Origin of the sequence: Salinibacter altiplanensis, assembly GCF_002894645.1 — a bacterium.
Classification (GTDB): Bacteria; Bacteroidota; Rhodothermia; order Rhodothermales; family Salinibacteraceae; genus Salinibacter; species Salinibacter altiplanensis.
Map to the genome: position 1 here is coordinate 1 of NZ_NCQY01000010.1, position 57,671 is coordinate 57,671.

Sequence of the window (57,671 nt, forward strand, 5' to 3'; positions counted from 1 at the left end):
TTCGCTACACCTGACGAAAAGTAGATGCCGTTTTGCTTATCTCTGACGCGCGGAGCCCTTCCTGTGCCCTCCGCACTCGTGATGCCCTCACTTTTCGCAGGTGAGCTTTCCGCTATGCAGCCTGTGGGGAGTGATGTGAACTGAATCGTTCGCTTCGGCGTACGTGCTGTTGAAGTGCAAATTCTTCTGTATCCTCCGTCTCAAACCATGGACGTTGCCGAGAAGATCAACAAGCAGGTCCGGCGTCTCCCGGAGCAAACGCAGGCCGAGGTGCTCGACTTCGTGAAGTATCTGCTTACGAAGACCGAGCGGGAACAGGCTCGGGAAGACGAGCAGGAATGGACCCGGCTGTCGCTCGCTTCTGCAATGCGGGAAATGGAGGAAATCCCCGAACCTGAGTATACGAAAGAAGATCTCGAAGAGCGGTTTTCGTCATCGTGAAGGAATCTGGTCAGATCGTTCTCTTTCGATTTCCGCGAACGGATTTGGCGGAGGGCAAGCTTCGTCCCGCATTGTTGATGAGTGAAGCGCCGGGTCCATACGACGACTGGCTGATCTGCATGATCTCCTCGCAGCTACATCAGCAGATCGAGGGATTCGATGAGTTGATCGAGGAAGGGGACAGCGACTTCCAGCAGTCGGGACTGAAGAAGACGAGTGTTGTGCGAATCAGTCGCTTGGCGGTTGTGGAGGGAGAAGTCCTTGAGGGAAGAATTGGACGAATCAGTCCTGATCGGGTGCAGCGGATTCGAAGGCGACTCACAGAGTGGATTAGAGAAGGCAAGAGGAACTGAGCGAGGGGGTTGCGGCTGGATACCCCCCGTTAGAGGTGACGGAGGACCGTTGCTGTAATCAGTTGAGGTCTGATAGGCAGTTTCGGCGTCTCTGAACGGGAGTAGATAGGCTAGAGAATGGAAGCTCCCTGCCAACGCTTTCACTTTCGCTGGATCGAGTTCTGATTGGCGTTTTCCTGCCCTCCGCACCTCAGCTACTACGATACGGCGCTACCGTCGTACGCTCTCTCCGCTCCATATCGTGGCGAGCTGACTGTGTCACGCGGCTGTTGTGCCAGTACGCATAGGACTTGCGATCGGTACGGCTGGCGATTCGTGTGCTGCCACAACTCCCCATTGCTTTCAGATATCAGGACCGTCATGTGGGAAGCAGTACTGTTGATCGGAATTATTGTGATCGGACTCGGCATCTTAAGGAGAACAACGAGCTGGGGGAAAGGGGTTGCGCTCGCGGGTGCGACTGGCATCGTGGTCGCGTTGGTCGTTGCGGGACCGGAGATGATGAACGCTGCTCAGCAGGCGTACCAGGAAGGCCGGGCGGCCGGGCAGGGGTGGCCGGAGCAGTGAGGAAGCCATTTGTTGCGCATCGTTGCGCGTGAGGACCTCCCACCATTGCACTTTCCACACGCCCCGGCCCCCTCCGAGGCAGGTGGTACACCAGAGATGGGATCGGGGGACAGCACAATCGACACCCCACCTGCCCCCGGACTGCTGCTGGGGATGTGAGGCGCTGACTGCACGGTTTGGGGTCCCGGCGCTCCCCGGCGCTCCCCGGCGCACCGCTCATGGCGCGTCGTCGGCGACGGTGTTCGCACCCGAGCCCCGCAGGACTCATCGCGTCGGGCGGGGCCGTCGTTCCTCCGTCCGGGGGTCAACGTTAGTCAGGCGGGCGCAGGCGGAACGGGATCGTTCCCCACGTCCTCCCCCGCAGACGGCGAGGCGCCATTCCCGGTCCCCGATCGAACCTCGGCCCACGTATCGTTGCCCGCAAGGAGCCGCTTTGCCTCGGCAAGGGAGACGTCAAGGATATCCAGAATCAGGCGGAGGGCCTCCAGGCGCGAATGGCCGTCCCGGCGCAGCCGACGGAAGGTGGTCTCGATCTGTTCGTCGCCCAGCGGGGCCGGGCGGCGCGGGGGGCTCGAGCCGGACGACTGGCTATGCGCCCTTTCCGATCCGCACGTTGGACGGGCCCTTACCGCCATGCACGACGACCCGGCCCGTTCGTGGACGGTCGACGCGCTTGCCGGAGAGGCCCTCCTGTCCCGAACGGCGTTTGCGGAGCAGTTCAATCGTTTCGTGGGAGAGCCTCCCATCGAACACCTCACCCGGCTTCGGATGCACCGGGCGCGACAGGTGCTTCTCGATGCCGACCGCACGGTCGGGGAGGCAACCGCCGCCGCTGGGTACCAATCGGTGTCCTCGTTCAGCAAAGCTTTTAAGCGGTGGAGCGACATGCCGCCAGGGGCGTTCCAGAAGTCAAACGCTGAAGATAGGAGATCATAACACGCCACGACAGCCAACGACGGGCCGACGCTGTTTTCACAGGGGGGTGTCTCCTGAGCACTCCTCACAGGTTTTGAGGCCCGTCGCGGCTGAATTTGACGTTACAGCGACTCAAGATGAGGACGAGTCTCTTATGCTAGCGCATCTGAAGGGAAGGCCGCTCTGGTACAAAGTGTGGGCAGTCACGACAGGACTCGCCGCATCATTCGTGGCGGTCCGCCTGTTCTACACCGACGAGTTGCAGCAAGTTGATCATGCGCTGCTGGCTTTCGCTCTGGTATCAGGTCTTCTCAACTCGTTCCTGGTTCCGACAGAGGACGCAGACACGCACACATCGCGGAAAAGGAGAGCGACCATCATTGCCGTTTGCTTCGGAGCTGGACTTATCGCTGCGTTGATCCTCTGAGGGCCGACGATGTTTGCAGGGGGATGCGCGCTATACCCCTGTCCTATGGCTGAAAATGGGCACGAGCCGCTTTCAGACAAGGTGGGCTGGGCGGGTTCGACTTCGCTGGTCGAGAGTGGCGATGTGGGGGAATGGATACTTCGGCGGGCAGAGCCGTTTGGTAAAATGGCTTCTGCTTAGGAAAGCCCCCCTTGCACCTGAGCTCAATCGTTATGCGGCGCCCCCCACCGGCGGAGGTGTAACCCCCGAGATCTAAAATGATTGCAGAACAATTCGACGTCATTCTGCTCGATCTCGACGGCGTTGTATACGTGGGGGACACTTTACTTCCAGGAGCGGACTGGGCTCTCCGGCGTCTGCGCGAACGTGGAAAGACCCTTCGCTTTCTGACGAACGATCCCCGTCCAACCCGAGATGGGGTCGTCGCGCGACTCGAACGCCTTGGCGTTGAGGCACGCGTGCAGGAAGTAGTGACCTGCGGGTGGGCGACGGCTGTTTCCCTGCGTGAGGCCGGGCTCGAATCGGTGTACGTCGTAGGAAGCGAAGGGCTCTGCCGCGAGCTTGAGCGTGCAGGGCTGCGGTTAACGGACGACGGCGCAGACGCGGTCGTCATCGGGTGCGACAGTCGCGTTTCCTATCCGCACATCAAGCGCGCGGCCCGGCTCATTCGAAAAGGAGCACAGTTTGTAGCGACGAACGAAGATCCGACCTTTCCGACGCCGGAAGGCCCGGCTCCCGCCACCGGGACCATTGTCGCGGCGGTCCGTACGGCAGCCGATGCTACTCCCGATGTTGTGGGGAAGCCACACCCAGAGATGTTCGAAGCTGCCCTGAACGGCCGGAACCCAGCAGCGGCCCTGATGGTGGGCGACCGTCTGACGACCGACATCCTCGGGGCGAAACAGATGGGGATTGCAGCCCTCCTTTTGCGGCGTGAAAACGGCCGGCCTCTGGAGCAAGAAACAGCGGCAACGCCGGACCGAGTGATTTCTTCGCTCACTGATCTTCTGCCCGAGGATTCTTCTTAGGATGAGTAGCGATTCGCTCGCCATTCGACCTGGCGTCGCAGGGGTGGTCTTCAACCCAGACGGCGATATCTTAATGCACAAGCGGCGAGTAGGGCACGGGTGGGCTCCACCGAGTGGAGCCGTCGAACCGGAAGAAGACGTCCGTTCGGCACTGAAGCGAGAACTGGACGAAGAGGCCTCCTTGGAAATCGAAATCACTCGGTTCGTCGGGCTCTACTCAGACCCCACGTTTCAAATTGTGGAGTTCCCCACCGGAGAAGCCATCCACTTCGTTACGAGCCTCTTCGTCTGTCGTGCGTCAAGCAGCCAGTTTGAAGGATCCGAGGAAGGAATCGCGTGGGGATGGTATGCCCCAGAGGAGCTGCCAGAACCGCTGCTTCCATACGCCGAACGGTGGCTGGACGACACCATCGCGGAGCATCCTCAACCGATAGTTCAGTGAGCGCCGCATAACACTACAGACGGCTTGACAAGGGGCGGGTGCCGGGTTCGATTGAAGAGAGCTGAAACGGGTTCGGCATCATTGACCGAGAGTGCTCACGCAAGCGGACGGACACTTCGGCGGGCGAAGTCATTTGGCGCAGCAGACTCTATTCAGCGAAGAAAGAGTCCCTTGCACCCCAGCTTCACGTTGTGCCGCGCGAGATCTTTTGGAACCAGCCATGAATGAGTTCTCTTCTCAAACTGGATCGCTTTGTTTCCAAAACAAAAAAATACGATGGCAGCACTTGAGCCGAACAAGTTTCTCACTACCGCCGGTCTAATTTTGGGAGCTGTTGGCACAATGTCTGGCATTGCCCTGTCTTCGGCAATTGCCGCTACCTCGTTGACCTACGGAATGGCCACAGGCGTGTGGTCGGCCATCACGGGGACAGTTCTTACGATCGTAGACTTTGGTGAATCTTAGCCCTCCAAATCATTGCCAATCGACAGAACCTGATTTGTTCGGCCGGGCGGACCATGGGGAACTGGGCTCGATCATCACTCATGTCAAGATTTGCTCTTTGTCTTCCTCGTGTTGAGGATGCAGGCATACCCCCGTTGCAGCCGACGAGGAGCAGGGGCCAGATTCAGCCGGTAGCGTCTCTCGTCCCCCTTTAACGTTGCTCGTCGCAATTGAATTCTACCGTTATCCCCACACCAGTTGAATAGAGTTTTCTAAATCAAATCGAGCGTGAAGTATGAGATACCTAAAATCGGTCACTGCTCTTGTGCTGCTTCTCACGTTTGCAGGTGTTGCCTCTGCTCAGGAAACTGACAGGGATGCGAAAGCAGAGCTGCGCCAAGCCGCCAAGGAGTATCTGGAAGTGCAACCAGTCGAGAAGATGATGAGCGACGTTGCTGAGAAGACGACCGCACAAATGCCTGGTGAAAGGAAAGAAATGACGCAAGCACTGATGGACGAAGTGAGGTACGATACCCTGCGGACCGCTATGATTGACGCCATGACAGCTACTTTTACGGTCGAGGAGATAGAAGCCCTGACACAGTTTTACAGCACGCCAGAGGGACGCTCAGTTATGGAAAAGATGAGCACCTACATGGCCGAAGTGCAGCCTGTCATAATGAAAGAAGTGCGGCGGTCGATGAAGCAGGTGATGCAGACGTATCAGGAAGAGAAGCAGTAGCGGCAAGGTGTGGGGAGCACATCCCGCCACTGCACCTGACGCTTCACGTATCCGCCTCTTTCTTCTGCCTACAGCTCTGGTGGATGGTTGGTGACTTTCGGAAGCCTCCATGCGTGAGGGTCAGCGCAGGGTAGCTCTCAAGGTTATGATCACTCCCGCGCCTCTTGCAATCCTCCCTTGAACTTCACTGATCAGAGGGGCACTCAAGCGAGTGCCCAATTCTAGCATAATCCCTTTCCCAGACCATGCCCTTCCCACGCTATGAAAGTCAAGGTTGGTGAGAAGGGCGTGACTGTGCCCCGTCAGATGCTTGGAGAGGCCAAAGAGGTAGAGATCCGAGACGAGAATGGCCGTGTTGTCATTGAGCCAGTTCGAAAGGCTAAGCAGAAGGACGAGGATCCGATCACCGGGCTCAGTCAGGATCCAGTCTCGTGCGGAGCAGAAGATGCTTCGGTAAACCATGATCAGCACCTTTCCGGGGAATGAGCCGAGGGTCTGTGGATGCCGGATATCTCATTGCCCTGGGAGCCTCCGATGACCAACACCACGAGGAGACGATTCAGCACTGGAGGCAATCGGTGCCTGACAGTTCGTCGATTGTCACGACCACCTACGTCCGCTTGGGACGTGCCGGCCACCATGGACCGCGCCTGAGTTCCCCCCATCCGGGGACGATCCGGCGCTCGACTCATCGTGCGTCGTCGGCGACGGTGTTCGCACCCGAGCCCCACAGGGCCCTGTCGCGTCGCTGCGGGGGCTGCCGTCGCCCACCTCCAATTGATCAGCCGGGTGCGGGGGGAACGGGATTGCCCCCTACGTCCTCTCCCATGGAAGACGGGGCGCCGTCCCCCGTCTCCGACCGGACCTCGGCCCAGGTGTCGTTGCCCGCGAGCAGCCGTTTCGCCTCGGCGAGGGACACGTCGAGCACGTCCAGGATCAGACGGAGGGCCTCCAGGCGCGAATGGCCGTCCCGGCGCAGCCGACGGAAGGTGGTCTCGATCTGTTCGTCGCCCGGCGGGGCCGGGCGGTCCGAGTCTGTGGTCATGGGCGGGGCGCGTCCGATTCGTTCACGTCGATGCGACCGGCGTCTCGGAGGATCGCACGGAGGCGATCCAGCGGCAGGGCCTCCTGCGTGTGCCCGTCGCGCCCCGTTACCGTCGTGGCGGCCGTGAGTGCGTTGTAGACGGCCTCCTCCGTCGCCTCCACCGTCGCCAGGAAGAGCAGGCTCATCCGGGCATTCGGCAGCAGCGAGTCCGGGCGCGGCGTGGCGTCGCCGGGACGGCGGTTCTGCGTCGAGAAGGCCACGACGAAGTCGCCGGAGCCGTTGCTCGCGTAGCTGCCGGTGCGGGCCAGCCCCAGCATGGCGCGCCGGGCCATCCGCTCCAGGTTGCGGGGCGAAACGGGGGCGTCGGTCGCCAGCACGATCATGCAGGAGCCCGCGTCGTCGGGCTCCGGCGTCTCCTCGTCCCCCGTCTCCTCGACGACCGAGCGGAAGTCGTAGCGGCCCAGTCGTTCGCCCACCGGCACCCCGTCGATGCGGAGCACACCGCCGTAGTTCGCCTGCACGAGCGCCCCGACGGTGTACGCCCCGTACGCGTCGGGCAGCAGGCGCGAACTGGTGCCAATGCCCCCCTTCCACCCCAGCGCACGGGTGCCGGTGCCCGCCCCTACACTCCCCTCCGCCACCGGACCGCCCGACGCCGACTCGATGGCCGCAACCACGTCGTCCCCCGTCACGTGCTGCCCGCGGATGTCATTGAGGACACCGTCGTTGGTCTCCCCCACCACAGCGTTCACCGAAGAGACCTCCTCGTTCCCCGGCTGGTCGAGCATCCAATCCACCGTCGCCGCCACAGCGGTGCCCACATCGAGCGTGTTTGTGAGCACGATGGGCGTCTCGATCGTGCCCAGCTCCTGCACCTGGAGGACGCCCGCAGCCTTCCCGAAGCCGTTGCCCACGTGCACCGCCGCCGGCACCTTGTCGTGGAAGAGATCCCCCCCGTGCGGCCGGATCGCCGTCACGCCGGTGCGCACCGAATCGCCCTCCACCAGCGTGCGGTGGCCCACCTGCACGCCGGCCACGTCCGTGAGGGCGTTGTGCGGGCCGGGCCCAAAGAGCCCGGGGGCCAGCCCGAGGTCCCGCACACGAACAGACTCGGACTGGGCCATGCCAGTGATGGGAACGATGCAGAGCAGGAGCGAGACAGCGAGCCAACGAAGCGACATACCGGTCAGTCGAGGGGCCAGGACAGAGCGGGCACGCAGCGTGTCGTCAAAATCTTATCCCCGTGTTAGACTTCTGTGATAACTCTATGCCGGGGCCAAAGTAGGCTTAAGGGACGACGGAGACAAGAACTCATGCCTCTTCCACCCGCCCAGTCTGTTCTTATGGAGATGCCCCAGCCCTGCACCGCCAACGATCCGACAGTCGAGGCCCTCAAGGCCGGCAGCGAGCACGCATTCCGGTGTCTGTTCGAACAGGAACGCGAACGGCTCCGACGCTTCGTGATCAAGCTGGTCGAGGACGCCGACGAGGCCGAAAACATCGTTCAAGAGACCTTCGCCGAGGCCTACCGCCAGATCGAGGACTTTCGGGGCGAGGCCGCGGTGTCGACGTGGCTCTTTTCCATTGCGAAGCACCTGTCGTACGGCCACCTCCGCACGAGCGACCGGCACAACTACCTCGAGCACGAGACCATCGAGTTTCTGCAGGTCAACCGGGACGAAACGACCGGGGGAACGCGGGCAGAGGTGGAGCGGTCCGAGCGAAAGGAGATCGTGCACGATGCCCTTCAGGAACTGCCAGACCACTACCGGCGCGTGGTGCAGTTGCGGGATCTACAAGAGAAGTCCACCGCGGAAGCGGCCGAGCAACTCGACCTGACGGAGGTGAACGTGCGGGTTCGGCTCCACCGGGCCCGAAAGTCCCTCCGCGAACACCTCTGCGAACGGATGGAATGCTAGGCGCGAATCCGGAGGACTCACAGGATTTCCGGCGCAGGATGCGCGTTTCTGTATGCACGCGCCGAGGAAATGCGGGATGCGGCCCTCTTCCCCGTGGAGGGATAGGATGCCACTAGAAACAGCGACGTAGGCCCTGTCCCCTATCGCCCCAGACACGGCCTCCGCCCGGATGCCACAGCCGAAGGGCCTCAGACGGCGGCATGACCAGAATTGAGCCCCCCACTGACGTACTAACCAGACACAGAGTCAGAGGAAGGTCCCTCGCCCCCCGAAACTGCATCGCGTTCGGCGTCCGGGGAAGTGGACTCCGGGCGCAGGCAGTAGCCCCATCCGATCCAAAATCAAAACAGGGTCTGAAAAGCTGACGCTGAAAAAACCAGGGACGAAAGAAGAAGTGGGACTGACCCACGAGATTGTTCTAATGATCTACGCGTTCAAGGCCGGAAACTCGTGGGCCTTGGCAAACGCACGGGCCTTCTCGGCCTCCCGGAACAGAGTGATTTGCGGATAGCGCGGTGTGCCGATCCAGGCGTGCTGGCCGGAAACGTCGTCCTCCACGAGCACACGGTTGGCCTCCGCGTCCTCGAACACCGCGACGTACTCGCTCATCTCCAGGTCCGCGAGGGCCGCACGAAGCGCATCGACGGTGCGGTACCGCCCCACTTCGTCTCCGTCGTCGGGCCCGTCCACCTCCGCCTGAGCCGAGTGGGCCTGGATCGAGAGCCGCTCCTCAGACGGGGCCCGGACGACCAAAAACAGGCCCGGGGCAGGCTGCGCCTCGGTCGCGTTCGGGTCCGGCCCCGTGGGAGAGCGGACGGTCTGCCCCGTTTCCGACTCCGGATTGTTGCCACGGTGGGTACCAACGCCACTCAAGTCTTCGGGAAGGGCAGCCATAGAGACGGACGGGGTGTGCTTCATTTGTAGTTCACGAAAGGCAACACTATGATTACACCCTGCCTCCCCAACAGCACGGCCCTGAACACCGTTCAGGAATGCAACCAATGGGGGCACCGAACGTCGGGGCAATCCCCGCAACACAGCCAGTGGCCATGGCCCGCATCGTCTGTCTTGTTCTGCTCGTCGGGACGATCGGGGCCGATCTACACCTCGCGAGCGCGCAGACGAAAGAAGGAGTCCCACCGGGGTCGACGGGAAAAACAGGGATCAATTTATTCGAAACCCTCAATCCGAGTTCCCCAATCGACGGGGTCCGTTTGCAGCTTCCAGAGGACTGGACAATTCAGGAGGTTCACCTCCTCCGGTATGGAACGTCGTCCGTTGCGGTTCGCCTCCAGTCCGGCCGAGACCCAGGGACTGTATTTCTGACGACGAATTCGCCCTTTGAAAGCCCGCACGAGCTGGTCGTGCGGGTGCAGGTCCCCTCCCAAACGGGCCCCGAACGGTGGCGGCTCACCCCGTTCGTCACGCCGGGCCCCACCCGGGATTCACTGGGGCGACGGATGCGCCTTGAGGACCGCCGCACCCGGACCGTCGAGGCCGATTCTCCGTCTCGGGCGAGTGGGTCGAACCAGGCCCTCGTCCTGACCGGCGCGACGGCTTCGCCGACCCTTCAGGTCCCCCCCGACCTCGCCCCACGCCAGAGCCGCTCTTTCACCGTCGAGTTCTGGGTACGAACCACCGGTCTCGACCAGGTGATCTTGTCCTCGTGGACGGGCGACGAGGCGACGTCCTACCCGCTCGAACTTGTGACCGACCAGGGCGGGCGACTTCGGTTCTACTGTGGGCAAGGCGGGCGTCATCAGGCCCTCCGCAGCACGGCCCCCATAGCCGATGGCGAGTGGCACCACGCCGCCGTCGTCCACGACGAGGCCGAGGCTCGGCTCTACCTCATGCTCGACGGGGAAATGGCCGACTCGCTCCAGACCGAGGCCCTCCCCCGACGTTCCGGCCCTCTTTCCCTCGCTCTGGGGGGACGCCCACGGGCGGGCCCCAACCAAGGCCCTCTTGCACCTGCGCAGCGCTTCGTGGGACGGCTCGACGAACTTCGGATCTGGCCCACAGCCCGTGCGGCCTCTACCATTCGCCGGATGCGAACGCGCCCCTTCGCCCCTCCCGCCAACGAGGAGGCACAGCCGTTTCGACTCAGCTTCGACGGCGAAGCGCTGCCCCCTGGGCTGGCTCGGGCCGAGAGCCCCCGGCGGGCCCCTACCTCCCTCTCGTTCCAACCCCCCCTCCAAAAGTTGCGGGCCCGCACCGACGGGCAGTCCGTCACGCTCCGCTGGAACGCCCAGAGGGCCATCGATGCGACGGGTTCCCCCGGGCAGTTTGTCGTCGAGCGCTCCCCCGATGGCACGTCCTTCACACCTGTAGACCGCCTTCCAGCATCCGAGGCCGAAACGTCCTCCGGGCAGGCGCAGGAGTTCACATATACGGACGAAAGCGTCCCCGGACAGGTCGTCTTCTACCGGATCCGATACGTTTCGTCGGCCTCCGACGTCGAGCGCAACACAAGCACAATCAAGATCGGGCTGGGGGGCGAGCCGGCTGCCGAGCGCAAGGTCGACCTCGTCGGCAACTTTCCAAACCCCTTTCGAAAATCCACCACGATTGCGTACCGGGTCGAGACCTCCCAGCCCGTCACCCTCACGGTCTGGAATCTGTCTGGGAAGCGCATCGCCCGCCTCGCGGGCGGCGTGCACGAGCCTGGCTACTATGAACGGACGCTGACCGCGGACGGGCTGCCCAGCGGGACGTATTTTGCCCGCCTCGAAGCGCCCGAGGGCATCCAGTCCGCCCGGATGGTGCTGCTCAAATAGCGGGCCGTTCCGGCACACGCCTGCCCCCCTCCGCGAAACAGGGCGGGTGGCCTCCTCCGTTCCATCACGCAGACTCGTTCCGTCCTCCCAATCATGCAAGACGACACCGACCGTCATGGACCTCACGTACTTCGGGCACTCCACCTTTCAGATCGAAACGGCGGACGCCACGCTTCTCTTCGATCCGTTCTTCGCGGAAAACCCGCACACCGAGACCGATCCGGGCACGCTCGACCCCGATGTCCTCTTGATCACACACGCCCACTTTGATCACTTCTCCGACGCGGAGGCGGTGCTGGACACCAGCGATCCGCTCGTCATCAGCAACTTCGAGATTACGCAGTACGTTCAGCAGGAGTACGGCCACGATGCGATTCAGCCGCTGAATGAGGGGGGCAGTGTGGAGTTTGACTGGGGCTACGTCGAGTCCACCCACGCGCGGCACAGCTCCTCCTTCCCCGACGGCTCCTACGGCGGGGTGCCCAACGGCTTCGTGCTGGAGCTGGGAGACGATGTGATCTACAATACCGGCGACACGGCCCCCTTCGCAGAGATGAAATGGGTGGGCGATCTGTGGGACGTGGACGTAATGCTGGCCCCGGTCGGCAACGTCTTCACGATGGGCATCTACGGCGCGCTCCACGCCGCCGAGATGGTGGAGCCAGAACGGGTGCTTCCGCTGCACTACGACACCTTCCCGCCCCTTGAGACAGACCTCGACGCGTTCGAGGAGGCCTTCGAGGAGGCCGGATACGCCCCCCGCGTCTTCGGGGCCGGCGAAACGGCCGCACTGTAAGAAGCCAGTGCCTGGAACACCGCCCCCACAGGCCCGATCGGACTGACGGTCTGCATGGTGCCTTCCGTCCCGAGGCGGGATGCGTGTTCGCGGTGCGTGCAGCGAGAGGGCCGACGACTGCTCGTCCCTCACGCATCGCCCCCCACGCCTCAGGGCTTTTGAAATGCGCACAGGTTTGAATTGCGCACGGGTTCCGGGTGGCGCCGCGCCTTCGGTTCCTGTTCCCCTTCTCCCCTCCTCCCCGTGACCACGCTCGGCCTCCTCTCGGACACCCACGGCTACTTTCATCCCAACCTCGCGGGCGACCTGTCGGGCGTAGACCGGATCCTGCACGCCGGGGACGTGGGCGACCCCGCGATCCTGGATGGGCTGGAGGCGGTGGCCCCCGTCACGGCCGTCTGGGGCAACGTCGACGACGCCTCCATTCGCCGCCGGCATGCCGAGCACGAACGCTTCACGGTGGCGGGGCTCGATGTGTGGATGACCCACATTGCTGGGCGGCCCGGGCGCTGGCAGGAGGGCATGGGCGCGAAACTGGCGGCCAACCCGCCCGACATGCTGGTCTGTGGGCACAGCCACATCCTCCGGGTGGAGCGCGTGGCGGCCCTCAACGACATGCTTTACGTCAATCCCGGGGCCGCCGGCAAGCAGGGCTTTCATCAGACGAAAACGTGCCTCCGGCTGACCGTGGAGGACGGCCGCGCCACGGAGGCCGCGGTGGTGCACCTCGACCCGGACGCCTCACCTGCCCCTGCGTCCGACGCATGACGACACGGGACCCGCGACACCGAGGCCGCCGCTACGACGGGGCGGTCGGCCGACGCACGCTTGTCCGGTGGCTCATCCGCGGCATTCGTGTGCTCGCGGTGCCCACGGTGGGGCTAAGCCTGCTGCTGGCCGTGGACCTCGTCCTGCCCGGGACGGAGGAGGCAGGCATCTCGTACCGTCGTGCCCTTCCTCCCTCCTGGGTGCGTCCCGACGGCGTCGAGGTCTCAGTGGGCTGGCCCGACCGGCCGGGGTGCCTGGAGCAGCGCGGCGAGTCGGGGCGTCGCCTCCTGTTCACGACCCGCCCCGGCTGCGCGGGCACGGTGACGGTCGGCATGGAGCTCGGGGCGCGGCTCACCGGGAACGCCCCCCCCTGTTCGGCCGGATTCGCGCCGCCTACCGCCCGGCCGACCCGGAACGGGACCGGCGTGCGCTGTGGGACCTGGGGCTCTCCGTCGCGCTCGGCCTCGTGCCCCTGCTCAGCTTTGGACGGACGTTCGGCGTGTACGGCGGCACAGCCGACGCGCCACGCTATCATTTGGTTTACCTGCTCCCCGCCCTCGCCGCCGAGGCGCTCTACGCGTGGCTTCTTGTGCAGGCGGTCGGCGGCTAGCCGTGCCGCCCCCTCAGCTGTGGTGCTCGGCCCGCTCGTCCTGAGTGCGCTCGAACAGTGCAGTGAGGAGCGCCCGGTCGGCGTCGGTGAAGGGCGTGTCGCGGCGCCCCATCACGCGCTCGGCCACCGCACAGGCCTTGTCGAGCCGGTACGCCGTGAAGCCCGACGCCCCACCCCACGAGAACGGCGGCATGTAGCGCGGCGGGAAGTCGCCCCCGAACAGGTTGCAGTTGGCCCCCACGATCGTGCCGGTGTTGAACATGGTGTTGATCCCGCACTTGGAGTGGTCGCCCATGAACAGACCCGCAAACTGGCGGCCGGTGTCGACGAAGCGCCCCTCGTCCGGCGCGTAGGCAGACACCGTCCCGTAGTCGTTCTTGAGATTGGAGGTGTTGGTGTCCGCCCCCAGGTTGCACCACCGCCCGAGCACCGAGTGGCCCAGGAAGCCCGGATGGCCCTTGTTCGAAAAGCCCTGCAGGACGGCGTCGTGCACCTCCCCCCCAATCTTGCACCAGGTGCCCGTGGCGACCCCCTCCATGTTCGCCCCAATTTTGACCTGCGTCTTCGGCCCAAAGTAGCAGGGCCCGCGCAGGACGGCCCGCTCGTGGACGGTCACGTTCGCGCCCAGGACAATGGGGCCGTCCTCCGCGTTGAGGATGGCCCCGGGCTTGATCGTAGCGCCCGTCCCCAGATGAATCTGTTCCTCGCGGAGGCTCGTGGCGCTCTCGTGCGTCGTGGCGTGGGGGCGGTCCACAAGCGACGCCTGCACGGGCGGGCCAGCGAGCGCCTCCGCGTCCCGGGCGAGGGCAGGCCGCAGGGTGTCGAGCAGGTCCCAGGGCCGCCGCAGGAGCGTCGCGTCGTCGAGATCGGTGACAGGGAGGTCGCGGACGACGTTCGCCGTCAGGGCGGGCCGGGCGAGCACGTCGTCGGGCAGGCGGGCTGATGCCTCGGGCACCCACGCCGCGACCAGCGATCCGTTCTGGACGAACGCACGGGCCTCCGTCCGGGCCGGGGCCTCCGTCAGGTGCCGGAGCGCCTCGCCGGCCCCCGCCACATACCGCCCGTTGACGAAGAGGACGTCGCCCCCATCTGGCAGCACGTTGACGGCGGCCGACGAATGCGCATGGCGCGTGACGTCAGCGACGATCGGACGGGCGTGGAGCACCAGCCCGGACGGGCCAAAGGCATCGCAGGCCGTCTCCAGGAGCGTGCGCCCTCCCAGCCGCAGGTCGTACACAGCCCGCGTGTCGACGAGGGGACGGAGGCCGGCGACATGGGGATCTTCGAAAAGGCAAAGATGCATTGCGGACATGACCTTTGTGAAGCGTGAGGCGAGGACATTGGGCCGTGCGCACCGGATGTAACGTAGAAAACAAACCCCGCGATGTCACGACAAACAGCTTCACAGGGACTGCCCTCCCGGTTCTTTTCAGAACTGTATCTAAACTCCATCATCGATTGCTCGTTGAGAGCCTTTCCTTCGGGAACTGAGAAATTTCACCTTGTACTGCTTAGCCCACCGATCAGCGCTGCCTCATCTATGCAGTTTTTTGTCGATACGGCCGACCTAGAAGAGATCCGCGAAGCGAACGACATGGGCGTGCTCGACGGGGTGACCACAAACCCCTCGCTCGTCAAAGAAGAGGGCAACGTCGACTTCCACGAGCGCGTGCTGGAGATCTGCCAGACCGTCGACGGAGACATCTCCGCGGAGGTGACGGCGACCGACTTCGACGGCATGATGGAGGAGGCCCACACCCTGGCCCAGATCCACGACAACGTCGTCGTCAAAATTCCGCTCATCAAAGACGGGATCAAGGCGCTGCGTGCCCTCGACGAGGAGGGCATCCCCACAAACTGCACGCTCTGCTTCTCGCCGACGCAGGCGCTGGTGGCGGCGAAGGCCGGGGCCGACTACATCAGTCCCTTCATCGGGCGCATCGACGACATTTCGTCCGACGGGATGGGCCTGATCGAGGAGATCGCAGCGATTTATGACAACTACGCCTTCGAGACCGACATCCTCGCCGCGTCGATTCGGCACCCGACCCACGTGAAGCGCGCGGCCCTGGCCGGGGCGGACGTGGCGACGATGCCGTTCGAGACGATGACGAAGCTGCTGGAGCACCCGCTGACGGACCGCGGGCTGGAGCGCTTCCTGGCGGACTGGGAGGACTACAAGGATGCCCGGAAGGCGGAGGCCGGCCTTGCCTAGATTCCACGCGCTCCCTCCCCCCCGCTGTCCCCGTCGGCTCTCCCGAAAGGGCCGCCCTCTGTCCCCGCGTCCGTCTGCCTACCCCCCAACGGCCCCGCTTCTCTCTTCACTCGCGACCTTCGACTCGTACGTCCCACATGAAATTTCTCGCCCTCGGAGACACAGACGGCATTGGTGCGAGCTGTCATTTTCTCGACCTCAATGGCACCGGCCTCGCCCTCGATGTCGGCACCGATCCGCAACGCGACGGTCCCGACTCACTTCCTCGCTTCGACTGGGTGAGCGATCGGGCCGACAGCTACGTCGATCACACCCTCGTCACGCACGGCCACCACGACCACATGGGCAGCCTGCCGGTCCTCGTGCGCCGGTTTCCGCACGCCATGGCACACATGACCGGCGCGACGAAGAAGCTGCTCGACATCCTACTGCCGGCCTCGGCCCGCCTCCAGGAAAAGCGGCGCGATCGGGGCGAGACGAGCCACGAGCCGCTCTTCACCGAGGATGACCTGGAGGCCTTGAAGCACCTCTACCTCACGCACGACCTTGAGCAAGGGTTTGACCTCACAGGGCCGAAAGGAAAATCATCCGTCACGGGGCGCTTCTTTTCGGCCGGTCACATCCTCGGTTCGGCCGGGGTGGAGCTGCAGTTTGAGGAGCGGGGCCGCGAGCGGCGGCTCTTCTACACCAGCGACACGAACCTGCAGGCCCAGACCATCATCCCTGGGGGGACGTACCCGGACACAACGGACGTGTTGATGCTGGAATCAACGCAGGGGGCCGAGCCCGAGGCCTCGGCCACCAGCCGTCCCGAAGAGCGGGCGCGATTCCGAAAGACCCTCGCCCGGGTGCTCGCCCGCGGAGGCACAGCGCTCATCCCCGTGTTCGTGATGGGACGGGCGCAGGAGATCTTGGTGCTGCTTGGTCAGCTCAAGCGGGAGGGCGCCATCCCGACCGATGTGCCCGTCTACACAGCCGGCTCCATGCGGGCCATCGCAGAGGTGTACGACGACACGCGCGATACCACGCCCCGCATCGACGCCAGCGACGAGGTGTATGCCGTCGACCAGAAGCGAGTGCCCTACGAGTCGGAGGCAAAACGTGAGATCTTGGAGGGGCCCGGGATCATGGTCGTCAGCAGCGGCATGATGATCGAGCCGACCCTGTCGAATATTCTGGCGCGTCGCATCGTGGAGAACGAAGACGACGCCGTGCTGCTGGTAGGCCACCCCGCGGAGGGCACCCCCGCACGCCGGCTGCAGGACGCCGCCGCGGAAGAAGATGGCGCACCGGTCATGCTGGCGGACGGGCACGGCCCCCAGCCGGTGCACTGCACCGTTGAGCGGTTTCGCTTCTCCGGCCACAGCGACCGGCGCGAGCTTCTCTCCCTCGTGGACCGGATGGATCCGGAAACGGTACTCCTGATTCACGGCGACCCCGAAGCCAAGAGCTGGATGGCCGAGCATATCAGTGAGAGTCACCCCGAAACGGAGGTGCACCGGCCCGACTGGGGCAGCGTGCTCGAAATTTAGCCGATGCGCACTGGTCGATGCGCCCAGGCCGCCGGGACTCGATGTCGGACTTGAGGCGTACGATCCACCGCCCGACCGCGAGGCACACAACAGGCTCCTCGCACCGGCACGACCACGTTCGCATCTGTACCGTCCGGCCTGCACCATAGAACCGGAATCACATCATCTTGAAACAATGGGCCGTAAGAGGGATCAGCCGGTTGCACCTTCCATGAGAGATACAGCACTGGACCCCCGGTTGGGCTTTGCAGCGGATTGGGGCTCCGTTTCCACATTGAAGCGGGTTCTGAGTCCTCAGAGGACAAAGATCGCGACGGCTCAAGACTGGCAGCCAGGAAGGGGCCAGGACAAAAAGGCCGACAGCACAGACCTACTGTAAGTCCCTTCTCCATTCCCGAAAGCGGAAGCCCGTATTCCCCTCGGACTACGTCCTACTCCCACATGCCTGCTCCTTCCGCCCCGTCCTCACAAACGGCCGCACTTGCCGAGGACCTCCGTCCACGCATCTCGGGCACGATTCACACCGATGAGATGACGCGGGCGCTCTACGCGACGGACGCGAGCATGTACACGATGGTGCCCGTCGCCGTCCTCGTCCCCGAGGCGAAAGCAGACGTGCAGACGGCCCTGTCGGTCGCGTGCGAGCGGGGCGTGCCGGTTCTGCCTCGGGGCGGCGGGTCCTCGCTCGCTGGACAGGGTGTTAACGAGGCCCTGGTGGTCGACTTTACGAACCACCTCAACCACGTTCTGGAGATCGACCCGGAGGCACAGACGGCCCGCGTGGAGCCCGGCGTGACGCTGGCGGAGCTCAACCGCGCCGCCGCCGAGCACGGCCTCATGGTGGGCCCCGACCCGGCGAGCGCCAACCGCGCGACCCTCGGCGGCATGCTCGCCAACAACTCCACCGGCACCCACTCCATCGCGTACGGCAACTTCATCCACCACGTCCGCGAGGCCGAGGTCCTGCTGGCCGACGGCACGAAGACCTCCGTGGGCCCCACCGATCCGGCCACCTGGCAGGACAAAATGCGGGACGATGGGCTGGAGGGCGCCATCTACCGCGGCCTGAAGGCGCTGCTGGCCAATGGCGGCCGCGAGACGATCCGGGAAGACACCCCAAACCATTGGCGCCGCAACAACGGCTACCGCCTGGAGGCGCTGCTCGACGACGCCCCCAACCTCGCGAAGCTCCTCTGCGGCAGCGAGGGCACGCTCGCCGTCACGACCGAGTTGACCTGCGGCCTCGTCGAGAAGCCCAACAGCACCGGCCTCGGGGTGGTCCACTTCGAGTCGCGCGACGACGCGCTGCGGGCCGTGACGACCGTCCTGGGCACCGACCCGTCGGCCGTGGAGCTGTTCGACGGCGTTGCGATCGAGCGCACCCAGCAGACGCCCGGCTACGCCGAGCGTCTCACCTTCTTGGAGGGGGCGCCCGGCTCGGTGCTCATCACCGAGTACTCCGCCGACACGGACGCCGACGTCAACGCGGCCCTCGATGCTCTCGAACGAACCATGGCGGACACAAACCGCGGCTACGCCACCGTTCGCGTGACCGAGCCGGACGCGGTCGAGAACGTCTGGTCCATCCGAAAGGAGGGGCTCGGCCTGCTGATGGGCGTGGACGGGGACTACAAGCCGTGGGCCTTCATTGAGGACGCCTCCGTCCCCGTCGAGAACCTGGCCGACTACATCGACGAGCTCTCCACATTCGTCGACGCCACCGACACGCGCGCCGCCTACTACGCCCACGCCTCCGCTGGCTGCCTCCACGTGCGGCCCTTCGTTAACACCAAGGACGAGACGGAGGTAGAGAAGATGACGGACATCGCGAAGGCGTCGCTCGACCTCGTCCAGAAGTACGGGGGCGTCGTCTCTTCAGAGCACGGGGACGGCATCGCCCGCGGGTGGGCGAATCCAGACCTTCTCGGGGAGGACCTGTACGCGCTCTGCCGGGAGACGAAGGCGCTCTTCGACCCGGACGGCATCCTGAACCCCGGCAAGGTCGTGGACGCGCCGCCGATGGACGAGAATCTGCGAATGGGCCCGACGTACGAAACCGACCCGTTCCGCACAGAGCTCGACTTCTCCGAGGACGGCGGCTTTGCCGGAGCTGTAGAAAAGTGCAACGGCAACGGCGCGTGCCGCAAGCTACGCGCCGGCACCATGTGCCCCAGCTTCATGGCCACCCGTGAGGAGCCGGATTCTACGCGGGGCCGCGCCAACGCGCTCCGGAGCGCCCTGGCCGGCGACCTCTCAGAGGACGCGATGACGGGCGACGACATGCACGAGGTCATGGACCTGTGCATCCAGTGTAAGGCCTGCAAGACGGAGTGCCCGTCGAACGTCGATATGGCAAAAATCAAGACCGAGTGGCTGCACCACTACTGGAACGACAACGGGATGCCGCTCCGCACCCGCCTCTTCGCCCGTCAGCCCGACGCGGCCCGCTGGATCAGCGGCACGCCCCTGGCATCCCTCATCAATTGGGCAAGCGAGCAGTCGGCCTTCCGCAGAGCAGGCGAGGCCATGCTGGGCATCAGCGCGGAGCGCCCCCTGCCCCCGTTCGCCCGCGAGACGTTTCGTCAGTGGTTCCAACACCAGAACCAGCACGCTCAGGTGGGCGGGGACGGCGTGCGCGAACCGCGCGTCGTTCTTTTTCCGGACGCGTTCAACGCCTACCACACACCGGCCCCGCTCCAGGCTGCTACCTGCGTGCTTCAGGCCACCGGGCACCGCGTTGAGCTGCCGCCAGCCTCCGTGGGCAGCGCGCGCACGCTCCTGTCGAAAGGGCTCGTTCCCCAGGCGAGGCGCCGCGCCCGCCGGACGGTCGATGCGCTGCGCCCGTACGCCGAGCAGGGCGTGCCCATTGTGGGACTGGAGCCGAGTTCCATCCTGACCCTCCGGGACGAATTCTTAGACCTCCTCCCCGACGACGCGCGCGCGGAAGCCGTCGCCGAGGCCGCCTACACCTTCGAAGAATATTTGTCTGAGCGGGCCGAGGACGGTGCGCTGGACGAAGGGTTGTGGCAGGGCCACGGCGAGGTGTTGCTGCACGGACACTGCCACCAGAAAGCCCTCATCGGGACCGCGGCGACGGAGCAGGTCCTTTCTCTGGCCGGATACGACGTGACCGCCGTCGACGCCGGGTGCTGCGGCATGGCGGGGGCCTTTGGCTACGAGGCCGAGCACGTGGACGTCTCGAAGCAAATGGCCGAGCTCCGCCTCGCTCCGGCCGTCCGCCAGACCGGCTCCAACACCCGGATTGCCGCCCCCGGCTTCTCGTGCCGCTCCCAGGTCAAGGACGTTACCACCCGTACCGCCCAGCATCCCGCCGAGCTGCTCTGGGATGCACTCGCGGATGCCCCCCGAAAGTGATGGCCGCCGCCTCCCGACCCGCCCGCTGGCACGCGCCGGCGAGCAGATTAGACCTCCGGCGGAGCGCACTAGTTCTGGCGGGTCGTCGTCTTCGAGTGGTAGGCCGCTAGGTCCTGCGAGGAAGGCCACAGCGACATGGCCTCTTGAAAAATCGGATCGGCCCGGTTCAGGATGGGACGTGCCACTCCCCGCCCGTACATCAGGCGCGCAAGGTAGCCCTTCACCCGCGTCGCAACGAAGTCTTTCTCCTTCTGGGCCGTCTGTGCGGCGTAGACCCGCTCCGAGGTGTTCACCGAGTCCGGGTTCTCCGTAATCTCAACGCCGTTGTCCTGGGTGAACGACCAGAAGGAGTCAATCATGTCTTCGGACGGCTCGAAGGAGGACTGGAAGTCCTCGGGCCGCTCCTGCCAGGCCTCCCGGAGATCGGTCTCATTCTCCGTAAAGTACTTCCGCGCGAAGGCATAGTCGAGGCCGCTCTGGACGAGGTGGGTCAGCGCCGTGGTGTCCGGCTGCACCACGTAATCCGGGAGGATGCCCCCCCCGCCGAAGACCGTTCGGCCGTGGTCGGTCCGGTACGCCAACGAGTCAGGAATGCTCTCGCGGTACTCGTCGAGATGGTAGGTCGCCTGGCTGATCGTGGAGAACTTCTCCCGGTAGTAATTTTCCTGGTCGCCCCGCTCGTAGGGCGACTGGATGAGACGGCCCACCGGCGTGTAGTAGCGTCCCACGGTCATCTGCAGCACGCTCTCGTCCCCGAGGTCAAACTGCTTCTGGATGAGCCCCTTGCCGAACGTGCGTCGGCCCACAATGAAGGCCCGGTCGTGGTCCTGCAAGGCCCCACTCAGAATCTCGCTCGCCGATGCCGATCCGCGATTCACAAGGACAATGACAGGCTGATCCGCGATCATGCCGCCGGGCCGTGCCGAGATGGTCCGGTTCATTTGCTCGCTCCGCCCCTTGGTCTCCACGATTGTCATCCCCTCTCCCAGCATCTCGTTCGCGATCTGCCAGGAGGAGCGCATGACGCCGCCGGGGTTGCCGCGGAGGTCGAGGACGAGCCGTTCCATGCCCTGGTCGAGCAGCGTCGACGTGGCCTCCCGGAACTCGTCGTGAGTTTTCATGGTGAACCGGGTAATGTTGATGTACCCGGTCTGCTCGTCCACCATGTACGGCGACCGCACAGACTGCGTCTCAATCTCTTCGCGCGCGAGGGTGAAGTCGAGACGATCGTCCATCGTCGGACGGTACACGGTGATCCGCACCTCCGTCCCGATCTCTCCCTTCAGGCTGTTTTGAATCTCGTTGGACGAAAGCCCAACGGCCGACGAGTCTTCGATGCCGACAATCCGATCGCCGGCCATCACGCCCATCTCTTCACTAGGGCCGCCCGCCACCGGCGAGATCACCCGGGCCGTGTCGTTGGGCACCTCAAAGACGATCCCAATGCCCCCGAAGGAGCCCTGATACTGATCCTTCACGTCTTCGGCCCGGTCGGCCGGGATGTAGGTGGAGTGCGGGTCGAGGCTGCCAATCATTCCCTCGATGCCTTCCTCCGCCACGTCGGCCGCGTTCAGCGGGTCCACGTACTCCTTGTTCATGACGACGAGGGCCTGCCGCATCTTGTCGAACTGCGTGCCCAGATCCTCATCGGTCAGATACGTGTCGAGCTGCACACCGAGCACCGCCCCGAAGGCGATAAGGAGGACGGCAGGGAGAATGTGGTACGTGCTGAGGCGCTTCATGGAATCGTCGGGGAGATCCGTGTCAAACGACAACGCAAGAACAGTACGGGCAGCCCGAAGGATCCTGAACAATCTCACCGTGGCGGGACACGCTCTGATGAGGATCCCCGGAATGGCATCAACAGTTTCCTCATATTTGGACCGGGCGGCTTTGTTGCAGATTTCGCCGTTTTGTTACCGGCCAGCGAACGTTCTTTGGGGGTTCGCTTATCAATAGGTGCTAGTTTGCACAACAAACAACGTGCAATCCACCCTCCTCAAGACCAGGACGGGGGCCACCTCCCTCACAGCCAGAATGTCAGACGCGAAGGTAGGCCAGTACTACTACATTTTCGACAGTCGCACCCACCGGCCGCTTGTGCTCGACCGAGCAACGGGGGAACACCATCCTCCCAGCTCCGACTCGCGGGGTCCGCTCATCGATCACGTCTCGACCCGGCAGGGGCCAGCGGTGGTGCGTCAGTTCGCACGCTGGTGTGCGCGACGGGTGAACCCCGGGGCGGTGTCGGCCCACACTGCCGCCGGCCGGCTCTGGGCTGCGGCCCAGCGGGATGCCCCGGACGCCTGGCAGCGCGTCCGGCGCGACACCGCCGACTCGGTCATGTTGGCCATGTCGCTCGGCCTGCCCCAGCGTGAACCCCAGGCCGCACGGCTTCTCACGCTTCAGGCCTGTACGCACCCAGAGGCCCAACAGGCAGCCCATGATGCCGCGCACATGAGTGAACGATGGGCCGAGTTCAGCGCACCGTCCGCCCCGGCAGAGGAAGCTCATGGGATGCGGGCCCGACACGTTGATTGGCTTCTCGACCGATTGTCCTCCGCGTAGGTCAGGAGGCCGCATCGGTTTCTCCGGCCGGGCCTCGTGGACCGGTCGTATGCAATTTTTTACCATTGAGGGCGGGAGACGCCCCCGCACACAGCTTCTGTCTGCAGGAGCAGGGGGCCTGCCTCATGCATTCTTCTCGTCCTCGTCTACCAGCGGCACGAAGCGGAACGAGTGAAACTTCTCCTGCGCGCAGTCATGGGGCCCTGAGCCGGTGCGAGTGACCCGCGTCATGGTCTGTCCCCCACGCTCCCCAAGTGGGATCACGAGCCGCCCCCCGGAGGCGCCCTCCTCGTCGGACGGCTCGCAGAGCTGACGCAGGAGCGGGGTGGGGATCTCGGGCGTTCCCGCCGTCACTACGATGCCGTCGTACGGCGCAAAGGCAGGCCATCCCCTCGTCCCGTCCCCGTGTCGTGTCCGCACATCGTAGCCGAGCCCGTCGAGCACGGAACGGGCCCGCCCGAGAAGGGCGTCGTGTCGCTCGACCGAAAAGACGCGCGCCTCCATCTCGCAGAGCACAGCGGCCTGAAACCCACTGCCCGTGCCCACCTCCAGGATGCGATCGCCCGGCCTTACGTCCAGCAGCGACGTCTGATACGCCACCGTGAAGGGCTGGGAGATGGTCTGGTTGAGCCCAATCGGAAGCGCCTCGTCGGCGTAGGCGCGGTCGCGAAGGGCCGGATCCACGAAGGCGTGGCGGGCCACCGACCGGATCGCCGACGACACCTGTTCGTCGTGGATGCCCCGCTCCCGGAGAGTCTCGACGAGCTGTGTGCGTTGGTGGCGGTATTTCCGGTCGTCCGACGGAGTGGCAGCCATGGTGGGCGGAGGAGCAGTATGAAGAACAGCGTCTCTCAGACCGAGGCAGGAACCGAGGCGCTCGCCTGTGAGGTGGACTGTCCCGTGAGGGCGCTCGTGAGGTATGTCCGGAGCTCTTCGGGGGTGATGTTGGAGATGAGGGCGCCATCGCGCGAAACGCTGATGTCCCCGGTTTCCTCCGACACGACCACAACGAACGCGTCGGTTTGTTCGGTGAGGCCCACCGCGGCACGGTGGCGGAGGCCGAGCTGTGGGCTCAGCTTCATGCTCGTGGAGACAGGTAGAATGCACCGGGCCGCCTCCACGCGGCGGTTATTGACGATGACCGCTCCGTCGTGCAGGGGATTCTGCCCGTAGAAGATCGTGAGCAACAGGTCGCGCGACATTTCCGCCTCCAACGTCTTGCCGGTCTCGATGTAGCTCCGCAGGCCGGTGCTGCGCTGAAAGGCGACGAGGGCCCCGATCTGCTGCTGGCTCATCTCCTCCACCGCCCCCACCGTTTCGTCGATGATCTGGCTCTGGTCGGTTGTGCTGACAAAGCGCCGCACAATCGGATTCTTGCCCAGCAGCAGGAGCAACCGCCGAATTTCCGGCTGAAAGATGATGATCACCGCCAGCACGAAGACCTGATTGAAGTAGCTGAAGACGGTGGTCAGCACTGTCATGTCGGCCAGCTCCACCACGAACTGGATCAGAAACAGGGCCCCAAGGCCGAGGGCGATTTGCACGGCAATCGTCCCGCGCATGAGCCGGTAGAGCTGATACAGGATGTAGGCGACGACAACGATCTCGATGGCGTCGCCAATCCCGAAGCCGATAATCTCGAAGACCTTCACGGAGCGAGTCGGCCGGATGCAAAGAGACGACAAGGTCGGGGGATGCGGGCGGCACGAGGGCGCTAGCGCTGACGAAGCGTGGCCCCGAGGACCTTCAGCATGTCGACGGTGGGCGCAACGTCATGGGTCCGCACAATGGTTGCCCCTCGGGCCACGGCGGCGGCTGTGGCCCCAAGCGACCCGAAGAGCCGCTCGTCGACGGGGGCAGGGGTATCGGACGTGCCCAGGGCCGCACCGATCGTGCTCTTGCGGGAGACGCCCACAAGCACGGGGCAGTTGAGCGTCAGGAGCTCGTCGATCTCGTTCAGCAGGCGAAAGTTCTCAGCGTCGGACTTGCCGAAGCCGAAGCCCGGATCGATGATGATCTGTTCTACCCCCGCCTGCTCCGCCGTCTCCACCGTCCGGGCCAGCCCATCGCGCACCTGAGCCGTCACGTCGTCGTATTCCCGGGGCCGCGTGAGATCGCCCGGCTCGCCCACCGAGTGCATGAGCATGAGAGGCGCCTTCCAGTCGGCCGCGGCCTCGGCCATCTCGGGATCGTGCCGGAGGCCGGTGACATCATTCACGATGTCCGCCCCCGCAGCGAGAGACGCCCGGGCCACGTCCGGCTTGTAGGTGTCGACGGACACCACCGCCTCGGGAAACCGGTCCGTGAGGGCGTCGATAATGGGCACCACCCGATCGCGCTCGTCCTCTTTCGAGACCGGATCCGCCCCGGGCCGGGTCGACTCGCCCCCTACGTCGATGATCGAGGCCCCTTCACTCAACATCTCGGCGGCCCGTGACACGGCCTTCTCGACGGTTACGTACTGACCCCCGTCGGAAAAGGAGTCAGGGGTCACGTTCAGGATTCCCATCACGTGGGCCCCCTCGGCGTCTGGACTGCCGGGCCGGCAGTCGAGCGTGTAGTCGTCCCCGCGGAGCACAAACCGGTCGACGGGGAAGGCATCGGGGGCTAGCGATGACGTTGAGCGCGACGTGCGAGGCATGGGGATGGTGCGCGTTTTAAGAAGTGGCGATGCACAAACACTTGCCGGGGCAAGGTATACACAGAGCGCTGTCGGAACGAGATCCATCGCCCGTTTTTGTGGAAACTTTCCGGCCGTTCCGTGTATCCTACGGCACGTTCCACGAAGCGGCCCACACGACCTGCTTTTTCGTCGCCTGCTTTTTGTCGATGGACGACATTGTACGTTCTGCCCTGCAATGGATGGGTCCCCTCCGACGGGTTCAGGAGTTCACGTCTCGCCCCGTTGCCACTCAGCGATCGCTGCTTCGTCGCCTGCTCCAGCGGGCCGCCGACACTGAATGGGGACGCCGGTTCGATTTTTCCGAGATCGCCGACGCATCCAACGTCGTGCAGGCCTACCAGGAGCGCGTGCCGCTGCACACCTACGCGGACATCGCGGACGACGCGGAGCGGGTTCGGCGGGGCGCCGCCGACGTGATGTGGCCCGGGACCATTACCAACTTCGCCGTGTCCAGCGGCACCGTCTCCGACGGCAAGGTGATCCCCATCAGCGACGAGACGATCGACCACAACCGATCGTTCAGCGTGGGCACCGGCATAAACTACCTCAAGGAGAGCCTCGACCCCGGCTTTCTGGGGGGACGTCACCTTACCCTGCCGGGGCGGGTGGAGGAAGATCCCAACTACCCGGGCACGAAGGCGGGCGAGATCAGTGGCATCCTCGCGGAGAACGCCCCCGGCTTCTTCCGTGCCCTCTTCCAGGCCGTTCCGAATGAAGTGACCTTTCTCCCCAGTTGGGAAGAAAAGCTGCGGGCCGTTGCCGAGCGGACGGTCGACAAGGACATTCGTCTTCTCGTAATGGTGCCCACCTGGGCCCTCAACCTGTTCGACCTGCTAATCGACCTGCACAACGAGCGACACGACGACACCGCCACGACCGTGGGGGAGGTATGGCCGAACCTGCAGGTGTTCATCTCGGGCGGAGTCGCCCTTCGATCGTACCGCGACCTGATCGCGGAAAAGGTGGGGCACGACCTCGACTTCGTCGAGACCTACGGCGCCTCCGAGGGCTTCTTCTCTTTTCAGAACGAGCTGGACGACCCTTCGATGCTGTTGCATCTCGACAATGGGGTCTTCTACGAGTTTGTGCCGCTCGACGAGCGGGGCACCGACAATCCGACCCGCTGTACAATTGCCGACGTGGAGCCGGGCGTGCGCTACTCCCTGCACGTCACCTCCTGCAGCGGGCTTTGGGCCTACGAGGTAGGCGACGTCCTCCGGTTCACGCAGACCTTCCCGCACAAGATTACCGTTGCGGGCCGCACGAGCGATATGATCGACGAGTACGGGGAGGCCATCTATGGAGACGAGGTTCGTGCCGCCCTGCGGAAAGCCTGCGAGGCGACCGGGGCACACGTCTCCGACTACCACGTGGCCCCGCGCTCCGCGACGAATGACACACAGCCCGGGCACGAGTGGCTCATCGAGTTCGAGCACGCCCCGGACGCCCTGACGGCCTTCGAGCAGGCCCTCGACGAGCACCTGCAGGAGGTCAATCGACACTACTACATTCGCCGCGAGGGCGAGGCGCTGGACGGCCCGGACGTGTCGGCCCTTCCGGAGGGAACGTTCTATCACTGGCTCCAGGCAACCAACGACGACATCAGCGGACAAACAAAGGTCCCACGCATGAGCGACACCCGCGAGGTGGCCGATGGCGTACTCAAAGCCGCTGAGCAGGATCTATGAGAACGTTCCCCCGAGGATTTCCCCGCCGCTAGCGCTGGAACAACCGGTCACGTGACTCGTGATGACTTCGCGGAATGCGGATCGGATCCTCCACAGACTCGGTCTCGGTTGAGCTTCGGCACTTTCTAACCCTGGTTGAGAGCGTCCGTGTCCCCGGGAGGCCCGCACCCGGTCCCGGGACGTGTCGTCCGCTCCATCACTGTCACCGCTCATCACCCACAAACCCGACAGGACCATATGCAAGTTTCTCGCGAACAACGCATGCTAGACCAATACCTCCAGGAGATCGGGAAAATCGATCTTCTGGAGCCGGAGGAGGAGGTCGAGCTGGCGCGACGCATCGAGGATGGTGACGAGGAGGCCCTTCACAAGCTCTGTCGCTCCAACCTCCGCTTCGTCGTGTCGGTCGCGAAGAAGTATCAGGGACAGGGCCTGTCACTGGCCGACCTCATCAACGAGGGAAACTACGGCCTCATCAAGGCCGCCAAGCGGTTCGACGAAACCCGTGGGTTCAAGTTTATCTCCTACGCCGTCTGGTGGATTCGGCAGGCCATCCTTCAGGCCCTCGCCGAGCAGAGCCGCGTGGTGCGTCTTCCCCTCAACCGCATCGGCACCATCTCGAAGATCCGGAAGGCCAGCGCCCGCCTGCAACAGGACCTCGACCGCAAGCCCAACATCGAGGAGCTGGCCGAGGAGCTTGAGATCGATGTCCAAAAGGTGCGCGAGGCGATGAAGCACACCAGTCGCCACCTGTCGATGGACGCTCCCTTCAATGAGGAGGACGACAACAGCCTCCTCGACGTGCTGCCGGACGAGGACAACGACTCGCCGGACGAGGAGATGCTCTCCGAGTCGGTCAAGATCGACATCGAGCGCGCGCTCAGCGCCCTGCACGACCGCGAGGCCGAGATCACACGCCTGTACTTCGGCATTGGGCGCGAGCACCCGCTTACCCTCGAAGAGATTGGCAAACGCTTCGACCTGACCCGGGAGCGGGTCCGCCAGATCAAGGAGAAGGCCCTCCGGAAGCTCCGCCAGCGCCACAGCCGCCAAGACCTCCAGCCCCACACTGACTAGTACTGATACTGATTGGTACTGACACGGCCCCGTCTCCCGATTCATCCTTGTGATGAACGACCCGGGCGCGTCTCGACTCCTGTCGGGGCGCGCCCGTTTTCGTTGGGAGCCATCGTGCAGGAACGATTGGCACTGACCGAGCTGCCCACCGTCTGTCCATGTCCATTTCATCACTTGCCCCTCGCTGCGTCCTCCAAGCCACGGCCCAGAATCGAGTGGTCCTGGGATACGCGGTGGATCCGGACCGGGTGGCGCCTCTTCTGCCAGACGGTCTCGTCCCCGCACGGCACGAGGGAACAACATACGTCAGTCTCGTGGGGGTCGAACTCGCAGACGTTCGGGGGCTCGGCCTCGCAGTCCCTGGCGTTCAGCGGGTGCCGGCGGTGGAGCTTCGGATTCACGTACGCCCCGCGGAGGCCTCGTCGGGCCTCGTGGGCACCTGGACGGCCCAGGCGCACGTGTCGCGGCGTCTCGTCGCGTGGGGCGCCCGCCGGCTGTACGGCGAAACGATAGCGGTAACGTCCATGCAACCCATACGGCGAGAGCACGCCGACCACGTGGAGGTCACGTATCGCTTCGACTGGCGAGGCCGAGAACAGCGCATCCGGGTGCGGGGCGAACGCGCCCCCGTCCCACCGCCCCCTGACGCCCGCGCCCACATCTTGCTTAGCCCCGACTGGCGCTTTGGCACTGCCCGGGACGGTACACTGCTCCAGGCCCGCATCAAGCGTCCCGCAACACCCGTCCACCGCGTACAGGAGCACCACGTGACCGTACAGTGGCCCGCCGTTTACGGCGACCTCGGCCAGCTTCTTGCCAACCGCTCTCCCACTCTCGTCCTGTTGTCGTCCAGCGCACCGGTGACGCTACACTGGCGCACACGGGGGCAGGGATAGACCGCTCCTATTGCATTTTGCCCCCCGCGTTAATACACTTTTTACGTAGAGAATCCACATTGGTGCTCCGACGGCCCCTCACATGCTCCGTCCAGGCGTCGATGCACAGGCCTTTCGGGAGCGCTTCCGGCTGCGCTTCTGCACCATGTCGCTCGTCCCTCATCTTCTCTCGTCTTCGGTTCATGCCCTCATTTCTCCCCCTCCGGTTCCTCTCTGCCGTTCTTGCCCTCCTCGTGGTCGTCGGCCTGGGGAGCACCCCCCACACGCTGGCACAAGGGTTTGGCGTCTACGAACAGAGCTCGTGCGTGATGGCGCGGGCCGGCGCAACCGTGGCGGACGGCTGCGGCGACGGGTCCTCCATCTACTTCAACCCGGCCCATCTTGCAGGGGCCGACGGGGTTACCGCATCGGTCGGCGCCACGCTCATCGACGTCGGCGGCGACTTTACGTACGATCCCGGCACGCCCCGAGCCACGACGCAGGAGGAGGTGGACCTAGAAAACGACGTCATTCCCGTGCCGCACGCCTATCTCACCTACGGCCTGACCGAGAAGATCGGCCTCGGCCTCGGCACGTACGTCCCCTACGGACTGGAAACGCAGTGGCCGACCCAGCTGTCGGACGGGGCTGTGTTCGACGGCGCGTTCGAAGGCTTCGACAACCAACTGCAGTCGTTCTACGTCCAGCCCTCCATTGCCTACCAGGTCACACCGAAGCTGAAGATCGGGGGAGGGCCCGTCTTCGTGGTTTCGTCCGTCGAGCTCAACCAGTTCCAGGACTTGTCGCAGACGGAAACGCCCGGCGGAGGCCCTACCTTTGGTCAACTCGGCGTGCCCTTCCACACGGCCTTCGCCCGCACGAAACTGGACGCCGACAATGAGTTTGGGATTGGGGGCAACATTGGGCTGTCGTACGAGGCGACCGACCGCATCAAGGTCGGACTCCGCTATACTACACCCGTTACTGTGGAATACGAGGGCGAAGCGACGTTTGAGCAGGTTGAGACCGGACTCGTCTTTCCCAGCAGTAGTCCACTGGCACGTGATCTTCCGACGGACGGAAATCAAGACGGAAATCCAGATCCTACCCCAGCCGACTTGCTACTTGCCAGCCAGTTTGGCGGCAACGGGGTCCTCGAGCAGTTCAGCAACCAGGCCGATGAAGGGGGCGCACTGAACAGCCAGTCCGTCGAGACCGAAATCACCTTCCCGATGCAGCTCGTGGCCGGCGTCAGCGTCCAGGCGACCGACAGACTGCTGCTCCTGGCCGACTACCAGTTCACCGGCTGGTCGAGCTTCGACGAGCTTCCGCTCGAGTTCGGGCGTCTGGAGGACGATGCTCGCATCGAAGACTACGAGGACACGCACGCAGTCCGAGTGGGAGCCGAGTACGACCTCCTCGATCCGCTTACCGCTCGGGTCGGCTACCTGTTCAACACGGACGCCGTCCCGGACAAAACGGTGACGCCCTTGCTTCCGGAATCTGAACGGAACCAGTTCACAGTTGGCCTCGGCTGGCACGCCACCGACACGGTGGAGCTCAACATATCGTATCAGCGGCTTGAGCAGAACGACCGACGAGGCCGCGTGCGCGGAGCTCGACCGGGGGAAGAGCTCTCGACCGATCTCAACCAGGGGCTCTTTAGCTTCAACGCGAACCTCATCGGCGCAACCTTTACTTTGCACCTGTAAAAACCCATGAATCACTCCAGCACATTTCGTTCCGCCCCGGCGGGGCTCCTGGTCCTGTTGGCTTCGGTCTTGCTCCTTGTGGGGTGTGACGACGAGTCGATCATAGCACCGGACACCGAGAACGAACTGTTCACGAACTACGTGGCCCTCGGCAACAGCATCACGGCGGGGTTCCAGTCGGGCGGGATCAACGTGCAGACCCAGTCGGAGTCGTACGCAGTGCTTCTCGCCGAGCAGATGGGAACTCCTTTCGGCATTCCAGCACTTAATCCACCGGGGTGTCCTCCCCCTCTGCAGTCGATTCCACCGCAGCCTCCCGACACGCAGTGTGGACTGCGATCAGGGAAAACCTCGCAAGTTAAAAACGTAGCCGTCCCAGGAGCCGCACTATTTGATGTCCTCTCCAATGAGGATCCCAATGGTCCTGACCTACCCCCGGGACCGAACCAACTCACTCAGTTTGTTCTTGGAGGACGAACTCAGATACAGGCTGCCCTGGATGCCAATCCAACCTTTGCGACGGCCTGGATCGGCAACAACGATGTGCTGGGGGCGGCAAATGCTGGAAGCGTCGACCTAGCCACTTCCCCCACCGACTTCGAAGCACGCTATCGTGCAATTGCTGATAGCCTCAACGCTGCAGAGTCACTGCAAGGCGCCGTCCTGGTTGGAGTCGCTGACGTAACTGCCGTCCCTGGAATCTTTCCCGGTCAGGTGTACTTAGGGCTTGCCCAACAGGCCGGAGATCAGCTTCCAGGCAACTTCAGTGTATCATCAACGTGCGCACCGAATGACCAAGGAGGCCAGGGCTCGACCAATCAGCTTTCGTTTCTCTTTGCTCTCGACCTCATCAATCAGGCGCGCCAGAATCCGAATGGACAGTTTACCCTGAGTTGTCTCAATGACGATCCGGGTGTCTTGACGCCGGGCGAATTAGACGCATTGTCGAGCCGTACGACCGCCTACAACAACATTATCTCGTCCATTGCAGACGAGAACGGGTGGGGGTTCTATGATCCGAACGGTGATTTTGAGGCTCTCGAAGAGGCAGGCGAAATTCCTCAAGTACCGGACTTTGAGTCCAACCAGCCCTTCGGCCAGTTCTTCAGTCTCGACGGCATCCACCCAAGCGCCTCCACCCACAGGGTGGTCGCTGACCAACTCGTTCCGGTAATCAACCAGACCTACGACGACGCAGACCTGTCGCGCTTGGAGAATGTGCCTCCGCTACCGGCCAGGAACGACCAGTAGACCAGTTTGGCCCAGCGTGGTCCTCTGCGCGTCGACTCGGCTTGATTTACGGTCGGGTTGAATCCGCGGCCGTCGTGTCCGCCGTCGGCGTACTGCCCTCGATCGTATCGGGAGCTGTCGGCGGCACCGTATCGGAAACTGGTTGGGGGGCCACAGTGGTATCGGACAACGGGATGGTGACCGGGGCCGACGTGGTGTCGGTCCTGCTCGTGTCGACGGCCTCGATCAGAATATTCCCGTTCTGGGTTCGAAGCTCGACGGTCGGGCCGCCGTCGCCCACCTGAGCGTCATAGCGTGCCCCGGCGTTGATGGGAGAAAACTGCTCAGAACCAAAGGAGAGCCCGCGGGTCCGAATGGTGCCCGCGTCCGTTTGGGCATCGACCTGAACCGCCGTCGCCGGCGGAAAGCGAAGACGAAGGTCCCCGTTCGCGGTCTCGATCAGGTGCGTTCCGTCCGCGGGAAGGGCGTGGAAGCCAACCTCCACGTCCCCGTTCTTGATTGCCACCTCTGCCGGCCCCGCGGCCCCCTGCACGGTGACATCGCCATGCGCGTGCGAAATGGTCAGCGCCCCCTCCACCCCGGCGATGCGGACCGGTCCGCTCAGCCGGTCGATACGAAGGGCCGTTCGACGCGGCACCTGCCCCTGCACGTCAACGGCGGCGGGGACGTCCTGATCGGCCGCCAGGGTGTAGGTGTACTCGGACGCAGAGCCGCTCTCCGTAATCGAGAGGCCCTCCAGCACGGCCTGTGCGTCGTCCCGCGAGTCGCCCCGTCCGCGCCGCACGAACGCGAGGTCCGTCGTCGACCGGTCGGCCCCCGTCAGACGCACCGTCCCCCGCATCCCCTCCAGCACGAGGGGGCGATCATTCGGGGCGACGGCCCGCGCCACCGTGTCGACGACCTCCACAGTGCCAAGCCGAAGCACTCCGTCGCTCGTGCGGGTCACCTCCGACTCTTGAGACCGTTGACACCCTGCCCCGAGCACTCCAATTCCGAGCACGCCGAGTACAAGGAGAATCGCCAGAAGTCGCTGCATGGTACGTTCGGAATTAGGAAGCCGAGCACGAATGTTCTCAGTGAAGCTCGATGTTTTGGATAAACCGGCGGGCGGCGAAGTACGACCCGAGCCATCCCAGCAGAACGCCCCCCCCGACAAGGCCCCCGAAGAGCAGCAGCTCCGTGTAGAGCGAGAGAGGGGCCCGGTCGATTTGCTGGAAAAACAGGCGGTAGAGCCCCCACACGACGCCTCCGGCAATCGTCCCCCCAGCGAACCCCTGCACGATCCCTTCGACGAGAAACGGGCGCCGCACGAAGCGGTCCGTGGCCCCCACCAGCTTCATTGTCCGAATGAGCAGCCGCCGGGCATAAATGGTGAGCCGGATCGTATTCGCCACGAGAAAGAGGGCCGCCAGGACGACAATGCCCCCCAGGGACAGCCCGACGGCGTTGATGAGCTGCCGGTTCTGCGCCACCCGGGTGAGCAGGTCTCGGTTCAGCACGACCTCCTCCGCCCCCCGCCACTCTTTCATCATGTCCGCGGCCCGAGCCATGCTGTCGGGATGGGCGTGGCTCGGGCTCATCTCGATCTTGATCGACGCGGGGAGAAACGTTGGGTCTTCAAAGGCAGAGGCTCCCTCCCCAAACTCCTCCCGAAAGACCCTGGCGGCCTCTTCGTGGGAAATAAACTCGGCCCGTGCCACGCCCGGCAGGGTCCGGACACGAGCGTGGAGGGCCTCTTCAATGTCCTCGGTGGCATCCTGCTCGATGAACAGCTCCATCTGACTGGCCTGCTCGCGCAACATGTCCGACACGACCGTAGCCTCGTACCCTACGATGCCGAACACGCCCACGAGCACCAGGGCCACCGCGATGGCGCTCGTGGACGCCACGGCCGAAAACGTGGCGCGCTGAAGGTTGGCAACGCCTTCCCGGATGACGTACGGCAGCACAACGAGACGGGTCAAGTGGAAAGAAACGATTGTAACGGCAACCTACGAAGGCCGTGTCGGAAAGAACAAGCGGAATCGTGAGATGGAGTAAGACGGTGCCCGGGCTGCAGACCATTCCTCCTTCTCCGATTCCGAAGTCGTCGCCTGCAGGCTGCCTACCGTTCCGCCCCGTCCGGATACGTGGCCCCGCGCGGGTAGGTGCCAAGCACCTGCAGGTCCGTGGTGATTTCTCGGAGGTGACCCAGCGCCCGTGCCACCGCCTCGTCCACCACGTCGCCGTATACGTCCAGATAGAACCGATAGCGGCCCGGATGCCCCACCAGGGGCCGACTTTCAATCTTGGCTAGGTCCAACTCGCGCAGTGCAAAGACGGCAAGGCTCTTGAAGAGAGCCCCCGGCACGTTGTCCTGCAGGACGAAGGTCACCGATGTCTTCGGCTCGCCCTCCCCCACCCGGTCTGCGTCCGTGTCGTTTGGGGCAAGCACGAGAAAGCGAGTAAAGTTTTGCTCGTTGTCCTGGAGGCCCTCGGCGAGCACCTCAAGGCCGTACCGCTCGGCGGCCCGCCGGGAGGCCACCGCCGCCATCGTCACGTCTTCGGTCTCCGCCACGGCGCGGGCCGCCCCGGCCGTGTCCGGCGCGGCCTCCGGCCTCGCATCCGCAGCACGAGCCCGGAGCCAGTCCCGGCACTGGCCCAGCGCCTGCTGATGGGACCGCACGACCTCTAGCCCGTCGATCGTCGCCCCCGATGGCGCCCATGAGGCAGTGGTGGATGCGTAGCTGTAGCGCCCCAATAATCGTCACGGCGTGGGTGCGAAGGTGATCGTAGTTAATCCGCACACTGCCGAACACTGCGTTTTCAATGGGGACCACCGCCCGGTCGACCGCGTGCCCTTCGACCGCCTCGAAGACATCCTCGAACGTGGCGGACGGGTGCAGCTGGGCGTCGTCGAAGACGCACCGTACGGCCTCCTCGCTGAAGGCACCGGGCTCTCCTTGAAAGGCGACGTGGGACGGCATCGTTTTGTGTACACCGTTGCGGGAAAGGACGTAGGACTACGAAAAAGTGAATCGGCTGTCCCACGCCTCCGGGGGATCTGCGTTCCAGTCTCCCGGAACAAAAAAATGCCCGGCCGGACCGATGGCCCGACCGAGCCCCACGATGCGTCGACACGTCTCGTTCGGCAGCACGGCAAGCACTTTCATCCCTGCCCCTGCACCGAACGTCCCGCCGACGAGAACGGCAGGGAAACCAGAGACGTGTGCTACTGGATCTCAATCTGACGGCGCGTGCTTGTCTTCGTCTTCGGCACATGGATCGTCAGTACTCCCTCGTCGTGGGTGGCCTCCACGCTTTCTGGATCGACGGCGTCCGGCAGGGTAAATGTACGGTGGAAGTTGCCGAAGGCACGCTCCACACGCACATACTCTTCGCCCTCCTTTTGCCGCTCACTGGAGCGCTCGCCACTCACGGTGAGCGTGTTGTTCTGGAGGTTAATCGTAATGTCGTCCTTCGTCGTGCCGGGGACGTCGAGGCGGAGGCGAAACGCGTCGTCCGTCTCCGAGAGATCCGTCCGGGGCGCCCAGACCGTCGACGCATCGTCGTTGCTTCCGCGGCCGAAGAACTGATCGAAGATGCTGTCGACTTCACGCTGCAGGTCGCGAACCGTGCGGTTGGAGGTACGGCGTGTGAGCTGTGTCATGGGTAATCACCTCTGTGTCGGTTGGGTTCGACAGTCGTGCGAACGTGTCGACCAGGGCGTCTCGCGACGCCCCGTCGCCTATCGGTTCACTTGCTTAAAGCATCAAGGCGCGTACCAGCCCGGGGACACGCCGGTCTCGACCGAAATTTCGGCAAGCCGCCACTGTCGTCGTGACAGTCGACTGTAGATGTGACGGACCCGCGATGTCTCCTCCGGTCTCTACCGCGGGGCCACGTCAATTACGACGGGGAGGTGGTCGGACGCCGTCGGCGTGTCGTCCGCCCGCAGTCCGTGGGACGTCCGCACGTCGGTCGGCAGCGCCGGGGTGTGGAGTACAAACTCATGGACGACCTCGAGTACGCTGTCAGTGACGAACGCGTAGTCGAGCCGCCCCGGCGGGAACGAGCTGCCCGGTGCGATCCAGGTGGTATGCAGGGGCGTTCCTACCTGGCGCGGCCTCGTGTCGAGCAGCGCCGATCCGTCCCAGTCCGGCGCCGCCGGCGGCCCATAGCGGTCGGTGTTCACGATCTCTCCCGTGCGCAGCGTCCGTGGGTGCTGAGCCTCGCCGACAAAGTTCATGTCTCCAAGCACAACGATCGGGGTCTCCGTGGGCACCCCGAACGGCCCCTCTCCTTGCTTCACGTCCCGCAGAAAGGCCACTACGCCGTCCACGACCCGCTGTCGCTGTGCGTTGCGGGAGGGCGCATCGTCGTCGGGACCGTAGTTGCAGCAGGGCGGGTGCATGTTGACCACCAGAAGATCCGTTCCCAGCGCGTCGTCCGCGTCGAGCAGGAAGGCGCCGCTTACGTTGTTCTCGTACCCTGGGATGGTGTGGGTATCGAGAATGGGGTAGCGGCTGCCAAGGATGAGATCCTGACCAGTCTTGGCCCACGTCCACCCGCCCGTCCGCCCGAGCGCCTCGTCGGCGACCCTCGCCACCTGGTCAGCGGTCTGGTCGTAGACCTCCTGAAAGGCGATGACCCCTGGGTCAGTGGCGTCAAAGATGCGACGGAAGCTCGGCTGTCGGTCCTCCAGGAAAATTGCGCTCCGCCCACGGTCGAAGTCGTTGACGGAGTTGTACGAGAGCATCCGTAGGGCCGAGGCGTTCGGCGTGTCGATGGACAGCGCATCGCGGGGCGTGTCGGCGTCCGAAAGGACGTACCCGAGTCCTCCGTCGGCGTCCGGCAGCCGATCCCCAGCGGTCGACAGACCCACCCGGAGGCTGTCTCCCTGAAACAGGGACCCGTCGTCGGTAGGGACCGCCGACCGGTCGAAGGCCACCTCGAACGTTTCGGACGTGACCGTGGGCAGCGACGTGAACCCGAGGGCCGCGTGGGTCACCTCTCGCTCTTCTCCGTCACGAACCACCTGCCCGGACCGCTCCCCGAACGTCCAGGCAAGCTCCGCCCCCAATCCCAGGGCCTGCTGTCCCGTATCGGGGTCGTCGTCGGTGTCGAGGTACAGCGTCAGGTCGTTGTCTTCCTGAAGGTTGACGGCCCGGCCGAGTTCGATCCACAGGAAGAGGTACTCCTCGTCGTGGGCGACCCACACGCGTTCGAGGCCCACGGTCCCGCCGTCGTCGGGGGTGTCGGTGTGACGAGCCGAAAGCGCTGCCCAATCGTCGGCCTCTCCATCCACGGAGATGCGGGCCGGATGAGCGACGTAGCCATCCACCGGCGGGGCCGTTGGAGACGCCTCTCCCAACGGCGGCTCGGTGTCGCCCTCATCGGTGAGTCCGTTCGCCCCCCCACACCCTCCGGCGACGAAAAGGAACGACAGGGCAACAGAGAGCAAGAGACACCGAGACATGGGAAACGCAGGCATTGGGAACGGACCACGCGGACAGCCGAGACGCTATATTGCGCGCCTCGGGGGATGTTCGGGGAGCGGAACGGACACAAGACTGCGGGCGCTTCAATCGTTGTGCTTTTCATATCCGTCACTGTCGAGCACATGCAAACCGTCTCCCCCGCCCGCCACGCCAACCGCTAGGACTTCGCAGATCCGGACCAGACAGCGCCCTCTAATGCCTCACGGCTTCCCGACTGGACAAAAAATAGCGGATCTCTGCGTTGATCTCGGATCCTCCGTTCGCGGTTCGAATGCTCTCGCTCCCAACGGCTGACTGGAGCCCAGGCCCCCTCGAAGGGGTCTCCTTGAAAGCGCCTCTCGCGCTGAAGCCCTCGAACAGACAAACACCCTGCGATATGCGGCACTGCCGTAGGGTTCGCCTGCCCCGTCGCTTCGGAGTCGGGACCTGGCTCCGCGCTTAAAGCTTAAAGGCCCCAGACCCGAGGCATTGGTCGTCAAAATGAGACTGAACAGCCCTGTGGGCCGTAAAAACTTCTTGAGCGAGAACAAGGGATTGATCGCTTGCCCGCGCCAAGGAGCATCCGCTCCGTGCAGGGAAGACTGCTCCTTCCCATGGTTAACGGAGCACCGGATCGTTTTTCCGCCGCTGGCGACAAGCTTTCTATTGGGACCGGATTCCGCCTGCGACTGGACCCACGCGGCACAACAGTCCTCAAAGGCCTCTGCATCGATCAGGCCGCCCCCCCGGTCGAACCTGTCGTGGGAAGGAATGCCGTCTTTCAAATCCAGAAATCCAGTGTGCCAAGACTTCTTGCTCGTCCCGTAGAAATGGGTGTCCTCGTAGCTCCCGGCCTATCTTGGGACCTCAGACCCGTTCGCCTTCACACCAATCTCGTGCCTTGGCCCTGGTGCGCAGCGGCAATGCGACTGACAATCTGGGGCGGGTTCGCCCCCTAGCCCTCCCGGCGCTGAATCAGGACGATCAAATCGACGGGGGAACGGAGACAATGCGGCTTCGAGCGGGATGGGATGCCGAATATCTCCGACACCTGCCTGGTCAACTGTAGCACAGCTGCGATTGCCCTGTTTTGAGTCCCTACGGTTGTTTTTGCGTTGCACTCGGCAGTCGCACAGTAAATCGGCTTCCTTTTCCTCTCTCCGTGTCGACCTCGATTTGTCCGTCCATCTGCTCGATCGCTTGTTTTGTGACGGCCAGGCCTACCCCAGTGCCTTCATACAACCGCGTGGTTCCTTCCGTCGCTTGTCGAAACGGCTTGAAAAGATCTTCGGCCAGTTTCTGGTCCATCCCAATCCCGGTGTCTTCAACTTCCAGCACTGATTGGTCCTCATCTCGGTAGGTTCGAACTCGCACCTCCCCCCCGGATTCGGTGTACTTGATCGCGTTGGACACGAGATTCTGAGCGACGATTTGCACGCCCCCCTCGTCGGCCTTCGCACAGACCGGGGACTCAGGACTTTCGATGATGAGGTCCACGCCGGCGTCCTCAGCTCGAGGATGGTGCTCCTCGGCGACCGCCTCGGCTCCATCGGTGAGGTTGACCGGCCTTCGGGCCAGCTTCATCTCGTGGGCCTCCAGCTTCGAAAGATTCAGGACTGCGTCCAGGGTCTCCAGCAGGCGCAGGCCGCCTCTATGGATTAGATCGGCGAACCGAGTCACTGACTCGTTCTCTTCGGAGGCCTCTTCGCCGATTACCTCGGCGAAGCCGATAATCGAGGTGAGCGGCGTACGAATCTCGTGGCTCATGTTCGCCAGGAACGCACTTTTCAACCGGTTGGCCTCTTCCGCCTCCTGCCGCGCCGAAATCATGTCCTCCTCCATCTGCTTCCGCTGGAGCGCATTGGCAATCGCCCCGCTCAACACCTGCAGAATCATCACGGTGTCCTGCTCCCATTCTCGCTCCGTCTTGATAGCATCGAACCCGACAAACCCCACCAGGGCGTCGCCCTGCGTCATTGGGAGCACGACGAGCGATTCGATGTCCCCGTCCTCCAGAATCGACTGTAGCCTGAAGGCCTGGTCCGGCAGGTCGTCAACCGCCGCCATGAGCGGCGTTCGGTGGTGCATCCGTTCCATGAACCAGGGCATCGCGGCGTACGGAATGTCCTGAAGGTCCGGCTGATGGGACTCAGTGCCCTCGGCACACCACTCGTGCGTGTTGCTCGTGGTCTGCGCCTCTTTGTCGACGAAAAAAACGTAGCTCCGATCCGCTCCTACGAAGCTGCCGACGGCGCCCAGGGCCTGTTCGATGGCCTCGTCGATCTCCTCGGCGGGCGTGTTGATGAACTGTGTGGAGACATCGACGATCTTGCGCTCCAGTTCGTAGCGGTAGGCCAGCTGTTCCTCGTACTCCTTTCGCTCCGTGATGTCCGTAATGAGGCCGTCGTAGTACTCGACGGTGTCCGCTTCGTCGCGGCCTGATCGGCTGCTGAGCAATCCAACGAACGTCGTCCCGTCCTTTCGCCGGAACGTGACTTCCGCCTGTTCGAGCACCTCGCCGTCGCGACGGAGAAGGCGCTTCCGCTCGTCGGGATCGGCGTAGAGGTCCGAGGAATCCAGCTCCTGAACCTCCTCCAGGCTGTCGTACCCAAACATGTTGACGAAGGCCTCATTCGCGTAGACGATGCCCCGCTCGGGATCCGACCGGTAGATGCCCTCCGAGATGTGATCGGTGATTGAGCGGAGCAGCACTTCCCGCTCTCGGTGTGTCGCTTCGGTCTCCTTCCGTTCGGTGATGTCGGCGTAAATGGCATACAGCTCGGGCGGCCCGTTCTTCTGGACGCGCCCCGCCCTGTGCACCTGAAAGTCGCGCGGCCCCTCCGCCGTCCTCCGCCGCACCTCCGCCCGCAACAGACTCTCCTGTTCGAGGGCCTGCCGGTCGTACTCGACGGTTTGATCACCCTCCTCCTCCGGGACGATGAGGGTGTGCAGATTTCGGCCTTCAATTGCGTCGGCGTCGTAGCCAAAAACCGACTCGAAGGCCCCGTTGACGGTCAGAATGTCGAATCGACCGTTCCGCAAGACCCCGTGTACGACCGGAGTGGGGAGGCTGTCGAACAGCGTTTCGAACCGGTTGCGCTCTTCGCACCGAGCGTCCTCGGCCTCTTTTTGTTCAGAGAGATCGACGCCCACTCCCACGAGGTGCGGCTCCCCCTCAACCTGAGTTCGCTCGCCGCGGAAGAGCATGGGAACGCGCTCTCCACCGCTCGTCAATAGGTCGGCCTCAATCGCCGACGAGCCGGAGGCGAATGCCTCTAAAACGGTTTTGGCAATCTGCCATTGATCGTCTCCGTCGAAGAAGGAATACGCCGGGCGGCCTTCGAACTCGTCTGTGTCGTATCCCGTGGTCGTCTCGAATTGTCGATTCCAGTGCTTCAAGCGCCCATCGGGCCCGAAGACGTAGAACAATCCCGGCAGATGGTCGACAATCTGCTGGGTCAGCTCCGGCCGACCGGCCACGGTGCACGGGTGCCGTTCGAGCGCCTCTGTAGCCATGGCGGCCAGCCGTTCGAGCTGCTCGACAGTTTCGGACGGCGGCATGTGCGGCGTCGTGTCCAACACGCTGAGAACGCCGATGCGGTGCCCGTCCGACGTGGTTAGCGGAGCCCCGGCGTAAAACTGGAGGGCTGTCTTCGAGGACAACGGCTCGTCGTCTCCGGCCACGAGGGAATGATCCGAGAACTGATCGTGGGCGTTCAGATCTTCGAGGACCGTCGTCCCGTCCGTTTCCAGCGTTTGGGCGTGCACGGGGTAGAGCGAGTCGGTCTCTCCCTCTCCAACCAGTCCCTCCGTCCCAGTCCGCGCGAGCACCCGCCCCTGTCCGTCCCCAACGAGTTCCAGCGTCGCTGCGGACGCATCGAACAGGTGGGTCGCGAGACTCGTCAGCCGGTCAAAGTCCTCCTCCTCTTGGGCTGCCTGGACGTTGTAGCGGCGACGGACAGAGGGAGGCACTTCCTCCTCCCTTGGAGAAGAGGAGCTGTTCTCGAAAGAATTGGATTTGGCAGCTGGGGAGGAGACCATCCGTTTCGAACATGCAGCCCAAAATACCTGAGGTCTTCCGCCGAAGGGCTTCTATGTGTTGTTCCAGGAAGCTGTTCAGAAAGGAGGATTTTCCGGCGAAATTTGTTATCTCCTCTCCGAATCGCCCGTGAGCGATTGTTTTGATAGGGGTTTTAGATCTGACTAACACTTTTTGAACGCTGTCTTGGACATTGCCTTAGCGATTTTCGGCGGGCTTAGAGTCTGTTTTGATTTTGGGTTGGATCGCGAGAGCGAAAATTGACGGAGCGAAAATCGCACCCTGAACGAGGCCTGTAGTGGTGCGCCCTGAGCGCCAGCGAAGCGACGCGAAGCTAGTGCTGCCGTGCAGTGAAGTGCTTTCAGAGTGCTACCGGTCGAGTAAAGGGGCGATTTGCAGCCCGTCAAGGCCGCTCGGAGCCCGGGAGATAAATTAAAACAGACTCTTAGGCCCCAAAGAGCAACCACCACCGAAAGCCTTCGTGCGCTGGCAATGAGGGGATGAAGACCAACAGGTCCCCCTCGCCGATCAAGAAGATTTTGACCGGGGCCTCCGGAAAATTGAGCCTCCTCGTGGGCACGGACGTGCCCGATTCCGGGTGCCCCCTCGCCAGCCTCACAAAAGGGGAGCGGCAGGGCGGAGCCTGGAGCGCTTCCCTCCAGAACGACACGACACACCTCGAAAACGGCCCCCATGCTCCCGACCGACTCGCCTAGTTTGGCGGGGGTTAGGGCTCCGGAGCCGCACACGCGACCTCTCGGCACGCCCCCCGTCTTTTCAGGAGCCCCCGGACAGGGCGATGCGCGTCCAGAGATCTAGAGTCGGCCGTTCGGGGGCCGGGGCCGAAGGCTGCTGCCGTTGCTGTCGCTGGCGCCCTCGTCGCCGCCCCCGCGGAGAACGGCGCCCTCCCCCGCGTCCCGTCACCGAGGGGATGCCCTGGGAGGACGGGGTCACGAGATCGGTATCGTCCGGGTCGGGGACTTGAAGCCCAACCGCAACGGTGCCGCCCGGTCGTGCGTGTAGGCCGTGCTCCCAGCGGTCACTCGTCGTCGCCGATCGGGACGCGGACACGGGCACGGCCATTTCGTAAATGAGCGATCCGGTGTCGAGCGTGGCCTGTGCCTTCAGGGCCGACGACAGCCCTGCAGGCATTCGGTAGCGGACCGTGTCGTTCCGGATCACAGCCAGGTCCGACGGAAAGAGATCTTCGAGAAGCGCCCCCTCTCGGGGCGCGTCGGCCCCGGACGCCCCGCCCCTCTGGTCCGCTCCGGCCTGCTGGGCGCGGCGCCCGAGCGGATACCGGACCCCGTAGGTGTGCCGTTCCTCGCCCGCCGGGTCGACCCACACGATGAGCCCATTCTCGGCCACGGACCGGATGAGGGCGCGATCCGGAATCACGACGGCCAGGTACAACAGACTATCGGTCGGCGCGGCGCTCATGGACACGGAGCGGCCGTCCACTCGGGTAAGCGCCCCGCCCCACTCCGAAAGCGCCCCGTCCACGGCCGGGGCCTGAGACAGCGAGTGTGACTGCAACGTGGTCGGACTGCTGCAGGCCCCCACGGAAACACTGGCGAGAACCATCAGGGCGAGGCCGAACCAGACTCTGGACATAGATGCGTTCTTTCGATGAAAGAGATGCGGGCGCCTTGCCGGCCCGAAATTCTTTTCCGCCCGGACGCAAAAAGTACCTACACCGATCGCGAATTGCCAGCCGCCACGGGCATTCGAATTTCGCCGCTGCCTCTCTTTGCCGAGGACTCCCCCCACGGACGACGGCCAGCCCCATCACCTGAACAGAAGAAGCGAGGAGCAAGCGACGCGTTCTCGAATGCGGTTTTCCCAATGCCACCCTCAACTAAAACAACATTTTTTGGTATCATATATATCAACCAGTCCCGACTTGTAACCAATAGGGATGCCGTGTCGTCTTGTCGATGGTATAACCTGAACAGAGCAATCGTTCGTCGCCTTCCCCGGTACAGAATCCCCGTGTCGCCATGCTCTATTCTCGAACTTTGAGTTGGGTTTTGATCCTCCTCTTGTCGGTCCCGTGTGTCTCCGCCCAACCCACGACCAATTCCTCGCCGTCCTCTCCAGCTCCCCACGCGGCCCTTGATAGCACCGAGTCCGATGCTCCGGCCTTCGAGGAGGCCCCATGGGACCGTACCGAAGCGTATGTGGACGACCACGCAGGAGACTACGTCGGCACAACCGAGGGCTGGACGGGCCCGTTTGGTCAAGAATCGGCCGTCGCGCGGCGCCCCCGCTCCGCTACAACGGCGTCGAGGGCCTCGTCCTCGGCCTACGGCGCACGCCACTCTCGCTCCGCGACCCGGACGACACGGCGCGCATCTACGGCCAGCTCGACTACGCCTTTGCGCTGGAGGATGTACGGTACACGATCGGGGTCGAATCGAAGCTGATTCGCGGCGAGGAGACGGGGTTGAAGGTCGGGGTGTCCTACGAGAAGCAAACCCGGACGCCCGACCGCTGGAAGACCTCGTACGTGGAGAACTCGCTCGGCGGAGTCGGGCTCGGGTATGACTTCTTCGACTACTACGAGGGCGAGGGGCTCTCCGTCTACGCGGTCCAGGCCTTCTCTTCCACGTTCCGCCTGACCGCTGGCGTTCGCTTCGAAGAACACCGCCCGCTCTCCCGAAATACCGGCTGGTCCCTCTTCGAGGCCACCTCGTTCCGCTCGAACCCGGCGGCCGAGGCGGGCCGCCTGCACGCTGGAACGGTGAGTCTCGAGGGGGGGCACGTCGAGGACCGCGACGACCTTCCCACCGGCGCCGCCTTCCGGACGACAGCCACGATTGGGACCGACTTCGGCGGTGACCTCCGCGCCAACCGCTACGAGGTGGACGGGCGCGCCTTCCTCCCCCTCTCGGCCGACACGCGCCTCGGGCTCCGGCTTCGCGGCGGATACGCGACGAGCGACGCCCCGACCCAGCAGCAGTTTTCGCTCGGCGGCATCGGGTCCGTTCGGAGCTACGACCAGAACGCCCTCCGGGACACACGCATGCTGCTCGGCAACGCCGAGTACATCATCGACGGCGCCACACTGGACGACAACTTCCTCGACGACCTCTTCCTCGTGGGGCTGTTCGACGCGGGGTGGGTCGGCGGTCCGGACTCCCGGTTGCGGGTCGGGGACGTGCTCCCATCCGCCGGATTCGGAGTCGGGCTCGACGACCGAAAAGTGCGCCTGGACGTGTCCTGGCCCCTTCGGTCCGTGCCCGCCACGGGCTCCCGGCCATCAATGTGGCTCCGCATCACCCCAAACTTTTAGGGAGAGCCGAGCATCACGCGAGGAAGCGAATCGCTGAATGCCTCCGGCGACACGTCTGGGAGGCGCTGTGCTCATGCCCGCCGGAGTGCCCTCTTTCCCGGCCTACTCGGTCCCCGTAGAACCAAAGCCTCCGCCGCCCCGCACGGTCTCCTCAAGGGCCTCTCGGCGCACCCAGTCCACGCGGGCGTGGCGGGCCACCACGAGCTGTGCGATGCGCATGCCGCGCTCGACCACGAAGGGCTCGGGGCCGTGGTTGACCAGTAGCACCTTCACCTCTCCCCGGTAGTCGGCGTCGATGGTCCCGGGGCTGTTGAGAACAGTGACCCCATGGTCGTGGGCCAGCCCGCTCCGCGGTCGCACCTGGCCCTCATGGCCCTCCGGCAGCGCCATTTTCAGGCCCGTATCCACGAGGGTACGGGCCCTCGGCTCCAGCGTCACCGGGGCGTCCGCCGGGACGGCCGCCCGCAGGTCCATGCCCGCACTCGCGGACGTCTCGTAACTCGGCAGGTCGAGCCCCTTAGCGTGGGGCAGGCGCGTGATGGAAACGTCGATCATCAGGGCGTTCAGGGAAAAGGGGAAGAAAAAGAAAAAGGAGAAGAGGCAAGTACGAAGGGGACCCGTGCCCGTCGGTCTGTCACTTCACGTCGCCCATGAGCCGCTTCACAGACGGTGCGGCGAGCAGGGCCACCAGGCCACCGCCCCCGATGATGATGGCCACCGTTGTGAACAGCCCGGAGGGGTCGAGGGCCTCCAGCTGGCCGGCAATGAGCCCGGCGAACAGGTTGCCCAGGGCCGTCGACACAAACCAGACGCCCATCATCTGGCCCACGCGGTTCTCAGGCGCGAGCTTCGTCATCGACGAGAGACCAACGGGGGAGAGGGCCAGCTCGCCACAGGTGTGGAGGAAGTAGGTGACGACGAGCCAGTGGGCGCCCACGGGAGTATCGGCGGTCGCCTGCGAGGCGCCCCACGCAATCACGAAGAACCCGGCGGCCAGGCCAAGGAGCCCAAGCCCGAACTTGACGGGAATTGAGGGGTTGGCGTTGCGGTTCGCAAGCCACGTCCAGAACGACCCGAAGACGGGCGCAAGGAGGACAATGAACGTCGGGTTGATGTTCTGCAGCATGCTGGCCGGCATGGTCCATCCGCCCGCAATCTGGTAGGCGAGGTAGCCCAGGAAACCCACCACGAGGGCGCCGAGCAGACTCACGCCCGCACGTCCTACCCACCAGAGGTTCTCCCGTTGAAACATGCGATAGCCGACGTACGCCGCCGGCAGCCCAATCAGGACGAAGGCCCCCACGAGGGCCGAGGTCTGCGAAAGCGCAAACGGGCCAAAGTCGCGGGCCGTGAGGTCGCGGGCAAACAGATTGAGGGAGGAGCCGGCCTGCTCGAAGCCCGACCAGAAGAGGGCCGACAGGAGAAACAGCCAGTAGATGACGAGATACCGCCGACGCTTCAGCGACACGTCGTACTGTGGCGCCACGAGGCGGGCAATACTCACCAGCACGAAGAACAGCACCGTTGCGCCGACCCCAATTTGGGACGCCAGGGTCGCCCCCTCCACAAATTGACCCGCCGCGAGACTGGCCACCACGAAGAAGGCCGTCATCGCCCCTACGCCCGTCCATTCGAGCGTAAGGTAGGCGAAGAAGAGAAGCGTCACGAGGATGATGCCCACGCCCACCGCCTCGGCCACCTGGGTGAGCGTGACAGCGATGGCCCCGGACGTAGCCAGAAACCCGAATGCAACGATGAGGGCCGTCACGAGCGCCGTGAGGAGGTAGAAGGTGCGGCTCTTTCGGTGCACGGCCTCCTCATCGTCGGCGTCGAGCAGCCCGGCCTCCCCAAGGTTGGGGGCCCCCAGCTTGTAAGAGATGAGTCCCACCAGCATGCCGAAGCCCGCCAGCGAGAAGCCCCAGTGCCAGCTGTAATTCTCTGCCAGCCACCCGCAGAGCGTAGGGCCCAAGATGGCCCCAAAGTTGATTCCCATGTAGAAGACCGAAAACCCTGCATCACGGCGGGCCCCGCCCTCCGGGTAAAGGTCCCCCACCATGGTGCTGATGTTGGGCTTGAGCAGGCCCGTGCCCACCACGATGAGAAAGAGCCCGAGATAAAAGGAGGACACACCCGGAAAGCCCAGGGCCGGCATCGCCAGGCTGAAGTGCCCCGCCGCGATGACACAGCCCCCGACGAAGACCGCCCGCCGTTGCCCCCAGATGTTATCGGCGACCCAGCCGCCGGGCAGGGCCAGCAGGTAGACAAAGGCCGTATACAGACCGTACACGGCCGTGGCCTTCTCGGTGCCAAAGCCGAGCCCTGGGTTCGTCGCCGCCGCGCCGGCCGGGGCCGTCATGAACAGGACGAGGAGCGCCCGCAGTCCGTAGTAGCTAAATCGCTCCCAGAGCTCCGTGAAGAAGAGTGTGGCGAGGCCGCGCGGGTGGCCAAAGAAGTCCCGCCGGTCGACGGCGGCCACAGGTTCTCCCCCGGCCGGCGCTCGGGCTCCTCCATTCTGCATTGACTCGTCGGACGAGGGACCGCTTGCTGCCATTTGGGGCCTGGGAATCAATAGGAAAGATGCGTCGGGCGCAAGAGAAGCGTTGCTCAGCGGGACGGTTGTAGAGTCCTTATGAACGCTGAGAATGTAACGGATGCCTACCGCTCTGTCTAATTCTGTGTCTAAATTCACGGTGAGGACGAACCGGGGATTGACTCTGCCGTTCGGGCTGGTACATTGATTCATCTCCTCGTTTTGGCTCTTCTCACCCGAGCACCCACGTCCACTATGGAACGCTCCTCTCGCGCCGACCTCATTTCGGAGGACACCCATCCCGCCCGCACGCACACCTGCGGCGACCTCCGTGCCGACGACAACGAGGAGGCGGTCGTCCTGAAAGGATGGGTCGACACCCGGCGCGACCACGGCGGCCTCGTGTTTGTGGACCTGCGCGACCGCCACGGCCTCACGCAGGTGGTCTTCTCACCCCAGGACAATCAGACGGCGTACGAGGTCGCGGGCCAACTGCGCCGGGAGGACGTCATTAGCGTGAAGGGGACGGTGCGCCCCCGCGGCGAAGAGGCCGTCAACCCGGACCTCCCGACCGGGGCCATCGAGGTGAGTGCCGACGACCTGGCAGTGCTCAACACCTCCGAGACGCCGCCCTTCGTCGTGAGCGCCCACGAGGAGCGGCAGATGAACACGAGCGAGGACCTGCGCCTGGCGCACCGATACCTGGACCTTCGCCGGCCGGGCCTGCAGGAGAACCTCGAACTGCGCCACCGGCTCTACCAAACGACCCACCGCTACTTCGATGCCCACGACTTTCTGGAGGTGGAGACCCCAGTGCTCATGAAATCCACCCCGGAGGGCGCACGCGACTTTCTGGTCCCCAGCCGCCTCCACCCGGGCCGCTTCTACGCGCTCCCCCAGTCGCCGCAGACCTACAAGCAGCTGCTCATGGTGGGCGGGCTCGACCGCTACGTCCAGATCGTAAAGTGCTTCCGCGACGAGGACCTGCGGGCCGACCGACAGCCCGAGTTCACGCAGATCGACGTGGAGATGACGTTCGCCACCGAGGAACAGGTCTACACGCTCACGGAAGGGCTCATGGCCGACCTCTGGGAGACCCTGGAGGACACGACGCTGGAGACGCCCTTCCCCCGCATGACCTACGACGAGGCGCTGCGCACCTACGGCACCGACAAGCCGGACACGCGCTTCGGCCTGGAGCTGCACGACGTGAGCGAGTGCTTTGCGGGAAGTGGCTTCCGCGTGTTCGAGTCGATCGTGGACGACGGCGGGCGCATCGTCGCGATTCGGGTGCCGGGCGAGGGCGACCGGGGCCGCGCCGCGATGGACCGGCTGGAGGACTACGTGACCGACGAGATCGGCGCCGCCGGGCTCATCTACTTTCAGCTGCCGTCCGACGGCTCCGGCCTGGAGCAAAACCTGAGCGGCGACGCCCTGCCCCACGAGTACGGGCGGGCCGCCGCCGAGCAGGTGGGCGCCGAGGCGGGCGACCTGATTCTTACTCTGGCCGGCAATCCGCCCACCGTGTACGAGCAGGCCGGCGACCTGCGCCTCCACCTGGGCGAAGAACTGGGCCTGCGACCGCCCGCCGACGAGGGCGCAGACGCCTTCCTCTGGGTCACCGACTTTCCGCTCATGGAATACGACGAGGAAGCCGGGCGCCCCGTCTCGATGCACCATCCCTTCACGGCCCCGCACCCCGACGACGTGGATATGCTGGAGGAGGACCCCACCCAGGTGCAGGCGCGGGCCTACGACCTCGTGCTCAACGGCAACGAGATCGGCGGGGGCTCCATTCGCATCCACAACCACGAGACGCAGATGCAGGTCTTCGATGTGCTCGGGATCGACGAGGACGAGGCACAGGACCGATTTGGGTTCCTGCTCGACGCCCTCCGCTACGGCGCCCCGCCGCACGGGGGCATCGCCCTGGGGCTCGACCGCCTCGTGATGCTGCTGGCCGGGGCCGACTCGCTCCGCGACGTGATCGCCTTTCCCAAGACGCAGAGCGGCCAAGAGCCGATGGTGAAGTCGCCCGACTGGGTCGACCCCGAGCAGCTAGAGGCCCTGGCGCTCCGCCTCGACCTCCCGCCCGACGTGGAGCCGCCCGCCCGCATCGCCCAGCGCAAGCGCTTGGCCTCGTAGGCCTGCCCCATGCCCACACCCCTCTCCCCACCCCTGGACCTCCAGGCCCTCCGCCCGGCGGTCCGTGAGCACCTTGCCTGGACGACGTGGGCCCGGTGCATCGAGACACATGGCCTCACGGTCGAACGGCCCCGTACGACGGCCCACCCCGAGCATCCGTCTATTGTCTATCCGCTCGACTACGGCTACGTGAACGGCACGCGGGGCGGCGACGGAGACGCGCTCGACGTGTTCGTGGGCCAGGGCACGACCGGACTCGTGGGGGCCCTCCTCACGACCGACCACCGGCAGCGGGACCGGGAAGCAAAGCTGCTCTACGACTGTACCCCTGCCGAGGTCTATACCGCACACGGTTTCATCAACTACGACCGGACCCTGCTGGAGGGCGTACTCGTCCTCCGCCGAGAGATGCGAGCGCTCTGGAACAGGGCCGACTGAACGGGCCCCGTCTCGTGCGCGCAGTGGACCGGACACCGTGCCTGTCTATCGTCGCCGGACCGTCTCCGTCGCGTCGACACACGCGGCAAGCACCCGGAACTGAGACGGCGTAACACCGATGTGGGTCGTGCTGCATTCTGCCTCATCGCCGCTGTACTCGGTCGTTTGCATCAGCAGCGGACGACGCCGACGCGACGGTTGTTCTTGGTTTTCTCTACCGGGTGGGGCCGCCCGGTTCGCCCCCCACTCCGCGCCCTAAAAAGCGAGCAGGTCTTCGACCGTCGGCCGTAGGCGAGCCTCCGCAGAAAAAATCTCGTCCTCCAGCGGCTTGGCGTTGGGCACCGGCAGGTCCTCGGCCGCCACCCGCGTGATGGGGGCGTCGAGCAGCTCAAAGCCGATCTCCCCAAGCTCCGCTGCCACCTCGGCCCCAAAGCCGGCCGTCCGGCTCGCCTCGTGGAGCACCAGCAGGCGGTTCGTTTTCTTCAAGGACTGGCGGACCGTCTCGCGGTCCCAGGGCACGAGCGTGCGCAGGTCCACTATCTCCAGCTCCACCCCGTTCTCGGCGGCCTGGTGCTCCGCCTCCTCCAGGGCCCAGTGCACGCCCACGCCGTAGGTGACAATCGTGGCGTCGCTCCCCTCGCGCGCCACCCGGGCTTCCCCAAACGGCAGTGTGTACTCGCCCGTCGGCACCTCGCCCCGAATGGACCGGTAGAGCTTCTTGTGCTCGAAGAAAAGGATCGGATTGGGGTCGGCGAGAGCGGTGCGGAGGAGTCCCTTCGCGTCGCGGGGCGTGGCGGGCACCACGACCTTCAGGCCCGGCGTGTGGGCGAACCAGGCCTCTCGCGACTGGGAGTGGAACGGCCCGGCCCCGATGCCGCCGCCGAAGGGCGCCCGAATCGTCACGTTGACCGGCTGCCCCCACCGGTAGTGCGTGGTCGCCAAGTTGTTAACGGTCTGGTTGAAGCCGCACGAGATGAAGTCCGCGTACTGCATTTCCACCACCGCCGGAAGGCCTTCGAGGGCCAGGCCCATCCCGGCCCCAAGGGCGCCGTCTTCGATAATGGGCGTGTTGCGGACGCGCTCGTTGCCAAATTCGTCGACGAAGCCGTCGGTGACCTTGAAGGCACCGCCGTACTCGGCAATGTCTTGCCCCATCAGGACCACGTCCTCGTCGTCTTGCATCGCGTCCCAGAGGCCGTCCTGGAGGGCATCGATGAAGCGGGTCTCTTCCGTCTTCACGTCGGAGGACGGAGGGTCGGGGTCAGGGGACGGCGCAAAGACGGCGTCGCGCTCGGCCTCGGGGGTGCTGCTCACTTCCGGCTGGCCGAGCGCCCACTCGGCCAGTTCGTCGACCGTTGATTCGAGATCGGCCCGAATGCCCTCGATCGCGTCCGGCCCGAGCAGCCCCTCCCCCCGCACCCGATCCGTGAAGCGGTCGATCGGGTCCTTCTCGGTCCACTCCTCGATGAGCTCGTCGGGGACGTAGGCAGTGCCGGAGGCCTCTTCGTGCCCCCGCACGCGGAACGTTTTCAGTTCTAGCAACACCGGCCCCTCGGCGCGGGCGTGGGCTCGCGCCTCCCGGACGGCGTCGATGACGGCAAACACATCGTTGCCATCTACCACATGTCCCGGCATGTCGTAGCCCGCGGCCGCATCGGCAATGTCGTCGGGCGCCACCGCCTCCTCCGTGGGCGTCGAGAGGCCGTAGCCGTTGTTCTCCACCAAAAAGAGGACCGGCAGGTCCCACACCGACGCCAGGTTGAGCGCCTCGTGGAAGTCGCCCTCGCGCGTGCCCCCGTCGCCACAAAACGCACAGGCGACACGGTCCGCATCGCGGTAGCGGATTGCCTGCCCCAGCCCGCACGCCACCGGCAACATGGCGGCCATGTGTGAGATCATGCCCACGAGGTTCTTCTCGGGCAGTCCGAAGTGAAAGGTCCGGTCCCGCCCGTTCGTAAAGCCCCCTTCCTTCCCCATCAACTGACAAAAAAGGCGTTCTCGGTCCACGTCGCGCGTGGTCCATACCCCCAGGTTGCGGTGCATCGGAAGGAGGTAGTCCCGGTCGTCCAGTGCCCGGGTGGTCCCCACAGAAATGGCCTCCTGCCCGTACCCGCTGAACCACTTTGCGATGCGGCCCTGCCGGATGAGCGTCAGCATCTTTTCTTCGATAATACGGGGCTCCAGAAGCGCCCGGGAAAGCGCCTCGGCATCAAGGTCGGGAACCGTATCGACGAGAGACTCTGGGGGAGACATGGAACCGGTGGTTCGAGAAGCAGACTGACGATGATTTCTGTGAACAGGGCGGCAGACAGAGGGGGGCGACGGCCGCGCTGTCCCGATGAGTTCCTACTCCAATCGGAAGGTAAAGGTGACCGTACCGGTCTGGTTTTCCTGAGGCGCCCCGGGCGGCAGGGCGTTGAAGCGCCACTGTTGCAGGGCATCCATGACGGCGGCCTCCAGCTTGGGATTCCCCTTCAGGAGGGGCACGCGCCGCACGATGCGCCCGTCCGGATTGACGGTAATCTGAACCCGAATGCGGGCGTTCACCTTCTCGGCGTACTGCGGAAGGGGGGCACGCTCCGGGTCCCGGTCCAGCCCCTCAATGTCGTAGGGCGCGGCGGCCTCTTCCTCCGTCCCCGATCCTGGGTCGCCCGATTCCTCGCCGGGCTCCTCGCTCGGCTCCTGCTGGTCGGCCTGCTGGTCCGTCTCGGGCTGGGCCTCGGCCTCCGGCACGGTCGTCTCCTCCTCGGTCGGCGGCACGGACTCCTCGCTTTGCTCCTCCTCCGGAAGGTTGACCGGCTCCGACTCGGGCGCCTCCGCCGCTTCCTCGGGCTCGGTCTCCGGCTCGGGCGCCTCCTCTTGCGGCTCCGGCGTGGTCGTCGCCTCCACCTGCTCGGTGGCCTCCACCGGCTGTCCGGGCGAGAACTCGCCAAACTCCACCTCGACGTAGCCGAGCTGGGCCGGCCGGGGGCGCGACGCCGTGAGAAACGCAAAGAGAAGGGCAAGCCCCCCGTGCAGGAGGACGGTACTGGTCAGCCCAATCCAGTCGCTGCGGGACATGGGACGCGCGAAGTTGTGGAAACAGGAGGACGGGTGGCGGTACCGTCAGTAATCACGTTGGACGGCCCCGGCCCGCCAAAAGTTCGTCGTGCCGTTCTCCTCCGTCGGTCTCCGACCACCGTCACTCTGTGTGGTCGAAGCGCGTCACACTGTCGTGGACAAAGCGGCCCTCCTCGGGGACGTACCGTCGCTCTTCGATAGAGAAGGCATCGGGCCCGACGGAGACAACGTTGTAGACATTGATCGGGCCCATTGGCTCACGCCAGCGATTGCTCGTGGCCGTGCCCGCACTGGCGACGACGATGCGCGGTGTGCCCGGGATGGTTTCAAAGGGCTGGATGGCAGAGATGTGGAGGTGCCCACAGAGAACAAGGTCGACGCCCACTTCTCCGGCCACCGCAAGGGTCTGCTGTGCCTGTCGGGCCACGGGGTGCGGGCTGATGGGCCCGATGGCCGCAGGGTGAAGCTGGTGGTGCACCACGAGAACCTTGATGCACTCGTCCCCCATCCCCGAGAAAAACTCGCGCATGGCGGCCCGGTCGGCCGGGCCGATGCGTCCGCCTTTGATCGACGGCCCGTAGGCAGACGTGAGGCCGAGCGCGGCCACGCCATTGGCCTCGAAGGTGGGGGCGAGGTCGTCCGTAATGAACTGCTTGTACCGCTCCAGGGGCACCCGGAGTCGCTTCAGGGGCCGCCACCACGGGTAGACGTCGTGGTTGCCCGCCACGACGAGGGTGGGCGGCCCCAGCGCGTCGAGCACCGTTTGGGCGGCCGCGTACTCGGTCGGACGGGCCCGCTGCGTGAGGTCCCCGCTCACGGCCACAAGGTCAACGTTCGTCTCGTTGATCTCCTTCACCAGCGCCTCCACCACCCCCGAGTCGGCGATGCGTCCAAAGTGGAGGTCGGAGATGTGAGCAATCGTCATGGCGTTGCAGATCGGAACGTCACGCGCTCAACGTTCGCACGCTCAACGCTACAACAGCAGGTTCATCGGTTCCTCCAGGTACGACTTCACCGTATCGAGGAAGCGGGCCCCCTTGGCCCCATCCACGACGCGGTGGTCGCAGGAGAGGGTCACCTTCATGCGCGTGCCGGGAACCACCTCGCCATCCTCGACGACGGGGGTGTCGCGGATCTCACCGATGGCCAGAATGGCCGAGTTGGGCGGATTGATAATGGCGGTGAACTCCTCGATGCCGAACATGCCGAGGTTGCTGGTGGTGAAGGTGGCCCCCTCGAACTCCTCCGGGTCCAGATCCCGGTCGCGGGCCCGCTCGGCCAGCGCTCGCGTCTCGCGGGCGAGTTCGGAGAGTCCCTTCCGGTCCGCATCACGAATGACGGGCGTGATCAGCCCCTCGTCGATGGCCACGGCAATGCCGATGTGCACGCGGTTGTGCTTGTGAATTTCGCCCTCGTCGGGCCGGTAGGCCGCATTGACGTACGGGTGGTCGTGCAGGGAGAGGGCGCACGCCTTCGTGATGAAATCATTGAAGGAGATTTTCGCACGGCCCTGCTCTTCCGCCAGCTCGTTAAGGTCTCTGCGGACCTCGATCGCCGCCTCCACGTCGACGTCGACCGTGAGGTAGTAGTGCGGGGCCGAGTACTTGCTCTCCGCCAGGCGCCGGGCAATCGTCTTCCGCATCTGCGTGATGTCCTCCGACGCGTACGCGGCCTCTTCGCCCGGCATCGCGTAGGACGGCGCCTCCGGAACGGACGGCTCAGGCTGGGGCGCTGGCTCGGGGGCAGTTTCGGGCTCGGGGGCAGGGGTCGGCTCCGGCGCGGGCGTCTCCTTCTCGAGGTGGGCCTCCACGTCCCGGCGTACGATGCGGCCCTTCGGCCCCGATCCGTCGACCTGGGCCAGCTCCACGTCGCTCTCCTGCGCGATGCGACGGGCCAGCGGGGACGCCTTGATGCGACGCCCCTCCGCATCGGTCTCGGCGGGCACCGGCTCCGGCGTCCGCTCGGCCAGCTGTCCGTCGCCGCTGGGCTCCGGGGCGGGCTCTGGATCCGGGGGGGACCCGGCCGCTGCGTCTTCGGCTCCGGCCTCCGCGTCCGGCTCCGGCTCCGCGGCTGCGGCCCCGTCGCCGCTCCCCTCGCCCACGAGGTCGGAGATGTCCTCTCCCGCCTCTCCGATTACGGCAATCAGCTCTCCAATGGGCACGGCGTCGCCCGCCCCGATCACCTGTTTGAGCAACACCCCCTCGTCGAACGCCTCCAGGTCCATCGTGGCCTTGTCCGTCTCCACCTGAGCCAGCACGTCGCCCGCCGACACCTCCTCCCCCTCGTCCACGAGCCAGGCGGAGAGGACTCCCTCCTCCATGGTGTCGCTCAGCTTGGGCATTTCGATTGGAATCGCCATGGGTCAATGTCGAAGTTCAAAGTACAGTACAGAAGTCGAATGCGGGGGGCACAGGTCTCGACGACCGGCCCCAGGCGTCGAGACCGGCAGTGCGCTACTCGGCGTAGAGGACCCGAAGGCACTTGTCGACCGTCTCGTCGACGCCCGGCATGTACGCGTCCATGAGGTTCGGCGCGTAGGGGGCCGGCGTATCAGGGGGCGTCACGCGCAGGATGGGCGCGTCGAGGTAGTCGAACGCGCGGTCCTGCACCTGGTGCGTGATTTCCGACGCCACGCTGGTAAAGGGGGTGCTCTCATCGATCACGACCAGCCGATTGGTCTTGACGACCGACTCCACGATGGTCTCAATGTCGAGCGGCTTGATGGTGCGCGGGTCGATGACCTCCGCCTCGTAGCCCTGCTCGCCGAGCGCCTCCGCGGCGTCCATGGCAATGTGGTAGCTCTTGCTGTGCGCCACGATCGTCACGTCGCTGCCCTCCCGGGCCACACGGGCCGAGCCGATCGGGATCGTGTAGTCGCTTTCCTCGCTCACCTCCCGCTTCATCCCGTACATGAGCTCGCTCTCAAGGAAGACCACCGGGTCGTCGTCCCGGATGGCCGTCTTGAGCAGTCCCTTGCCGTCGTCGGGCACGGACGGCGACACGACCTTGAGGCCGGGGATGTTGGAGTACAGGGCCTCGGTGGAGTTGGAGTGGGTGGCCCCGAGCTGGCCGGCCGCCCCGTTGGGCCCGCGGAAAACAATGGGGACCTCAAACTGGCCGCCCGACATGTACCGCATGTTGGGCGCGTTGTTGATGACCTGGTCGAAGGCGACGAACGAGAAGTTGAACGTCATGAACTCGACGATGGGTCGGAGTCCATTCATCGCCGCCCCGATGCCGAGCCCCGCGAACCCAAGTTCGCTGATGGGAGAGTCGATTACCCGGTCGTGCCCGAAGCGGTCGAGCATGCCTTCGCTCACCTTGTAGGCGCCGTCGTACTCGGCAACCTCTTCTCCGATGAGAAAGATGTCATCGTCACGCTCCATCTCTTCGCTCATTGCTTCTCGGAGCGCCGTGCGGAATTCCAGCGTAGCCATGAATGGTGTTGGGTTGGGTGTTGACGGTTGAACGTTCGACGCGCAACGCTCCCCTACGCGATAAAGGGGTAGTCGTCCTGCGTGTAGATGTCGTCGTAAATCGCCTCTTCGTCCGGGAAGGACGCCTCGTTCGCCGCGTCGATGGCGTCTTTGACGCGCTGCTTCACCGCCTCGTCGATCCCTTCCATGTCGGCCTCGGTGGCCAGGTCCCGTTCAAGAATGTAGTCCTGCAGGCGATTGATGGCATCCTGGCTTTGGCGCTGGTCGAGCTCGCCCTCCCCTCGGTACTCGGCCGGGTCGGTGATGGAGTGGCCCTGGTAGCGGTACGTGCGCACTTCGAGAAGCGACGGCTGGTCGTTGCGGGCGTAGTTCTCCACGTGGTCCTGCACCGCCTTGTTGACGCTGAACACGTCCATCCCACTGGCCAACGACGCGGGGAAGTCAAAGTTGTAGCCGTGCTTAAAGAGGTCGGGCTTGCTGAAGGCCCGGTCCACCGCCGTCCCCATCGCGTACTGGTTGTTTTCGCAGACGAAGACGATGGGCAGCTCGTAGATGCCGGCCAGGTTGCACGCCTCGCGGAACGCCCCCTGATGCATTGCCCCGTCCCCGAAGAAGCACAGACACACGTTGTCGTCGCCCCGATACTTGTGCGCGAACGCGAGGCCCGCCCCGAGCGGCAGGTGCGCGCCCACGATGGCGTGTCCGCCCATCATCTTCTTCTCGGCGTCGAAGAAGTGCATCGAGCCCCCCTTCCCGCTCGAACAGCCCGCCTCTTTTCCGAACAGCTCCGCCATCCCTTCCTCGGGCGTGATGCCCATCGCCAGTCCCATGCCGTGATCACGGTAGGCCGTGATGACCGAGTCCTCCCCCAGATCGATGGCGTTGACGCTGCCCGTTGAGACCGCTTCCTGACCAATGTACAGGTGCAGGAAGCCCGAAATCTTCTGCCGCTGATACATCTGACGGCATCGGTTCTCGAAGCGTCGCTGCAACAGCATGTTGCGGAGCAGGTCGAGCA

General features: G+C 64.6%; 48 protein-coding genes and 3 pseudogenes (1 of these 51 running past the window's edge). 26 read left to right on the forward strand and 25 right to left on the reverse strand.

What is annotated here, in order from left to right:
- Positions 1-207 precede the first annotated feature (207 nt).
- The 8 genes from B7R93_RS05730 (at position 208) to B7R93_RS15220 (ending at position 5,845) form a co-directional block, all read left to right on the forward strand.
- On the forward strand, positions 208-441 hold the full coding sequence (locus B7R93_RS05730) for a DUF2281 domain-containing protein (protein ID WP_103019873.1): 234 nt from the start codon (positions 208-210) through the stop codon (positions 439-441).
- The gene (locus B7R93_RS16210; protein ID WP_103019874.1) at positions 438-794 is read left to right on the forward strand and encodes a type II toxin-antitoxin system PemK/MazF family toxin; all 357 of its coding nucleotides are present in this window, start codon (positions 438-440) and stop codon (positions 792-794) included. Before B7R93_RS05730 ends, B7R93_RS16210 begins: the two co-directional genes overlap by 4 nt.
- A gap of 360 nt (positions 795-1,154) precedes the next feature.
- Positions 1,155-1,361, forward strand: coding sequence for a hypothetical protein (locus B7R93_RS05740; protein WP_103019875.1), 207 nt, complete (start codon positions 1,155-1,157; stop codon positions 1,359-1,361).
- Between the two features lie 633 nt (positions 1,362-1,994).
- Positions 1,995-2,297, forward strand: a complete 303-nt coding sequence (locus B7R93_RS05750; protein WP_103019877.1) for a helix-turn-helix transcriptional regulator — start codon at positions 1,995-1,997, stop codon at positions 2,295-2,297.
- Between the two features lie 663 nt (positions 2,298-2,960).
- Positions 2,961-3,731: an HAD-IIA family hydrolase gene (locus B7R93_RS05760; protein WP_103019879.1), complete on the forward strand. Its 771-nt coding sequence runs from the start codon at positions 2,961-2,963 to the stop codon at positions 3,729-3,731.
- A gap of 1 nt (position 3,732) precedes the next feature.
- Positions 3,733-4,173, forward strand: a complete 441-nt coding sequence (locus tag B7R93_RS05765) for an NUDIX hydrolase (protein WP_103019880.1) — start codon at positions 3,733-3,735, stop codon at positions 4,171-4,173.
- Positions 4,174-4,912: 739 nt separating this feature from the next.
- Entirely contained in the window at positions 4,913-5,359 is a 447-nt protein-coding gene (locus tag B7R93_RS05770; protein ID WP_103019881.1) for a DUF2059 domain-containing protein, read from the forward strand.
- A gap of 261 nt (positions 5,360-5,620) precedes the next feature.
- A complete protein-coding gene (locus B7R93_RS15220) occupies positions 5,621-5,845 on the forward strand; it encodes an AbrB/MazE/SpoVT family DNA-binding domain-containing protein (RefSeq protein ID WP_157942215.1) in 225 nt (74 codons plus the stop codon).
- A 295-nt stretch (positions 5,846-6,140) separates the two neighbouring features.
- On the opposite strand, the gene B7R93_RS05780 is transcribed toward B7R93_RS15220, so the two are convergent.
- Both B7R93_RS05780 and B7R93_RS05785 read right to left on the reverse strand, forming a co-directional pair.
- A complete protein-coding gene (locus tag B7R93_RS05780; RefSeq protein ID WP_103019883.1) occupies positions 6,141-6,404 on the reverse strand; it encodes a hypothetical protein in 264 nt (87 codons plus the stop codon).
- Complete coding sequence (locus B7R93_RS05785; protein ID WP_103019884.1) at positions 6,401-7,585, reverse strand: DmpA family aminopeptidase; 1,185 nt, start codon at positions 7,583-7,585, stop codon at positions 6,401-6,403. The genes B7R93_RS05780 and B7R93_RS05785 overlap by 4 nt, the downstream gene beginning before the upstream one ends.
- Before the next feature lie 132 nt (positions 7,586-7,717).
- On the opposite strand from B7R93_RS05785, the gene B7R93_RS05790 reads away from it, so the two are divergent.
- On the forward strand, positions 7,718-8,323 hold the full coding sequence (locus B7R93_RS05790; protein ID WP_232798067.1) for an RNA polymerase sigma factor: 606 nt from the start codon (positions 7,718-7,720) through the stop codon (positions 8,321-8,323).
- 426 nt (positions 8,324-8,749) lie between these two features.
- Here the strand turns inward: B7R93_RS05790 and B7R93_RS05795 are convergent, their stop codons facing one another.
- Complete coding sequence (locus B7R93_RS05795; RefSeq protein WP_232798069.1) at positions 8,750-9,217, reverse strand: hypothetical protein; 468 nt, start codon at positions 9,215-9,217, stop codon at positions 8,750-8,752.
- 155 nt (positions 9,218-9,372) lie between these two features.
- Here B7R93_RS05795 and B7R93_RS05800 point away from each other — a divergent pair, with 155 nt between their 5' ends.
- The 4 genes from B7R93_RS05800 (at position 9,373) to B7R93_RS05815 (ending at position 13,274) form a co-directional block, all read left to right on the forward strand.
- Positions 9,373-11,100, forward strand: a complete 1,728-nt coding sequence (locus B7R93_RS05800) for a LamG-like jellyroll fold domain-containing protein (protein WP_198598599.1) — start codon at positions 9,373-9,375, stop codon at positions 11,098-11,100.
- 115 nt (positions 11,101-11,215) lie between these two features.
- Positions 11,216-11,896 (forward strand): metal-dependent hydrolase, encoded by a 681-nt coding sequence (locus tag B7R93_RS05805; RefSeq protein ID WP_103019888.1) that lies wholly within the window; start codon positions 11,216-11,218, stop codon positions 11,894-11,896.
- 243 nt (positions 11,897-12,139) lie between these two features.
- A complete protein-coding gene (locus B7R93_RS05810; protein ID WP_103019889.1) occupies positions 12,140-12,664 on the forward strand; it encodes a metallophosphoesterase family protein in 525 nt (174 codons plus the stop codon).
- A 250-nt stretch (positions 12,665-12,914) separates the two neighbouring features.
- Positions 12,915-13,274: a hypothetical protein gene (locus tag B7R93_RS05815; RefSeq protein ID WP_103019890.1), complete on the forward strand. Its 360-nt coding sequence runs from the start codon at positions 12,915-12,917 to the stop codon at positions 13,272-13,274.
- 13 nt (positions 13,275-13,287) lie between these two features.
- Here the strand turns inward: B7R93_RS05815 and B7R93_RS05820 are convergent, their stop codons facing one another.
- Positions 13,288-14,577, reverse strand: coding sequence for a GlmU family protein (locus B7R93_RS05820; RefSeq protein ID WP_103019891.1), 1,290 nt, complete (start codon positions 14,575-14,577; stop codon positions 13,288-13,290).
- Positions 14,578-14,814: 237 nt separating this feature from the next.
- On the opposite strand from B7R93_RS05820, the gene fsa reads away from it, so the two are divergent.
- The 3 genes from fsa (at position 14,815) to B7R93_RS05835 (ending at position 20,396) form a co-directional block, all read left to right on the forward strand.
- Positions 14,815-15,489, forward strand: coding sequence for a fructose-6-phosphate aldolase (fsa, locus tag B7R93_RS05825; protein WP_103019892.1), 675 nt, complete (start codon positions 14,815-14,817; stop codon positions 15,487-15,489).
- A 137-nt stretch (positions 15,490-15,626) separates the two neighbouring features.
- A complete protein-coding gene (locus B7R93_RS05830) occupies positions 15,627-17,021 on the forward strand; it encodes an MBL fold metallo-hydrolase (RefSeq protein ID WP_103019893.1) in 1,395 nt (464 codons plus the stop codon).
- A gap of 441 nt (positions 17,022-17,462) precedes the next feature.
- Positions 17,463-20,396: an FAD-binding and (Fe-S)-binding domain-containing protein gene (locus tag B7R93_RS05835; protein WP_103019894.1), complete on the forward strand. Its 2,934-nt coding sequence runs from the start codon at positions 17,463-17,465 to the stop codon at positions 20,394-20,396.
- Between the two features lie 68 nt (positions 20,397-20,464).
- Here B7R93_RS05835 and B7R93_RS05840 read toward each other — a convergent pair whose 3' ends face one another.
- Positions 20,465-22,138, reverse strand: a complete 1,674-nt coding sequence (locus tag B7R93_RS05840) for a S41 family peptidase (RefSeq protein WP_103019942.1) — start codon at positions 22,136-22,138, stop codon at positions 20,465-20,467.
- Positions 22,139-22,433: 295 nt separating this feature from the next.
- On the opposite strand from B7R93_RS05840, the gene B7R93_RS05845 reads away from it, so the two are divergent.
- Positions 22,434-22,964, forward strand: coding sequence for a hypothetical protein (locus B7R93_RS05845; RefSeq protein WP_103019895.1), 531 nt, complete (start codon positions 22,434-22,436; stop codon positions 22,962-22,964).
- 123 nt (positions 22,965-23,087) lie between these two features.
- Here B7R93_RS05845 and B7R93_RS05850 read toward each other — a convergent pair whose 3' ends face one another.
- The 3 genes from B7R93_RS05850 to folP form a co-directional block, all read right to left on the reverse strand.
- The gene (locus B7R93_RS05850; protein WP_103019896.1) at positions 23,088-23,780 is read right to left on the reverse strand and encodes a protein-L-isoaspartate(D-aspartate) O-methyltransferase; all 693 of its coding nucleotides are present in this window, start codon (positions 23,778-23,780) and stop codon (positions 23,088-23,090) included.
- Between the two features lie 35 nt (positions 23,781-23,815).
- Entirely contained in the window at positions 23,816-24,616 is an 801-nt protein-coding gene (cdaA, locus tag B7R93_RS05855) for a diadenylate cyclase CdaA (protein ID WP_103019897.1), read from the reverse strand.
- Positions 24,617-24,678: 62 nt separating this feature from the next.
- Positions 24,679-25,605, reverse strand: coding sequence for a dihydropteroate synthase (gene folP / locus B7R93_RS05860; RefSeq protein ID WP_232798071.1), 927 nt, complete (start codon positions 25,603-25,605; stop codon positions 24,679-24,681).
- Between the two features lie 188 nt (positions 25,606-25,793).
- Here folP and B7R93_RS05865 point away from each other — a divergent pair, with 188 nt between their 5' ends.
- From B7R93_RS05865 to B7R93_RS05885, 5 genes are all read left to right on the forward strand, one after another.
- On the forward strand, positions 25,794-27,335 hold the full coding sequence (locus tag B7R93_RS05865) for a GH3 auxin-responsive promoter family protein (RefSeq protein WP_103019944.1): 1,542 nt from the start codon (positions 25,794-25,796) through the stop codon (positions 27,333-27,335).
- A 237-nt stretch (positions 27,336-27,572) separates the two neighbouring features.
- Positions 27,573-28,412, forward strand: coding sequence for a sigma-70 family RNA polymerase sigma factor (locus tag B7R93_RS05870; RefSeq protein WP_103019898.1), 840 nt, complete (start codon positions 27,573-27,575; stop codon positions 28,410-28,412).
- A gap of 158 nt (positions 28,413-28,570) precedes the next feature.
- Positions 28,571-29,308, forward strand: a complete 738-nt coding sequence (locus tag B7R93_RS05875) for a DUF2071 domain-containing protein (RefSeq protein ID WP_103019899.1) — start codon at positions 28,571-28,573, stop codon at positions 29,306-29,308.
- Positions 29,309-29,490: 182 nt separating this feature from the next.
- Positions 29,491-30,999 (forward strand): OmpP1/FadL family transporter, encoded by a 1,509-nt coding sequence (locus tag B7R93_RS05880; protein WP_232798072.1) that lies wholly within the window; start codon positions 29,491-29,493, stop codon positions 30,997-30,999.
- Between the two features lie 6 nt (positions 31,000-31,005).
- Complete coding sequence (locus B7R93_RS05885) at positions 31,006-32,250, forward strand: SGNH/GDSL hydrolase family protein (protein WP_103019901.1); 1,245 nt, start codon at positions 31,006-31,008, stop codon at positions 32,248-32,250.
- Positions 32,251-32,296: 46 nt separating this feature from the next.
- Here the strand turns inward: B7R93_RS05885 and B7R93_RS05890 are convergent, their stop codons facing one another.
- From B7R93_RS05890 to B7R93_RS05915, 8 genes and pseudogenes are all read right to left on the reverse strand, one after another.
- Positions 32,297-33,286, reverse strand: a complete 990-nt coding sequence (locus B7R93_RS05890; RefSeq protein ID WP_103019902.1) for a DUF4097 family beta strand repeat-containing protein — start codon at positions 33,284-33,286, stop codon at positions 32,297-32,299.
- A gap of 37 nt (positions 33,287-33,323) precedes the next feature.
- Positions 33,324-34,214 (reverse strand): cell division protein FtsX, encoded by an 891-nt coding sequence (locus tag B7R93_RS05895; protein ID WP_232798073.1) that lies wholly within the window; start codon positions 34,212-34,214, stop codon positions 33,324-33,326.
- Between the two features lie 140 nt (positions 34,215-34,354).
- Complete coding sequence (locus tag B7R93_RS05900; RefSeq protein ID WP_232798074.1) at positions 34,355-34,915, reverse strand: prephenate dehydratase; 561 nt, start codon at positions 34,913-34,915, stop codon at positions 34,355-34,357.
- 91 nt (positions 34,916-35,006) lie between these two features.
- Positions 35,007-35,216 (reverse strand): annotated as a pseudogene (locus B7R93_RS16215) (prephenate dehydratase domain-containing protein); the annotation flags it as partial.
- A gap of 245 nt (positions 35,217-35,461) precedes the next feature.
- The gene (locus tag B7R93_RS05905; RefSeq protein WP_103019903.1) at positions 35,462-35,899 is read right to left on the reverse strand and encodes an Hsp20/alpha crystallin family protein; all 438 of its coding nucleotides are present in this window, start codon (positions 35,897-35,899) and stop codon (positions 35,462-35,464) included.
- A gap of 219 nt (positions 35,900-36,118) precedes the next feature.
- Positions 36,119-37,708, reverse strand: coding sequence for an endonuclease/exonuclease/phosphatase family protein (locus B7R93_RS05910; RefSeq protein ID WP_103019904.1), 1,590 nt, complete (start codon positions 37,706-37,708; stop codon positions 36,119-36,121).
- Positions 37,709-37,930: 222 nt separating this feature from the next.
- Positions 37,931-38,545 (reverse strand): annotated as a pseudogene (locus tag B7R93_RS16315) (hypothetical protein); the annotation flags it as partial.
- A 262-nt stretch (positions 38,546-38,807) separates the two neighbouring features.
- Positions 38,808-41,681: a PAS domain S-box protein gene (locus tag B7R93_RS05915; protein ID WP_198598600.1), complete on the reverse strand. Its 2,874-nt coding sequence runs from the start codon at positions 41,679-41,681 to the stop codon at positions 38,808-38,810.
- Between the two features lie 567 nt (positions 41,682-42,248).
- Between B7R93_RS05915 and B7R93_RS05920 the strand changes: the two genes are divergently transcribed.
- Positions 42,249-42,464 (forward strand): hypothetical protein, encoded by a 216-nt coding sequence (locus B7R93_RS05920; protein WP_232798075.1) that lies wholly within the window; start codon positions 42,249-42,251, stop codon positions 42,462-42,464.
- A gap of 61 nt (positions 42,465-42,525) precedes the next feature.
- On the opposite strand, the gene B7R93_RS05925 is transcribed toward B7R93_RS05920, so the two are convergent.
- Positions 42,526-43,362, reverse strand: coding sequence for a hypothetical protein (locus B7R93_RS05925; protein WP_232798076.1), 837 nt, complete (start codon positions 43,360-43,362; stop codon positions 42,526-42,528).
- Positions 43,363-43,906: 544 nt separating this feature from the next.
- Between B7R93_RS05925 and B7R93_RS05930 the strand changes: the two genes are divergently transcribed.
- The gene (locus B7R93_RS05930; RefSeq protein ID WP_232798077.1) at positions 43,907-45,043 is read left to right on the forward strand and encodes a BamA/TamA family outer membrane protein; all 1,137 of its coding nucleotides are present in this window, start codon (positions 43,907-43,909) and stop codon (positions 45,041-45,043) included.
- A 102-nt stretch (positions 45,044-45,145) separates the two neighbouring features.
- On the opposite strand, the gene dut is transcribed toward B7R93_RS05930, so the two are convergent.
- Both dut and B7R93_RS05940 read right to left on the reverse strand, forming a co-directional pair.
- On the reverse strand, positions 45,146-45,598 hold the full coding sequence (gene dut / locus B7R93_RS05935; RefSeq protein ID WP_103019906.1) for a dUTP diphosphatase: 453 nt from the start codon (positions 45,596-45,598) through the stop codon (positions 45,146-45,148).
- A 79-nt stretch (positions 45,599-45,677) separates the two neighbouring features.
- Entirely contained in the window at positions 45,678-47,594 is a 1,917-nt protein-coding gene (locus B7R93_RS05940) for a peptide MFS transporter (protein WP_103019907.1), read from the reverse strand.
- A gap of 234 nt (positions 47,595-47,828) precedes the next feature.
- On the opposite strand from B7R93_RS05940, the gene aspS reads away from it, so the two are divergent.
- On the forward strand, positions 47,829-49,718 hold the full coding sequence (gene aspS, locus B7R93_RS05945) for an aspartate--tRNA ligase (RefSeq protein ID WP_103019908.1): 1,890 nt from the start codon (positions 47,829-47,831) through the stop codon (positions 49,716-49,718).
- A gap of 9 nt (positions 49,719-49,727) precedes the next feature.
- Positions 49,728-50,156, forward strand: a complete 429-nt coding sequence (locus tag B7R93_RS05950) for an inorganic diphosphatase (protein WP_103019909.1) — start codon at positions 49,728-49,730, stop codon at positions 50,154-50,156.
- Positions 50,157-50,411: 255 nt separating this feature from the next.
- Here B7R93_RS05950 and B7R93_RS05955 read toward each other — a convergent pair whose 3' ends face one another.
- The 6 genes and pseudogenes from B7R93_RS05955 to pdhA all read right to left on the reverse strand — a co-directional run.
- Positions 50,412-52,409: an alpha-ketoacid dehydrogenase subunit alpha/beta gene (locus tag B7R93_RS05955; RefSeq protein ID WP_103019910.1), complete on the reverse strand. Its 1,998-nt coding sequence runs from the start codon at positions 52,407-52,409 to the stop codon at positions 50,412-50,414.
- 93 nt (positions 52,410-52,502) lie between these two features.
- The gene (locus B7R93_RS05960; protein ID WP_103019911.1) at positions 52,503-53,216 is read right to left on the reverse strand and encodes an energy transducer TonB family protein; all 714 of its coding nucleotides are present in this window, start codon (positions 53,214-53,216) and stop codon (positions 52,503-52,505) included.
- A gap of 121 nt (positions 53,217-53,337) precedes the next feature.
- Positions 53,338-54,141 carry a metallophosphoesterase family protein gene (locus B7R93_RS05965; protein WP_103019912.1) on the reverse strand — a complete coding sequence of 268 codons (804 nt, stop codon included), beginning with the start codon at positions 54,139-54,141 and terminating at the stop codon, positions 53,338-53,340.
- 48 nt (positions 54,142-54,189) lie between these two features.
- The gene (locus B7R93_RS05970) at positions 54,190-55,575 is read right to left on the reverse strand and encodes a pyruvate dehydrogenase complex dihydrolipoamide acetyltransferase (RefSeq protein WP_103019913.1); all 1,386 of its coding nucleotides are present in this window, start codon (positions 55,573-55,575) and stop codon (positions 54,190-54,192) included.
- A 94-nt stretch (positions 55,576-55,669) separates the two neighbouring features.
- Positions 55,670-56,674, reverse strand: a pseudogene (locus B7R93_RS05975) (pyruvate dehydrogenase complex E1 component subunit beta); the annotation flags it as partial.
- A 32-nt stretch (positions 56,675-56,706) separates the two neighbouring features.
- Positions 56,707-57,671, reverse strand: partial view of a pyruvate dehydrogenase (acetyl-transferring) E1 component subunit alpha gene (gene pdhA, locus B7R93_RS05980; protein ID WP_103019915.1) — the 3' portion only. The gene runs 448 nt beyond the window's last position; the window shows 965 of its 1,413 coding nt (coding positions 449-1,413); its start codon lies beyond the right edge, outside the window; its stop codon occupies positions 56,707-56,709.

What these genes read in the sequence shown, in the direction of transcription:
- B7R93_RS05790 (WP_232798067.1), top strand. Translation starts at nt 7,718, where the DNA reads ATGCCTCTTCCACCCGCCCAGTCTGTTCTTATGGAGATGCCCCAGCCC.
- B7R93_RS05870 (WP_103019898.1), top strand. Translation starts at nt 27,573, where the DNA reads ATGCAAGTTTCTCGCGAACAACGCATGCTAGACCAATACCTCCAGGAG.
- B7R93_RS05875 (WP_103019899.1), top strand. Translation starts at nt 28,571, where the DNA reads ATGTCCATTTCATCACTTGCCCCTCGCTGCGTCCTCCAAGCCACGGCC.
- B7R93_RS05740 (WP_103019875.1), top strand. Translation starts at nt 1,155, where the DNA reads ATGTGGGAAGCAGTACTGTTGATCGGAATTATTGTGATCGGACTCGGC.
- dut (WP_103019906.1), bottom strand. Translation starts at nt 45,598, where the DNA reads ATGATCGACGTTTCCATCACGCGCCTGCCCCACGCTAAGGGGCTCGAC.
- B7R93_RS05920 (WP_232798075.1), top strand. Translation starts at nt 42,249, where the DNA reads ATGAAGACCAACAGGTCCCCCTCGCCGATCAAGAAGATTTTGACCGGG.
- B7R93_RS05840 (WP_103019942.1), bottom strand. Translation starts at nt 22,138, where the DNA reads ATGAAGCGCCTCAGCACGTACCACATTCTCCCTGCCGTCCTCCTTATC.
- B7R93_RS05885 (WP_103019901.1), top strand. Translation starts at nt 31,006, where the DNA reads ATGAATCACTCCAGCACATTTCGTTCCGCCCCGGCGGGGCTCCTGGTC.
- B7R93_RS05960 (WP_103019911.1), bottom strand. Translation starts at nt 53,216, where the DNA reads ATGTCCCGCAGCGACTGGATTGGGCTGACCAGTACCGTCCTCCTGCAC.
- B7R93_RS05765 (WP_103019880.1), top strand. Translation starts at nt 3,733, where the DNA reads ATGAGTAGCGATTCGCTCGCCATTCGACCTGGCGTCGCAGGGGTGGTC.
- B7R93_RS05880 (WP_232798072.1), top strand. Translation starts at nt 29,491, where the DNA reads ATGCCCTCATTTCTCCCCCTCCGGTTCCTCTCTGCCGTTCTTGCCCTC.
- B7R93_RS05890 (WP_103019902.1), bottom strand. Translation starts at nt 33,286, where the DNA reads ATGCAGCGACTTCTGGCGATTCTCCTTGTACTCGGCGTGCTCGGAATT.
- B7R93_RS05795 (WP_232798069.1), bottom strand. Translation starts at nt 9,217, where the DNA reads ATGGCTGCCCTTCCCGAAGACTTGAGTGGCGTTGGTACCCACCGTGGC.
- B7R93_RS05805 (WP_103019888.1), top strand. Translation starts at nt 11,216, where the DNA reads ATGGACCTCACGTACTTCGGGCACTCCACCTTTCAGATCGAAACGGCG.
- B7R93_RS05760 (WP_103019879.1), top strand. Translation starts at nt 2,961, where the DNA reads ATGATTGCAGAACAATTCGACGTCATTCTGCTCGATCTCGACGGCGTT.
- B7R93_RS05865 (WP_103019944.1), top strand. Translation starts at nt 25,794, where the DNA reads ATGGACGACATTGTACGTTCTGCCCTGCAATGGATGGGTCCCCTCCGA.
- fsa (WP_103019892.1), top strand. Translation starts at nt 14,815, where the DNA reads ATGCAGTTTTTTGTCGATACGGCCGACCTAGAAGAGATCCGCGAAGCG.
- B7R93_RS15220 (WP_157942215.1), top strand. Translation starts at nt 5,621, where the DNA reads ATGAAAGTCAAGGTTGGTGAGAAGGGCGTGACTGTGCCCCGTCAGATG.
- B7R93_RS05750 (WP_103019877.1), top strand. Translation starts at nt 1,995, where the DNA reads ATGCACGACGACCCGGCCCGTTCGTGGACGGTCGACGCGCTTGCCGGA.
- B7R93_RS05850 (WP_103019896.1), bottom strand. Translation starts at nt 23,780, where the DNA reads ATGGCTGCCACTCCGTCGGACGACCGGAAATACCGCCACCAACGCACA.
- B7R93_RS05955 (WP_103019910.1), bottom strand. Translation starts at nt 52,409, where the DNA reads ATGTCTCCCCCAGAGTCTCTCGTCGATACGGTTCCCGACCTTGATGCC.
- B7R93_RS05930 (WP_232798077.1), top strand. Translation starts at nt 43,907, where the DNA reads ATGGGACCGTACCGAAGCGTATGTGGACGACCACGCAGGAGACTACGT.
- aspS (WP_103019908.1), top strand. Translation starts at nt 47,829, where the DNA reads ATGGAACGCTCCTCTCGCGCCGACCTCATTTCGGAGGACACCCATCCC.
- B7R93_RS05785 (WP_103019884.1), bottom strand. Translation starts at nt 7,585, where the DNA reads ATGTCGCTTCGTTGGCTCGCTGTCTCGCTCCTGCTCTGCATCGTTCCC.
- B7R93_RS05780 (WP_103019883.1), bottom strand. Translation starts at nt 6,404, where the DNA reads ATGACCACAGACTCGGACCGCCCGGCCCCGCCGGGCGACGAACAGATC.
- B7R93_RS05730 (WP_103019873.1), top strand. Translation starts at nt 208, where the DNA reads ATGGACGTTGCCGAGAAGATCAACAAGCAGGTCCGGCGTCTCCCGGAG.
- B7R93_RS05845 (WP_103019895.1), top strand. Translation starts at nt 22,434, where the DNA reads ATGTCAGACGCGAAGGTAGGCCAGTACTACTACATTTTCGACAGTCGC.
- B7R93_RS05830 (WP_103019893.1), top strand. Translation starts at nt 15,627, where the DNA reads ATGAAATTTCTCGCCCTCGGAGACACAGACGGCATTGGTGCGAGCTGT.
- B7R93_RS05905 (WP_103019903.1), bottom strand. Translation starts at nt 35,899, where the DNA reads ATGACACAGCTCACACGCCGTACCTCCAACCGCACGGTTCGCGACCTG.
- B7R93_RS05835 (WP_103019894.1), top strand. Translation starts at nt 17,463, where the DNA reads ATGCCTGCTCCTTCCGCCCCGTCCTCACAAACGGCCGCACTTGCCGAG.
- folP (WP_232798071.1), bottom strand. Translation starts at nt 25,605, where the DNA reads ATGCCTCGCACGTCGCGCTCAACGTCATCGCTAGCCCCCGATGCCTTC.
- B7R93_RS05800 (WP_198598599.1), top strand. Translation starts at nt 9,373, where the DNA reads ATGGCCCGCATCGTCTGTCTTGTTCTGCTCGTCGGGACGATCGGGGCC.
- B7R93_RS05925 (WP_232798076.1), bottom strand. Translation starts at nt 43,362, where the DNA reads ATGTCCAGAGTCTGGTTCGGCCTCGCCCTGATGGTTCTCGCCAGTGTT.
- B7R93_RS05970 (WP_103019913.1), bottom strand. Translation starts at nt 55,575, where the DNA reads ATGGCGATTCCAATCGAAATGCCCAAGCTGAGCGACACCATGGAGGAG.
- B7R93_RS05950 (WP_103019909.1), top strand. Translation starts at nt 49,728, where the DNA reads ATGCCCACACCCCTCTCCCCACCCCTGGACCTCCAGGCCCTCCGCCCG.
- B7R93_RS05940 (WP_103019907.1), bottom strand. Translation starts at nt 47,594, where the DNA reads ATGGCAGCAAGCGGTCCCTCGTCCGACGAGTCAATGCAGAATGGAGGA.
- B7R93_RS05770 (WP_103019881.1), top strand. Translation starts at nt 4,913, where the DNA reads ATGAGATACCTAAAATCGGTCACTGCTCTTGTGCTGCTTCTCACGTTT.
- B7R93_RS05965 (WP_103019912.1), bottom strand. Translation starts at nt 54,141, where the DNA reads ATGACGATTGCTCACATCTCCGACCTCCACTTTGGACGCATCGCCGAC.
- B7R93_RS05820 (WP_103019891.1), bottom strand. Translation starts at nt 14,577, where the DNA reads ATGCATCTTTGCCTTTTCGAAGATCCCCATGTCGCCGGCCTCCGTCCC.
- B7R93_RS05910 (WP_103019904.1), bottom strand. Translation starts at nt 37,708, where the DNA reads ATGTCTCGGTGTCTCTTGCTCTCTGTTGCCCTGTCGTTCCTTTTCGTC.